The sequence below is a fragment of the Candidatus Izemoplasma sp. genome, assembly GCA_036172455.1.
In the GTDB taxonomy this organism is placed as follows: Bacteria; Bacillota_I; Bacilli_A; order Izemoplasmatales; family Izemoplasmataceae; genus JAIPGF01.
Genome location: JAXKVY010000006.1, coordinates 1 through 57,671, shown reverse-complemented (window position 1 = coordinate 57,671; position 57,671 = coordinate 1). Strand labels below are relative to the sequence as shown.

Here is a 57,671-nt window from a genome sequence, read left to right as displayed (position 1 = left end):
ATATACTGCCCCGAAAATAAACAATAAGATAATTGAAATAACAATTAAGTTACCTAACCTACTACTCGGGGGTTTCATTTGTTTGTTTGCCATAATTCTTCGCTCCTTACTTCATATAGACATCTTTTTTCAAGACGCCCACATAGGGTAGATTGCGGTATTTTTCATCATAATCTAAACCGTAACCTACGACAAATTCTTTGGGAATGGTTTTTCCTATATACTCAGGATCTAGATTTACCACACGACCAGCAGGTTTATCAAGTAGTGTGACGACACTAACACTTTTTGCCCCGCGGTATTTTAATAAATCCATAATAACTTTTATTGTTCTTCCTGTATCAACGATATCTTCAGCGATAATAATGTGTCGATCTTTCACAGCAACATCTAAATCCTTGCTGATTTTGATATCGCCACTTGATTCAATACCACCATGGTAACTCGATACATCCATAAACTCAATTTCAAGATGCATATCCATGTTGCTGATGAGTTTACCCATAAACGGGACACATCCTTTTAATAATCCTACAACGATTGGAAACTTATCTTTATATTCTTCTGTTAATTGTTTTCCTAGGCGTTTTGCAATGGCATCTATTTCGCTTTCTGAAACCAATATTTTCTCAATATCTTTTTCTAACATTTTGTCACCTCATAAATGTATAATATGTGCTTTTTTGATTGATCTTGATGGGCCTTCTTAATTCCTGGTATCCACAAGACATCATCATCGTTCGCAAGTAATATTTTCGTATCTCTTAGATGTTTTGGAATCTTTTGATCAATAAAAATATCTTTAACTTTTTTAGTTCCCACATTAAGAATCATTTTATCACCATTTTGGCGTGTTCTCAAGTAAAGTGGAAACACTAATTCATTATACCATAATTGAAAAAAATTTCTATGATTTTGGTCTAATTTATTATGTGTAACAAAAAAGGAGTAATGGTCGTTAATTTGATAACAACCTTCATCTGTAATTTTAACTGACGCCACCCTTTCTTTACGGGTTTTAATAAGAGTTATATAGGTATACGTTTTTATGAATTTATAGTCCTTTGATAGGGCGTATTCTTGATTTGGATTCTCTTTTAAAGCAAGGGAAATCATAGTTTGGTATTGATTATAAGAAATTTCTACTTTATTATCTGTCAAATCATTAATCAAATGGGTTAAGACATTGATTTTTACAATATCTTTTAAGTTGTTGAAAGGAATAAGGGAAATTTTATTATTAAGATAGTGCTGATCAAGGAATGATGTCACATACGGATGGATCATCTCATTCGCCATTTTAATATACTCAGATAACTGAAGTAACTTATCGCGATATTGTGGATTTTCCTTTGCCATTAAAGGAAGAATATCGTGTCTGATACGATTTCTTGTATAGGTAGATGATTGATTTGTATAATCATCATAATAGTGAATATTATATGTTTGTGCATAGTTCATTAAAGCATCTTTTGAGATATTGAGAAGGGGTCTAATAAAGCGATAATCATTCTCGATATAATGGGTATGCATACCTTCATAACCTTGAAATGAAGACCCTCTGATAATGCGCATCATAATCGTCTCAGCTTGATCATCTAAGTGATGTGCTAAGGCAATATCATGCGTATGATATTGTTTTGCAACTTGTTTAAAGAAATGATATCGTTTTTCTCTTGCTTGTTTTTGGAAGTTACGATTTTCTAAAGTAATATTGATGGTTTTAAATGGGACATTATGATGTTTTGAAAATGCCTTTAAAAAAGCTTGTTCTTCATTTGATTGTTTCCGTTTTTGATGGTTTACATGCGCGACAATACACTTAATATCCAAGGATAACAAAACATGCAAAAGAACCATTGAATCGACACCGGTACTCACCGCGACGACAACGGGGCTATCTTTTGAAAATAAATTCAATTGCTTCACATGTTCACTAATTGATTTCATACTGTCACCTACATCTATTATAACATACAATGGTTACTTTCTCCTGTCAATAGTTTAACCATTTGAATTTTAGTTATTTAGGGATTATCCATCGGTTTTTAGATGGTTTATGGTATAATTAATTAAAATGAGTTAAGTTGATAAAAGATGGGAGAATTCAAATGTTTAAATTGCCGCATTTAACAAAGAAAGAACGTGCATGGGTATTATACGATGTTGCGAATAGTGCTTTTATACTAACTGTTATTACCATCTTCTTGCCCCTTTTATACGAGTTGGTATATATGGGACCACATGTAGCAGATGGCATAGAGAAGTATCATTTAATTGGTGATACACAAGTTGTTACTGAAGAATATAAAGCTTTATGGATTCCCGGCTCATCGTTATTTAAATATCTTACAAGTGCTTTAGCCCTTACTGTGGCTTTATTGAGTCCTGTCATAGGGGCTTGGTCCAATTATCGAGGTAATAAGAAAAAATTCTTCATTATTTTCTTATCTATGGGATTAATTGGTGGCGTTGGATTAAGTATACCAGGATATGATTGGATTACGTTGTTGGTGATCTTTGCGATTACCTCAATTGGATATAATTTGACCAATGTTATATATGATGCCTTCTTAGTTGATGTAACCACCGAAGACCGCATGGATGTTGTAAGCTCTACAGGGTATGCATGGGGATATATTGGGAGTCTTATCCCATTCTTTATTGGATTGATTCCGTATGCATTATATCTTTTTGGAATAATTACACCAGAGAATTTTGGTGTAAGTGAATACTCAATGCGGCGCTTAACCATTAGTTTTGCGTTTATAATTTCAATTATTTGGTGGTTTATCTACTCAATACCACTGATTAAAGATGTTGAACAGACTTATAATATTGAACGGGTTAAAAACTCATTAATACTAAGTTTTAAGCGTTTAGGCGGGACATTTAAAGAAATTCGTGCGTACCGTTATGTGTTTATGTTTTTAATTGCTTACTTACTATATATCGATGTTGTAAACAGTGTGATTCGTTTAGCTACAAACATTGGTAGTGATTTAGAGGTTAGTGATATGGTCATGCTAGGTGTTATCGTAATGGTTCAGGTTATTGCTTTTCCAAGTGCAATATTCTATGGCCGTTTAACCAAACGTTTTGGTGGAAAGACAATGATTTATTACGGTATTTTAACCTATGCGATTGGTGTTTTCTTAGTGTATAGCATTACCGCAGAAACAACCTATTTTATGTGGTTTGTCGGTGCTTTAATAGGAACAGCTCAAGGTGGAATACAATCTATAAGCCGAAGTTATTTTGCCAAAATGGTACCGAAAGAAAAAGCCAATGATTTCTTTGGGTTTTATAGTATATTTGGTCGTTTTGGTGGGATTTTTTCACCATTCTTAATTGCCTTCTTCCAAGTTCGTCTAGGGACTAATTTAGCTGTATTATTGTTATTAATTCCACTCGCAATAGCATCGATTATATTATTCTTTGTTAAGGCTGATACGCCAGTGGTTGTGCATGAATAAAAAGGTGATCCTTGCCAGCCAATCACCGCGTCGTAAACAATTATTAGCTTTATTTGATTTTCCCTTTAAAATAATACCAAGTACGATAGAAGAAGCAATTGATATGAACAAGGCTGATGAAGAAATTGCAATGGCTTTGGCATTACAAAAAGCTTTAGACGTATCAAAGCATCATCCTAATGCTTTGGTTCTTGGATTTGATACAATCGTTGTAAAAGATCATCACATATTGAATAAGCCAGTAGATCAAGATGATGCTAAACGCATGCTTGAGCTATTATCGGGAACAAACCATCAAGTTATTACAGGATGTGCCATTGTGAAAGATCAGGAATATCAAACATTTTATGAAAATACTGATGTTTATTTTAAGTCTCTAACAATTTCTGAGATTGAAGAGTATATTGCCACAAATGAGCCTTTTGACAAAGCAGGGGCTTATGGAATACAAGGCCATGGCGCAAAATATATTAAAAAAATAGTCGGTGATTATTATACTGTGATGGGCTTACCAGTTCATCAATTATATATGAAATTAATAGAAAGTGGAGACTTATAGTCTCCCTTTTTTAATGCATTATAATGTAGTTTGGTGTAAAATAAATGTAAGATACCTGCATCCTATATATATCTTTATGTAGACATGCTAAAATACAATTGTCAGGAGGAACTTTTATGTTTAAATTAAAAGTCGACGAATCTAAGCATAAAATGATTACTGAACGGTTAAACCTTACAGAGACTGAGCATTACTTATATGTACTAACTACTGATAAAGACCAAGTCGAGCAAGACAAGGTAAACATCGTCTTTAATGAGACTGAGCTGTCACACGTTTCATCTTTATTAGATTGGATTGTCAAAGGGGAAGCGATTTATATCGTAGGAAGCAACCAATATGGAGATAAGCGGACTTTGGCTAGGAATATTTCATATTTCATTACAGAAGATGAAGATGTCTACGCCATTTTAGGGACGATGAGAATGCGCGTAAACTATAAGCTTTATGAGTTAGAAAAGATTTTGCAAGACAAGGATTTTATCAGAGTTAGCAAACATGCCATTGTCAATATCGCTAAAATTGATTATATCAAGCCAGCTTTAAACTCAAAGTTACAGTTATTAATGGTAAATGGTGATGTCATTGAGGTTAACCGAGCATATTTAAAAGCGTTTAAAAACGCATTAGATTATTAGGAGGTATCTTATGAGCACGCTTTTTAATCAACCAGGATTACTATTTTTGCTTATAGTCTTTTTAGGAATTAGTCTTTATTTTGTGAAACGTTTTATTGATGAATATCAGTGGAATAAACGCTTAGACAAGAAAAAAACAGCTATGCGTATATCATCACCAGATATTAAACGTAATCATCGTCTATCATTGTTATTAACTGGAGCGGTTTCACCGGTCATACTTGTCATTGTGGCATTAGTTGCGACTGTTAATTTAGGGGGCAATAATTATGATGTTGTAGACTTTAACAGTGGTGATGATATTTTAGATATCTATAATGCCTTCGAGCAAAACTATAGAACAAATAATGGATGGTTCTTTACAGATGGTTTAATGGTACCGGAAACAACCACAGATAATTTTGATACTGTAAACGAAGATCAAGGTAGTGATGACTATTCAAACACCAATAATCAAGTCATTGGTGTCGATGAAATGGATAATGTTTTAACCGACGGAAAATATATTTATGTCGCGAGAAACAATGAAGTAAAGATTGTATTAGCTTACACCCAATCAGAAACCTATCAGGTACTTGATTTAGAGACGTCATTTGATTATTCAATCGATGATCAGGAATGCCCTCGATCATTCAATACCAATGGGCTTTATGTGGATGATGATTATTTAGCAGTCATTGGGTCATATTACAATAATTATTGTTATGAAGATAAACAAGAAGATGATATCGTCATTGATTGGTGGGGGTATCAAGAAAGTAATATTAATGTCTTTGTTTATGATAAAAAAGATAACTTTAGCTTAGAGACAATCTATGAACTTTCTGGAAATTTCTTAGGAACACGCAAAATAGAAGATAATTTATATGTCGTCACATCCACATATCTACCGCTTTATCAAGAGGATGTTGATGTGGATAAGTATTTACCTTATTACAAAGTTAATAATATGTCTGTACAAGCTAAATATCAAAATATAGTATATGTAGATGGCGTGGCACCTAATAGCTTTACAACATTTTATGGCCTTGATTTAGGTGGGAAACAAGTCGATATGGAAGTTATTTTAGGTGACAGTGCCTACAATTTGTACGTCTCACAAAATAACATGTACCTAGCAGGTACCTTATGGCCATATCGCACTTTCACAGACGATTTACTCTCAAATGATAATAATGATGTGCAAACCGCTATTTTTAAAATTAAAATTGACGGACCAAATGTTGCCTTTGATAAATATGGTAAAGTTCCAGGCAATACGTTAAACCAGTTTAGTATGGATGAATATGAAGGCGTGTTACGGATTGCTACGACGAGTGGGCGCTGGACAGAAAATATCAACAATCAAATATTTTTACTAGATTCAGAGTTAAAAATTATCAATAAAATAGGTGGTTTAGGAAAACCAGGAGAAGTCATTCGATCAGTACGTTTTACAAAAGATTATGCCTATGTCGTAACGTTTGAACAAACAGATCCATTCTATGTATTGAATTTATCAGATCCTAGCAATCCAACGGTATTAGGTGAGCTAGAAATAACAGGCTTTAGTAGTTATTTACAACCGTTAGGGAATGATTATATGTTAGGAATTGGGTTTGGTGATTCAGAAGGTGGGACAGAAGGTATTAAAATAAGTGTATATGATATCAAAGATAAAACAAACCCAGTTGTATTTGATGAGATTATTTATGATTATGCTGATTTTGGATGGTCATATACAACAGCCACCTATAATCATAAAGATTTACTTGTCAGTTTAAGTAAAGGTTTAATTGCCTTACCATTTACTACATATGATTATCTAGATGATCGTTATCAATATAATAGTGGTATTTTAACCTTTGGCTTTGATGAAATAGAAGGTCTTAGTGTGAAAGGTTATGTCCAACACGCTTCAAACACAGAAGAAGAAGTTTACGTATACAAAGCAAAATTTATTCATGATGAAGCAAGTGATACTACATTCTTCTACACTGTATCTAATCGCTACATCAAAGTATCCACATTGAATGATCCAACGACTATTTTAGAGTCTTTAAATATTGAATAAATTAAAAAGAGACAATTTATTTGTCTCTTTTTGCTAGGTGATAGACAGCATTACTGACTTCTTTTACTACCCTCTTATCAAAAGGTGAAGGAATGATAAAATCAGCGGTTAACTCTTTATCAGTGATAATATTTGCGATAGCTTTTGCGGCTGCAATTTTCATATCATCTGTAATGTTTTTTGCTCTTGCTTTGAGGACGCCTTTGAAAAGTCCTGGAAAGGCAAGAACATTATTGATTTGATTAGGATAATCACTACGGCCTGTGCCTACAATACTTGCTCCAGCTTTTTTAGCTAGTTTATAAGGAATCTCTGGGTCAGGATTTGCCATCGCAAAAACAATCGGATTCTTATGCATAGTAGTAATCATATCTTCTGTCAGAATATTCTTTGCACTGACACCAATAAAAACATCTTTGTCTTGTATTAAAGCACTTAAAGATTTATCATCACTTGAAGTAATGACACCTTCATCTAATAATTCTTGAACGGAGAAGTCATAATCTTCATAATGTCGATAAGAACATACCCCTTCTAACGAGTAACCGTAAATGTTGCTGACACCAACCTTATGCAGTAGTCTAGCGATATTACCACCTGCTGCGCCTAATCCACTGATGACAACGTGAAGTTTTGAGATATCTTTTTTATTTAATCTACAAGCATTCATTAGCGCAGCCAAGGTTACAATAGAGGTGCCGTGTTGGTCATCATGAAATACAGGTATATCTAGGCGTTTTTTAAGTTCTCGTTCAATGATGATACAGTTAGGAGCACTAATATCTTCTAAGTTGATGCCTCCAAAAGAAGGAGCCAAATGGGTGATGATGTCAATAATGTTATCTGGTTCTTGGGTATCTAATACAATAGGAAAGGCATCAATATCGGCAAACGTTTTAAACAGAACAGCTTTGCCTTCCATAACAGGTAATGCTGCATCTGGACCAATATTACCTAATCCAAGAACGGCAGATCCATCACTAATAACAGCAACCATATTGCCTTTAGATGTATATTTATAGACATCAGCTTTATTCACAGAAATGGCTTTTGATGCTTCTGCGACATGAGGAGAATATACCAAAGATAAATCTTCTTGGGAATCAACATCAACTGTTGCATGCATGGCTATTTTACCAGGATGTTTTTGATGTAATGCTAAACTGTCTATTTTAGGATTACGCATTGGCATCTCCTTTAAATATGTTTTTACCGTGTACATCATAGGCTACAAAGCATGGAAATGATTCTACAGTTAATTCACGGATTGCTTCTGGACCTAAGTCTTCATACATAATAATTTTACTGTTTTTAATGCGGCTAGATAATAAAGCTCCTGCACCGCCAGTTGCAATTAAGTATGACGCGTTATGTTCAATCATTGCATGACGAAAGTCTTCAGAGCGATCACCTTTACCAATCATTAGTTTAACGCCTCTAGCCATCAACTCAGGCGCCATAGCATCCATGCGATAACTCGATGTTGGACCACTTGCACCGACTGCTTGATTGGGCTTATTTGGAGTTGGTCCTACATAAAAGATGACGGCACCTTCTAAGTTAAATTGAGGATTCTTTTCTTTTAATAATCGAAGATGAGCTTGATCTCTCGCAGTATAGATAGTCCCGCTAATCAGTACTTTATCACCAACATGTAGTTGTTTAATATCATCATCTGTTATCGGGGGCGTTAAATGAATCATATGATCACCTCTTTGTGGCGAGATGAGTGACATTGTATATTGATTGCCACAGGTAATGACGCAATATGCATAGGATGATAGTTAGCTTTTACAGCTAAACAGGTTGTTTCTCCACCAACTCCCATAGGGCCAACACCTAAGGCATTGATTTCTTCTAAAAGCTCTTGCTCAAGTTGATGTAGTATAGGATCAGGGTTATGATCATCCAAATCACGTAACAATGCTTCTTTAGCTAAAAGCGCGCTTTTTTCAAAATTACCTCCAATACCAAGGCCCACAATGATTGGAGGACATGGCTTACCGCCAGCATTAAATACTGTATCTAGAACTAATTGCTTAATACCTTCTAAGCCTTCAGCAGGTGTAAGCATCTTAACAATACTCATATTTTCACTTCCGCCACCTTTAGCAGCCATTTTTAAGGTGATTTTATCACCATCAACAAGCTTCGTATGGATAATGGCTGGGGTATTATCTCCTGTGTTTTTCCGGTTAAAAGGATGATTCACCATACTCTTACGTAAGTACCCTTTCTCATATCCTTCGCGAACACCTTGATTAATGGCATTATTTAGATTACCCTTGATATGAACATCTTGACCAATCTCTAAAAAGACAACGACTACACCTGTATCTTGACACAGTGGTGCTTGATTTGTATCAGCAATTTTGGCATTTTCAATAATATCATCTAAAATAGAAGAAGCAACTTGGTTACTTTCTTTACTTTTTGCTTTTTGAATTAACTGCAAAAGCGAATGATCAAGATGATAATTGATTTCGATAACACTTTTTCGAATAATATCAGTAATTTGGGATGCGTCTACTTCACGCATAGAATCACTCCTTTGTATGACACTCACAGTATACCACAAGTAGGGTTCTTTGTAATTAAGGAAAAAGAAGAAAAAATAAAAAATAAAATAACTTGATTATCTAAGATTTGTTTGATATAATTACTATCGCGAATAAACTTACTATGGGTAACACCATGGCGGAAGGAGTCGAATCATATGAAAAAAGGAATACATCCAGAGTATAAAACGGTGACAGTCACGTGTACAACTTGTGGAAATACATTTGAAACAGGTAGTGTACTTGATGAGATACGTGTTGATACGTGTTCAAATTGCCATCCATTCTATACTGGTAAGCAGAAATTTGGTAAAGCTGCTGGACGTGTTGAACGCTTTAATAGACGTTACAAACGAAAAGAAAAATCAGAATAAAAGAGTCGCTTTATGCGACTTTTTTTATTATATATACAGAAACGATAAAAAAAATTTAATGTTTTATTGATTTTATCGTTGGGGCGTGATATATTTTTAGTAACAACCGATTGGAGGAAGTACTATTATGGGAGAATTTGTTTTAAAAAACAGAGATTATTTATTGTTATTTATTGGAGGTTTAATATCGAATCTAGGGACGCATATGTATAACTTTGCAATAAGTCTTTATATCCTCAGTATTACAAAAAGCCCAGGAATTCAAGGATTATATCTTGCTACGGGAGGCGTTGTATTCTTTGCGGTATCTATTTTTTCAGGTGCCCTCGTGGATCAAATGGATAAAACAAAAGTGGTGTATGTCACTGATTTTATTGGGGGAATAACAGTCTTAATTGCCACTTATTTTATCTATTTAGATATCTCATTAACAGTGACGTTAATAACACTTTTCTCAACAAGTGTAGTCCTAGGGTTTAATAGTGCCATGTTTAATCCTGCCGCATCATCTCTACCCGCACACATATTAGAAGATGATCAAATGCAACAAAATAGTTCTTTACGTATGGGAATGTTTGCACTTTATGGCATATTGGGTGTTGTTTTTGGGGGGCTAATGTATGATCTTTTACAAATTGAATATTTAATGCTTGTTAATGCTATAAGTTTTCTGTTATCAAGTTTTAGTGAGTTCTTTATTAAAACGAAGACCATTACAGAACGGATTAAATTATCAGTTAAAGAAACACTTGTTAAAGTAAAAGAAGGATTAAACTATTTATACCAATTAAAACCTATTTTCTATATGGTCTCATTTGCAAGTTTAGTTAACTTTTTCACAATACCAGTGATATCAAACGGATCTCCATATTTATTTGAAATTGTACTTCAAAAACCAGCGATTTATTTATCGGTAATTAGTGGTGTATTCCCAGTTGGTATCATGATTACAAGTATATATCTTGGGACTAAACCGCAGGCGGAAAAAATCAGCCGGCAGTTATTTTTCGGATTTCGAGGAATGGCAGTATTGTTTGCTATCTTTACAGTTAATGTATTCTTAATCGTAAACGGACTAATTCCATTTAATGTATTTATAATAGTAACCTCATTAACCATGTTAATTATGGGAATCGTTAATGGATTTATCAATGTGCCATTTAATACTGCAATTATGATAACTGTAGATAAAAGTATGATGGGACGAACATTTAGTGTTATAACTATTATTTCAAATGGATTAACACCAATTGCGCTTGCTTTAGGTGGATTTGTTATTCAGTGGTTCGGATTAATGATTTTATTCTATGTTGCAATGGCAGCAATTCTTGTATCGGGATATGTTATTACCCATAATAAATATATTAAACAACTGTAGTCGTTTATCTAGATTTAGAGATTGGAGAAATATATGCTAGGTATTATTGCCCAAAGGAAGTCAACAAGAACATTCCAAAAACGTGCACTGTCTAAAGAGGATATAAAACTAACGAAGACAATTTTGGACCATGTAAAGTCCGAGGAACGTCCATTCAAGCAGGATGTAGACTTTTTCTTTCAAGAAAATAAGACTCATCAACAGGGAAAGATTGGGACCTATGGATTTATTAAACATCCTCCGGCATTTATTGGTGGGGTTGTAGAAAACACGCTAAAAGGTATGGTAGACTATGGATTTCTTTTTGAACAAGTTATTTTAGCGTTGACACTATCTAATTTAGGTACCGTATGGTTAGGTGGTACGTTCCATCGTAATCAATTTCACATACCTGTTGAAGAACAGAAGATTATCCCAGCCATTTCACCTGTTGGATATAGTGCCTCTAAGTCATTAAGAGAAAAGATTATCCGTAAAGTTAGTAATGCAGACAACCGTAAACCATTGAGTGAACTCTTTTTCTTAGGAGAATCACTAGAGGCTGTACCTCAGGCCCATCCTTACCTTCAGTATCTTAAGGCAGTACGACTAGCTCCAAGTGCGTCTAATAAACAACCATGGCGTATTGTGTTAGATAATGATACTTTCTATCTTTTCTTAGATCGCACAAAAAGCTATGGTAATTCATTAGCAATTGATATACAAGCGATAGATATTGGTATTGCGCTATCTTACCTATATGTATCATTAATTGGTGATGACAAGTTGATTTCATTTGTATATACGTGTCCATTAGACATTGATGAATGGGAGTATATTATAGGTTTAAAGATAATATAGATATAAAAAAGTCCACAAATGTGTGGACTTTTTCTTTGTTTTATTGATTATAGAAAGTCTGTTTATGGAAGGCAGTATGAAGTAACTTACCTGCTTTTTTACTACCGGGTTCTTCAAGATATTCATCATATAGATTCTTAATATAATCATTAAAGATTGTACGATCAGCTATATCTTGTTCTTTTAGGGCAGCTTTTCGTTTTGCTTGAATATCTACATAATCTTGAATTCTAGCGGGTTGAATTGGTTGTCCACCTTCATCAACACATCCAAATTCATGTGTCGCAAACTCAATTAAGTGATATTTTTTACGACTAGTATGAATTCTTTCTAGGAACTCTTGAATATTCAAGATACCGGTAACAGCAGCAACTTGTATTTCTTGATTATTCAAAGTAAATGTTGCTTCATAGGCATTATCAATGTTTCTAACTTTCGTAAAGTCTAACGTAACTTTATCTTTTTCTAGTAAACTATTTACGGCATCTAAAGTACCTTGAAGTGATGATTTTGCGTCTGTGAAAAAGTAAGGTGTATCATCAAACTCGCTTAAGCGACCAAAGGCTTCACTATCCTCTATATCAAATAAGTTGATTCCTTTTCGTTTTAATAAACGGCCATACTCACGTGTTGTTAAGACATGATCAACATCTCTGATTCCGCCAAATTGCATGTTATCACGTTTTGCTTCATCCTTTTTAGCAATTGATGGAACAATTGAGACGAACGAGATATTCTCTTTTTCGTAGCCAATCTTTTCTGCATAGTAATGTTTAGAGATTGCCCCAGCCATCTGTTGAGGTGTTTTTGTACTTGTAAGATGCGGTACATAATCTGTTTTATATTGTTCGACATAGTTTACGAAACTATGAGAGCAACTAGTCAACATTGGTAATGGTCCATCTTGTTCAAAACGATTTATGAGTTCTTTGGCTTGCTCGATTTTTGTTAATTTATTCGCTAAATCTGGATCCACAATGTCATTGACACCAACATGTTTTAATGAGGTATACATTTTCTTTTCAACATTCATACCAATTGGAGCACCGAACTCTTCACCTAGTGCTACTGTAACGGCTGGATGAATGGTAACGATCACGGTTTTATTAGGATCTTCTAAATCATCCATTACAACATCAATTTCAGATTGTTCTTTAATCGCAGCGACTGGACATGCTGTAATACATGCACCACAATTGATACATCCGCTATCTTCCATCGCATGGAAGTTTGCTGGGCCAACATAGGTTCCATTTCCACGATCATTAAAGTCTAAGATATCAAGTCCTGTCTTTTCGTGACAAGCATTAATACAACGTCCGCATAAGATACATTTTCCACTATCTAATACAATGGTGTTAGATGAATCATTGATACGGCGTGGTTTTTTAAAGAAATCTGTGCTTTCGCCATAAGGATTTTCAACTTGGTAACGCCGCATTAAATCGAGAAATTCACACGATTGTTCACGTTCACATGCCCAACATTCAAAGATATGGTTACTAGCTAATAATTCAAGGTTTTGGCGAACTGAATCAGTGATTTTCTTATTTTTCGTTGTGATTTTCATCCCGTCGTAAATGGCTAATGCACAAGAGTTTGATAGGCCTCCTCTTGCGCCCTCAACTTCGACAACACACATACGACAAGCACTTGTTTCATTAATATCTTTTAAGAAGCAGAGTCTCGGTACGTTTATTCCAATTGATTCTGCCGCTTGCATAGCTGTATAATTTTCAGGTACAGTGACTTCTTTACCATTTATTGTAAGCGTAACATTTTTCATTTTGTAAGCCTCCTATACACTAATGATTGCATCAACAGGACAGACGTTTTTACAAACACCACATTTGATGCATTCTTCTGTATCGATAACATGTAATTCTTTAACACTACCAGAGATACAATCGACTGGACAGTTACGAGCACATTTTGTACATCCAATACAGTCATCAGTAATAAATAAGTTAATGAGTGGTTTACATACACCACCTGGACATTTTTTATCAACAACATGTGCTTCAAATTCATCTCTAAAGCCATTTAACATTGATAATACAGGGTTTGGTGCCGATTGTCCTAATCCACAAAGCGAGGATCCTTTAACCATTTGTGCTAAAGATTCAAGTTTATCTAAATCTTCTAAGGTACCATGACCTGATGAAATAACATTAAGTAACTCAAGCATTTTTTTCGTTCCTTCACGACAGGGGGTACATTTACCACATGATTCATCAACCGTAAACTCTAAATAGAATCGACAGATATCAACAAGACAAGCATCTTCATCGATAACAACCATTCCACCTGAACCCATCATTGAACCAGCTTCGATAAGCGTTTCATATTCGATTGATAGGTCAATCATACTTTCCGGAATAGCCCCGCCAGATGGTCCACCTGTTTGAATAGCCTTTAAAGCTTTATTCTTTGGAATTCCGCCACCTATTTCATAAATAACTTCACGGAGTGTCGTTCCCATAGGGACTTCTACTAAACCAGCATTTTTAATATTTCCACCTAAACTAAACACTTTGGTTCCTTTTGAATGCTCAGTTCCAATTTTACTGAACCAATCTGCCCCTTTAAAGATGACTTGAGGGATATTAGCTAATGTTTCAACATTGTTAATGATGGTTGGTTTACCCCATAGTCCTTTTGCGGCAGGATATGGTGGTTTGTTACGAGACATTCCTCGTCCACCTTCAATTGATGCAATTAATGCTGTTTCTTCACCACATACAAATGCACCAGCTCCTAAGCGGAGTTCGATATCAAAACTAAAGTCAGTGCCAAATATATTTTCACCTAGTAATCCTAGATCTTTTGCTTGTTTGATGGCATTACGTAATTTCTTAATGGCTGTTGGGTACTCAATACGTACATAGATAAATCCTTTGTTTGCACCAATCGCATACCCACCAATCATTAACCCTTCTAAAATACTATGAGGATCTCCTTCGAGTAATGCCCGATCCATGAAGGCACCTGGATCGCCTTCATCTGCGTTACATATAATATATTTTTGATCCGCATCGTTTTCATATGCAAATTGCCATTTACGTCCAGTTGGGAAACCGCCACCCCCACGACCACGCAATCCAGAATGTAGCATTTCTTGAATAACCTCTTTTGGGGACATTTCAAGTAATACTTTTCCTAAACTGCGATATCCATTACGTGCGATATACTCTTCAATATCGTCGGGATTGATTAAACCACAGTTTCTTAGGGCAACACGTGTTTGTTTAGAATAAAAGCGAATTTCATCAAAAGCTTTTATTTCTTTTTTATCGGTTAATGTCTCTTCAAAGATTAAATCTTCAACGAGGCGTCCCTTGTATAAATGTTCATCAACAATCTTTTTAATGTCCTTTTCTTTAACTTGGGCATAAAAGACTCCTTCAGGGTATACAATAACAAATGGACCTTGTTCACACAGTCCAACACACCCTGTGTTGACAATTTTAATTTCATCGCGGATTCCGTGAGTCTCTAAGTGTTTTTCAAATTCAGCACGAAAGGTGTGCGCACCTCGAGAAATACAGTTTGATCCGCTACAGATTAAAACATGAGCTCTTTCTAACATTCGTAATCACCTTATACTCTAAATTTACCGATGATGTTATCCTTAACGATCTTACCACCGAGTATATGTTCGTCTATAATTCTTTGGGCAACGTCTTCATCAACTTTACAATATGTTGTACGTTTGTCGCCTTCAAGCACCTCTACAATTGGTTCAATTGCGCATTCACCAATACAACCGACTGGTGTAACGGTGATATTTTCGATATCACGTTCAGCAATTTCCTCAACAAATTTATTCATGACAGGGCGTGCACCTGCGCTAATACCGCATGTTGCCATCCCTACTAAGATACGTGTACCATCTTGCTTGTCCCGCATTGTAACTTTTCTTTGCGCTTTCTCACGAATCTTTTTTAAATCATCTAATGATTTCATTTTGTTTCCTCCTTTTGGATTGAAAGTAGTCCTTCTTTTATATTGTTTTTAATCCATAAAATGACATTATAATCAGTGATTGGTACATCATTGAGTATTTGTTTGACTTCACGAGAGTCAAAGTAATAGGTTTGATGATCAATCATATGCACATATCTGATATCGATACCAGCATCATTCATTAATAAGACGGTAAGTGTTTCTTCAATGTCGCCAACTGGTGCGCGATTGATATGATCTCGTACAAACTCAGCTTTAATGAGTGTCCCTTCTTTTTCAATGGAATCGATTTGAAATGTGCCCCCTGTTAATTCGCAAGCGAGTTTGAATAGTGAGATACCGAGGCCCACTTTACGAGTCGTTCGTGTTGTAAAAAAAGGGTCAGACACTTGCGAGAGTGTTTTCTTATTCATCCCGTGACCATCATCAGTAATAGTGATGGTGTAGGTATTTTGCGTTGTACTTTCTTCTATAGTAATCTCAATGAGTGATGCGTTCGCACTGATTGAGTTTTCACAAATATCTAAAATATGCAAGGAAAGTTCATTCATTTTTTGTGCCCCCTTTAAAGTAATCAAAGAAGGCATCTATTGATTTCTCTGCTAGTTCTAAATACTCAATACGTTCAGAAATCGACATTAAAGTATGTGAATCAGAATTAGAGAGAGTTATATACTGTTTATATTGGGGATATTTTTTTAAAAATGCTGTTTTGTGTTGTGGTTCAATTTCAATACCGTCAAAAAGATAGTCGTCAAGTGAATAATTATTTAGGACAGACTTACTCGGACGATTGATGTGCGCAAAGAGTGCAATACCATCAAGTGATTTCACTTGTCGATAGAGTACCTTGTAGGGCAACGTTGATGTTAATAAGCCTTTTTTGACTGTTCCGATAGGGTTGTCGTAAATATCTGTAATAATTTGGTCATCAGGTGTAAAGTGTGTAAATGTATCGGTTAAATACCCTTGAATAAACTGATTAAATATCTCTGCATCATTGAATGTACGAAAGTAACATAGGACGTCAAAGCCTTCTTTCACAGTAACTTCTACACCCGGTACAAAAATAAAATCATACGATGTTTCAATGTTTTTGACAGTTTGGAGTTGTAGTAAGCAATTATGATCTGTAATCGCGATAAAATCGAGATTTTTTAACATTGCCATGTTTAAAATGTTATTTGGTGTCATAAATTCATCACCATCAGGTGATAGTACGGAATGAATATGCAAGTCATAATAACATTTCATTTTAATTACTCCAAACTCGCAAGTTGTTTAATAATATCTGCGGTAGATAAAGGGGTAATAAAGAGTGACAAATTCAAATCATTTGCGCGAGTAATGATATCAGGTTTAATCTTAGCGTTGTGTGTAAAAATTACAGCGCTTAGATCAAGTAAACTCGCAACACCCAAAACATTGATGTTATTTAATACAGTGATTAAGACGTCATGCTCTTCAGCATAGCCAATTACATGACTCAGCAAATCAGATGCAAAGAGTTTATTAATTGTTTGCGTATCATTACTATCTTCATTAACTAGGGTTAACGCCTTATGATTGTTAAGGTCATTCACTGTCAACGTGATCATCTCCTATATCGAATCGCATACACAGTTTTGTACCTTCTTTCGATGAGGTCAAGTGCATCTCATCTGAGACTGCTTCAATATTAGGCAAGCCCATTCCAGCACCAAAGCCATTCTCAATTGCGTAGGAACTAGCTGTTGAGAATCCTGCCGCTTTTGCAAGTTCGATATCCTCAATACCAGGGCCTTTATCTTCGAATGTAAGCGTAACATGATCATCATTGAGATCGAATATTACTGTTCCACCATAAGAATGAATTACAACATTAATCTCAGCTTCATAAACTCCAATTGTAACACGTTTGATAAAGTGACTCGGAAATCCTTCGAGTTTTAGTATACGTTTGGTCGTACTTGCGACAGTACCAGCATTAGCGATATCATTTCGCTCAATGACAAACTCTTTATGAATACGGGCGTTTTTAGTGGTTTTCTTCAAGCACGGATTCATAACTTTTCACACCGTTCATGAATAATAAGCCACTTGTCCGGTACATAGTTAAATCAGTACCGATTAAAGTGATTCCCAGTTCATCTGCAAGTTCAATAACTTGTTTCGTTGGTGTTTTACCACGTACAAAGATGATTGTTTCTAAATCAAGTATTTCTGCTGTACGTAATGCTTGATTGGTAACAAGTCCTGTAACCAGGGCACCGTGCGCTCCTATGTGACTAGGCATTTGCTTTAAAAGCATCAATGCATCACTCATTAAATCACAAACAAACGCATAATTAATTTCTTTGACGCATCGTGGGCACTCTAAGTTGAACTGTTTTGCATCAATTAAGTCTAATACAGCATTCAATTCCATCTATTTTCGCCTACCTTTTAAGACTTTTTTCACTTTTTCGACTGACATTTCGCCTATAACTTCTTCACCAATTGACATAACTGGTGCCATACCACATGTACCAATGCAACGAATAGCATCTAATGAGAATTCTCCATCCTCTGTGGTTTCTCCCACATCAATACCAAGTTCTTTTTTCACTGTATCAAGTATGATTTGTGCACCACGCACATAACATGGTGTACCTAAACAAACACCGATAGTTTCTTTTCCTTTTGGTGTTTGTGAGAAACTAGAATAGAATGTAACTACACCATTAATCTCAGCAATGGTGACACCTGTTTCTCGTGAAATAAGTTTTTGAACTTCTAATGGGATACACCCGAATATTTGTTGAGCATCGTGCAGTATTGGCATTAATGGACCAGGGTTTTTCATGTGTTGGTCGATAGCGCTCAATAACGCGCTCTCATTTTCTTTTGATATTTCAATAGTTCTACCCATAATCTTCTCCTCTATTAATATCATTATATATGTTTATTTTCCAAACAATTATAACATATATATAGGCTTTTATAAAGCCTGTATATTATAATAGTTCTATATATTCAAAACTGCTATAAATAGGGTTTTACCTTTATCTAAGCGATCAATAATAGATGCATAATAGTATTATCTTTTATAGATAATTAATAAAAAAATAATTTGCTATACGAATTAACTGAATAATTCTTATATCAGGCTATATTTTTTTAAAAAATTATGTTATTGTTGTATATATAAAAACTAGGTGGTGTTGTGATGTATTTAAATCAAAAACCAGGGTGGATTGAAGTTGTCTGTGGACCCATGTTCGCAGGAAAAACAGAAGAACTCCTCAGGCGTGTCAGACGCTTAGAATATGCTAAGAAGAATATTGTTGTATTTAAGCCGTCAATAGATGACCGTTATGCCGATAATGAGGTAGTTTCGCATAATAATAGTCGTACAAAATCAGTTAATATTTCCTATGCAAGACAGATATTTGAGCACATAGATAAAGATACTGATGTTGTTGCGATTGATGAAATCCAGTTTTTAGATGAAGAAGTGGTTAAGATTGTTGATTTTTTAGCAAGCAAAAAAATCCGCGTTATTGTGAGTGGATTAGATAAAGATTTTCGTGGTGAACCATTTTCATTTATGCCAAAATTATTGGCTATTGCAGAATATGTAACAAAGTTAACAGCAATTTGTGTAAGTTGTGGCCGTCCTGCAACAAGAACTCAACGTTTAGTAAATGGAAAGCCAGCAAAATATAAAGATCCTATTGTTCTTATAGGAGCTGAAGAAAGTTACGAAGCAAGATGTCGAAAATGTCATAAGGTTTACCGTAAACCAAGACCTTATAAGAATGAAATAAAATCATGACAAAAGATGAGCAGTACATGCAAATAGCTATTGAAGAAGCTGAAAAAGCCAAAGCTCTAGATGAAGTACCTATAGGAGCTGTTATTGTCTGTGGTGATCAAATTATTGCTAGAGCTCATAATCTAAGGGAACGAGATAACAGAGCCATTGGTCACGCTGAAATTCTAGCAATAGAAAAGGCAAATCAGATATTGCAGAGTTGGAGACTTGACACGTGCGATTTGTATGTTACAATTGAACCGTGTCCAATGTGTGCAGGAGCAATAATACAATCGCGGATAAAGCGCGTAGTTTACGGCGCTAAGGACTATAAATCAGGTGTGCATGAAAGTGTTATGAATCTCTTTGAATATCCCTTTAACCATCAGGTTGAAGTTGTCTCTGGAGTATTAGAACATAAATGTACAAACATATTAAAAACGTTTTTTAAAGAGTTACGTAAAAGATGATAATGATATCTCTCATTAATCATCTCCATTCAATAGGTGGTGACGAATTAGGTCAGGTCGGGAACGAAGCAGCCTTAAGTTTTCTGTCTATGTGGGTGGGGGTGCTTAATGGGAGATGTTTTTTTTAAGCTTGACATAAATATTGCTATATAGTAATATTACTGTATAAGAATATATTTAGGTGTGATAAAAATGAACCAATTTGAGGTAATAAAGTTGTTGAGTGACGAGACCAGATTTCAGATGTTTATGAAATTGATGGATTACGAAGAATTATATGTCTCTGAGTTTCTTGATTTGCTTCACTTAAAACAGGCTAATGTTTCTAAACATTTGAAAAAACTACGGGATGCAGAAATTGTTGAAGGAGTACGTGAGAAGAATCTAGTAAAATACCATATTAAAGAGTCTTTTTTGGAAAACCACTTACTACTCATAAAATATCTTCTAACATAATACAAAAAGGGTGGAAATAATGAGAAAAAAATATATATTTTTAGACTTAGATGGTACCATTATAGATCACGACACTAATAGTATTCCTCAATTAACACGTGACTCTATACAATTAGCTCAAGAAAATGGACATGAAGTTATCATCGCTACAGGTAGACCTAAAGCGCTATTTTATGATGTTGAAAAGGAGTTAGGAATTCACTCCTATATTGCAAATAATGGGCGAATTGTTGTCTATCACGAAAATATGATTTTCAGTGATCCTATCCCAAAAGAAATCTTAGATAAATTAGTCCAGTTAGCAAAACAAGAAGAGATTGATATAGCTTATGAAGGCCATGAGATTTTTGCTTTAGAGTCACGCTACAATAATCTGAGCAAAAAGTTCAGTAGAAGGTTTCATCTTGATGATCCTGTTTATATACCAGGTTTTTATAAATCACATGCTGTATATCAGGTCATTATGTATTATGATAAAGATGACTATAAAAGGTTTGAAACATTAATTCCTGAACTGGGCTTTCATTATTCATGTGAGTATGGTCTTGACGTTAATATGAGATCTGGATTAAAAGAAATTGGTGTAAAAAAAGTCATTGAACATTTAGGGGTGTCTATAGAAGATACTATTGCAATTGGGGATGGGTATAATGACATCACTATGTTAGAAACTGTTAACTTAGGTATCGCGATGAAGGATGCGCCAAATGCTTTAAAAGAAGTTGCTGATTTTATTACAGATAGCGCCGGTAATGGTGGTATTTATCACGCCTTTAAACGCTATAATATTATATAAAATAGACGGAAATCTTTAAAGATTACCGTCTATTTTAGTATAAAGTTTGAACCAAGCTTTCACGCCGTTATTTACATTTCTAATACCATAATCTGCTTCATGAGCCGTCAATATTTCACTCACTAAGTATAGCCCAACACCACTGCCTTTTGTATGCTTTTGCATATTTTGGGTTTGTTTAATACGGTAAAATGGTATCCATATATTGTCTAATTCTTTTTCATTAATGTTGATGCCATAATTAGTTAGCTCATAATAGACATAGTTTTCATGTTCACTAATTTCAATGTAAATTCTTTCAGTAGGGGGTGTGTACTTAATCGCGTTCGTTAAGAAGTTTGAAATAACACGTTTAATAAGTTTCTCATCCGCAAAGACTATTACCTGATCTTGAATATTGATATCCAAGTCGAATTGGTCTTTTTTTATAGTGTGTTCAAATTCTTTTAAAAAGTCTAGTGTTACTTTAGAAATATCAAAGTGCGTCTTCTCAAGGACGGTTTCAGCGTTATCCAAACGATAGATCTGCAGCATATCTTGAATCATTAAAGAGGACTTACTTATCTCATCTAAGACATTTTCAAGCTCGCCGTCTATATCTTTTTTTGCGATAATATCATCTAAGATTCCTTGAATTATGACTTGCATAATCATTAAGGGTGTCTTTAACTCATGAGAGATTGATGATACTAAGCGTTTTTTTAGCAATACTTGTTTAGATTGCTCTTCATAAAGTTCAGTGAGTTCTTTATTTTTAGCATTAATAGCCGCAAGAGTCTCTTTTAAGTTCCGTGTGATTAAGTTAATACTTCGAGATAAAGAAGCATGTTCGCGGTTATTATATTCGTTTGCTTCTACGTTAAAGTTTAATTGGGCAATTTCTCGTGTAACAGCTTCGATTTTTTTAGTTGGTTTCGATATGATACTCGATAAACGAAAACTCCATAAAAATATAATCGCAATAGCTGTTGCGTAGACATAGTAATTGTAAGATGAAACAATTGAGATAATATCATTGGTATCAGCAATTGGTATAATTGTGACAACACGTACCCAATCTAACTCATGAACAAAGACTAATGCATCTTCAGGGCCATCATTAGAACGGTACCAATAAGCGACTTCCCCTTCTTTGTATTCATACGCATGATTATTGAGATTAATCGCATCGTTTCTAAGTTTATTTATCTCCGTTTCAACCAATAAGTTTTCTTGAAACAAATAATTTAAGTTATTTGGCTTCTGAATGCTTGTTATTGTGCCCGAAATTGTAATACATGTTTCGTTTGAACACGCAATATTTGATTCATAAATTGTCATGTCATTAGTTTCAATTAAAGCTGCTGAATATAAAGACTCATTATATTCATAGATAGTAGCATCAATGGTATCACCGATACTGTAATCATAATTGTTTTCAGGGACTAATAAGGTATATAATGCTTCATCTTGTACATTATCAATGGTAATTGTATAGTTTGTAAACGTTGATTTTAAAATACGATATTGTCCATCTACAATAACACTGTAGGCGTTATTTTCTTGGGTGAAATTGTACATAATATCATAGGGGTCAGTATCGGGAGAATTTAAAGCATCTATGTAGTTTATTAAATCCGTCTGTATGTTATCAAATTCACTGTCGATATAATAGTTTTTAAAAAATTGGTTATTTAAAATTGATTGTAATAAAAAGAATGATGCGAACAAGAGGATAATGGTAAGCGTTAGCTGTGTTGATATACTGAGTTTACGAAATACTTTGGGAAAAAACTGGATACTATTTTTAGTTTGTTGTTTCACTCTATCAAGAAATTTCATCAGGCACCTCAAAGCGGTATCCTACACCAAAAACAGTCTTTATATAAGATGACTTATTTCCCAATATTTTTCTGAGTTTCCGAATATAGGTATCAACAATACGATCCTCGACATAGACATCGATACCCCAGACTTCATCAAGCAATAAGTTTCTTGAACAGATTTTACCAACGTGTTTTAAAAAGTAGGATAACAGATCAAATTCTGTTTTAGATAGCACAATTTCTTTATTATCTATATAGACCTTGTGGGTATCTAAATCAATCTTGACACCACCAGACGCTAACGTTCCAGATGTTTGCTGAGAACTCGTATCATCATTCAATCTATCTAGTAGATTGTTCACTTTTGCGACAAGTATTTTAGGATTGAAAGGCTTTGTTATATAGTCATCGACTTTGAGAGAATATCCTTTTAAGATGTCTTCTTCTTCGGATAGCGCACTCATCATAATTATTGGAACGTTGCTGCTTTCTCTAATAGTCTTTGCGACATCCCAACCATTCACATTTGGCATCATAATATCCAAACAGACAATATCAACTTGGTTTTGGCTGAATAATTGAAGTCCTCTAAAGCCATCTAAAGCACTTAATACAGTATAGTTTTCATTCGCAAAATAATTTGAGACAATACGATTAATCGTTGGTTCATCTTCAATAATTAAAACCGTTTTATCTTCCATGTTTTCACATCCAATTTACATTCTTTTGTTTCATTATACCTTAGTTTCTTGTAGAATAAAAGAATCACATGGTGATATGCTTTACTATTTAAAAAAATAGTAATAAAATATAACGTACAGGTGATATTTATGTATGAAGTAATTGTCGTCGGTGGAGGACATGCGGGTAGTGAAGCATGTTTAGCTGCTGCAAGAAAAGGTCATCAGACCTTATTGGTCACAGGTAATCTAGACATGATTGCCTCAATGCCGTGTAATCCATCGGTTGGTGGACCAGCGAAAGGTATTGTAGTAAGAGAAATAGATGCGCTTGGAGGAGAGATGGCAAGAAATGCCGATAAAACTCAAATTCAAATGCGTCTTTTAAACATATCTAAGGGTCCAGCCGTCAGGGCATTACGAGCACAAAGTGATAAGGTCCGATATTCAAAAGAAATGAAAGAAACCATATTTACCCAAGAGAATTTAGATGTCATCGAAGCCTATGTTGAGAAATTATTGTTTGAAAATAATCAAGTAATAGGAGTCAAATTAGCCAATGGAGACACTTATTTAGGAAAAAAGATTATCATTACTACAGGGACATACATGCAATCTAAAATCATGGTTGGAGACGTCTTTAAAAAAGAAGGACCTGATAAACAAAAACCATCACTTGGACTTAGTCCACAGCTAAGAGAACTTGGATTTGAGACACAGCGGTTGAAAACAGGAACACCGCCACGTGTAAAACGTGAAACAGTCGATTTTAGTAAAACTGTTGAGCATCCAGGAGATCCTATTGAACGTACGTTCAGTTATGATAATATTTATTATTATGATGTAGATAAACAATATTCATGTTATTTAACATATACGAGTCCACAAACGCATAATGTGATTAACAATAATTTAACCTTGTCATCAATGTATAGTGGTGCAGTTGAAGGTGTTGGGCCTAGATACTGTCCATCGATTGAGGATAAATTGGTACGATTTAAAGATAAAGCCCGTCATCAGATTTTCTTAGAACCCGAAAGTGAATCATTAGAAGAAATTTATGTTCAAGGCTTTTCAACCTCTATGCCACATGATATTCAAGAAAAAATGGTAAAATCTATTCCTGGATTAGAAAAAGCGGAAATTGTTCGCTATGCATATGCCATTGAGTATGATGCGATTGATCCAAGAGATTTGTATCCATCACTAGCAAGTAAACAGTATAATAACCTGTATTTTGCTGGACAGGTAAATGGGACAAGTGGGTATGAAGAAGCAGCTTGTCAAGGCCTTATGGCTGGAATTAACGCATCGTTAGACTTAGAAGGTAAAGAGCCCCTTGTATTAAAACGTAACGAGGCATATATAGGTGTATTAATTGATGATTTAGTGACAAAAGGCGTCGTTGATCCTTATCGATTACTAACATCAAGAGCGGAATACCGCTTACTATTACGCCATGATAATGCAGATATTCGTTTACGTCAATATGGATATGATATAGGTCTTATCACAGATGAAAAATATAAAAAATTTGTCGAGAAGTTGGCCGATATAAAAAGAGTTAAAGAAATGCTTAGTGACTATTTTATTACACCGAATAAAGAAACAAACGATTATATCTTAGAGATTGGTTCTACTGAGTTAAGAAATAAGACAAATTTGTTGGGACTTCTAAAGCGTCCTGAAATCATGATAAACCATTTAAACCACTGGGTTGATCTCAGTGATTATTCTCAAGAGGTACTGGAACAAGTGGAGATTGATAGTAAGTATGAAGGTTATATTAAAAAAGCCGAAAAACAAGCTGAAAAAATGTTGAAAATGGAGACTGTTAAGATTCCATCAGATATCGATTATGATGCGATCCATAATTTAGCTTTAGAAGCCAAAGAGAAATTAAAAGATATCAAACCTCTTACGATTGGACAAGCATCTCGTATTAGTGGTGTAAATCCTGCGGATGTTTCTTTGTTGTTGGTACATATACAAACAAAAAAATAGCTTTTCAAAAGCTGTTTTTCTTATATTTTAAAATATTGATTAGTATGGTAAAATAGACCTAAGGTGATTTAAGCATGCAAGCATTTATACAAAAACTAGAAGCGATAGATATTCTGTTATCTAAAAAGCAAATCCAGCAATTTGAAGATTACTACCGATTGTTGGTTGAATGGAATCAAAAAGTAAATTTAACGGCCATCACATCCTATGATGAGGTACTTATGAAGCACTTCTATGATAGTATTATGATGGGCCAAATCATCACGCTGAACGATCAGAAGATATTAGATGTTGGCAGTGGTGCTGGATTTCCAAGCATTCCATTAAAGATAGTGTATCCGAATTTAGACGTTACGATTATTGATGCGTTAAATAAACGTATTACCTTTCTTAAAACGCTAACTAAAGAGTTAGGCTTAGAGGCAAGATTAATTCATGGACGAGCAGAATCATTTAAAGAGAAAGCAACCTATGACATTGTTACGGCTAGAGCCGTTGCGAACTTACAGATGCTGTCAGAGTTATGCATCCCTTTTGTCAAAAAAGATGGGGCATTTATTGTTTTAAAAGGTCCTAAGTTTGAAGATGAGTTAGCCCAAAGTCAAAAAGCATTTGATATCCTTGGCGTAACAGAAACGAAACGTTACTCATATCGTTTATTAGATGCAGAGCATATATTAATTCAATTTAAGAAAGTAAAAGAGACACCGGATAAGTATCCAAGAAGGTTTAAAAAGATTAAATCTAATCCACTATAAATGATAGGATTGTGATGATATGCAAAAAGATACCAAAAAGTATGAGTATAAGCAACTCGATCCATACAAGGCAACTTTAGAATTAGGACATCTAAAGTTAAAGACATTGTTAGTTAATCTATTAACAATGATTTTTGCGATTATTTTGGTTATTATTATGTATCACTTACGTGTTGATTCGAATTATTTCTTTACGTTTATAGGGTTTTTTGTTGTATTTTTCATTGTTAATTTAATCCTATACTCATACGATAATGATCGCTATAATAACTTGCGTATTGCCATGTATTTTAATACTATAGCACTCTTTTCAATTACAGCCGGGTTAGTGATTGTATTCCAAACACCAAGTGTGTTTACTACCCTTTTCTTAGCGTACGCTGTTATATTCATTTATCAAGATTATAAGGTTATGGTACTCAGTAATTTACTGGTATTTATATTTGGTTTTTTACTGGTAGTTAATTTTACCACTATCCTGGATATTCCTGGCAATGCAACCCCGCAAGTATTGTTAATTATTATCTTCTTGTTTGTGTTTGTTCTACTTTTAGCATTATCTTCTTATATCTTGATAAAACGTAAAATGTTTTTCTATAATCAATTAGCACATATTAAAGAATCGGAAATACGAAATATTGATATTTTAGAAGAATTACACGAAATTGTGGATCAAGATAAAATGGATGTTAAATCGTATTATGATGATGTTGAAGTCTTCACAGAAAAATTAGCTGAAAAACTTGAAATCGAAAATGTCTTTAAGCGCAAAATTGATGTGCTAAGACAATTAGATAAGAAGTCTTTGATGGAATTAAAAGATGATTTTCCAGAATATACCATCGAAGAAATTAAGCGGTTAAAATTACTAGAGTTAAGAGTCAGTCATAAAATGCGTAACCTAGCGATTAAAGCAAGTAAGACTAAAGATATAAACATTGATAAGAATGAGATATTTTCAGAATCGCAATTCAAATCATTTAACCATTCAGAAGATAGTATTTATGTTAAAATCATCTCATTTGTAGTGTTTTATGTCATGATCAAACAGGATAAACCCTATTTGAAGGAAATCCCAGAAGAAGTCATTCGTGATGTCATATTAAACTCCAAATATTTTTACAGTGTCAATCGAGACGTTCTCCAAGTATATTTAAAGAACAATGAGGTCTTTGACACAATTGTTAAGGATATTTTAAAGGGGGATAAAGATGAAAACATTACTTGATCGTATTCGACACAGTGAGTTCTTAACCTTTAATGAAGTGTTAAGATTAAAACTTATCTTAGTCACGTTTTTTATATCCATATTTGTAATATTAAGCTACATCTCAGCCCCATTTAGTAACGCCGATGATAATACTTTCTTGTTTGTCTCAATTGCATTTTCATTTTTGTTTTTATTAACCATCTTATTTATTGCTATTAATTCAAATCGTATCGCAATGCATCTTTCAATTATTACCATATTAGGGATTACATTTGCATTTGTAAATTCATCAAATTACTTCTATGGCTTTATCATGTTTTTTGTATCTTTAACAGTCATTATTTTTTATCATGATATTGTCACCTATCTATTGTATGGTGGATTAGTTACAGGCTATGGCGTTTTTTACATTATGACAAATGGTGAGTATATTGTTGGCACAAATAGTATCAGCACGTTGATTTCACAAGATACCTACTTAATTGTATTGATTGGATTCTACATTGTCTTTTTGATACAATTCATTGTCTCAGATAGTATTTATGAGAAGATGAATAATGAGTGGTTAACAATGAGCAAAATGTTGGATAAATATCAATCATTTAGTTCTCGATATTTAGACGACCTTATGGAAAAAAATAAAGAGAAGCCAGTGTATGAAAGTGGAAAATTCCAACAAACTGTAAACGAATTAAGTACTTTTATTAATGAGTTTTTTGAAGACGAAGGCGATAAAATAGCTGAAGTTGTAGAATATTACTTCTTTTTACACTCACAAGATATTGATGAAATCATTGCGAGTGATAAAGGCACTAAATTAGCAAAACGTTATGCTAAACAGTTTAAAAAGTACATGTTAAATGATGATACAGAAATGAGTGCATTACTGTATGATTTTGCAACATTATTTAAGGACACCCCAGAGTATTCTGAATCGCGGTATCAATATCATTTATCCGATTTATTTGATGATCGCATTAATAAATTAATCGCATTAGCATTTTTATACAAATACTTAAAAAATGAAATGACGCAATTTGATAAATATGGTTCAGCTAAGAGGGTCTTATCGCATGAAGAAATCACTGAGCTATTCATCTCAAAAGAGTTTAGAGAATTTTTATCCTTTGAACTTGTTAATTTCTACCTAGACAATCAAGAAATATTTAGAGAACACCTTTAATCAAGTTATCCACATTTTTTGTGGATAACTTGTCATCATTTGAACTATAAAAAAATGAACTTATGTGATAAAATAATAGATACTTCAGAAACTGTGAAGTATCTATTTTTAAGGTGGGTTTTAGATGGGAAAAATTTTATCAATTAGTAACCAAAAAGGCGGCGTTGGAAAAACCACAACCAGCGTTAATTTAGCAAGCTCGTTATCCTATTTAGGTAAACGAGTTCTTTTAGTAGATGTTGATCACCAAGCAAATGCAACCACTTACCTGGGTATTAACCGCGCTAATCTAGATTATACTGTCGCAGATATATTTTTGGAAAATGCAAATATTAATGACATCATACAAAAAGTTGATAGTGTTGAAGTAGATATTATTCCAGCACGTTATGAGTTAGGTAATATTAGTCAATTTCTGCTTTCACATGATAATAAGGACTACATCTTATCAAATGCATTAGAGTCAGTGAGAGACAATTATGACTATATCATTATAGATTGTCCCCCATCCTTAGGTGTGGTTACGATTAATGCTTTAGTTGCATCAGATAGTGTTTTAATTCCTGTGCAATGTGAATTTTTAGCACTAGATGGATTAACACAGTTATTGAATACCATTCGAGTAATACAAAAGAAACAGAAGTTTAATCAACGGTCACTCACTATTGAAGGGGTATTACTCACTATGTTAGATACACGGAGTAACATCGGGTATGAAGTTATTAATGAAGTGAGGACATATTTTAAAGAAAAAGTCTTTAAAACGATCATACCAAGAAATGTAAAATGCTCAGTTGCACCATCTCATGGATTGCCAGTTACCGAGTTTTCTCCCAACTCTAAAGGATCATTAAGCTATAAAAATCTCGCGAAAGAAATGGTTTCCATAAGTGAAAGATAAAAATAATTTAGGGAGAACGTTCAGTGATCTTATTGCGGAGAATGAGACATATGTGACTGGTAATGAAGAAATTGTCGATGTATCGATAGATGAAATCAAGGCAAATCCGGGGCAACCTAGAACGGTTTTTGATGAGCTTAAGTTGAAAGAGTTGGCAAATTCTATCAAGCAACATGGGATTTTACAACCGATCATTCTCAAACCAGCTGCACAAGGATATATTTTAGTCGCAGGTGAAAGACGAGTTCGAGCAGCTGAATTAGCTGGCTTAAAAGAAGTGCCAGCGATTGTTCGTGAATATAATGAAAAGTATTTACCTGAACTAGCAATGCTTGAGAATATTCAAAGAGAAGATTTATCACCAATTGAAGAAGCAATTGCATTCCAAAAAATAATTGAAAATACACATATTACCCATCAAGAACTTGGTGAAAAAATTGGTAAAAGTCGTGTATATGTTACTAATATTATCGGCTTATTAAATTTACCTACTGTAGTTATGGATGCTGTAAATACTGAAGAAATTAGCATGGGACATGCACGTGCATTAAGTAAGCTTAATAATTTGAACTTTTGTCTAGAATTATTTGCGCGTATTAAACAAGAACATTTAACTGTTAGAGATACAGAAAGTATTATTAGAAAATATAAAACCAATGATGAAGATATTATTTCTGAGGAGACACTCAATAAAGCGAAACGGTTTATAAGTTCACGATTTAATGATATAAAAGTATCAGTGAAGCACAATAAAATTACTATGAGATACAAAACAGAAAAGCAATTACAAAAAATAATAAATTCATTTAAGGATGAGTGATAATTATGTTAAGTATTGGTGATTCAATTGCCCAACTAGTGAGTGAGTATACACAACTCAATGAGACACTAGCTAAAATTACTGTGACTGGAATAATGATAGTCGTATGGATTATTATAGGTATGATAGCCTCAAAAATTCTATCCATCATTATTTCTAAATCATTAAAAGTTAAGAATAGTAATCCTGCAAGAGCAGAAACAGTAGCAAATTTGCTCTCGAGTGTGTTTAAATATGTTATTTGGTTTATTGTAATCATGGTAGTATTAGGTGAATTAAACGTTGATATTACACCGTTTATTGCGTCCGCAGGTGTTTTAGGTTTAGCAATAGGGTTTGGAGCTCAAGAAATCGTTCGTGACTTTATTAGTGGATTCTTTGTTATCGTTGACGGTGAGTTTAATGTTGGAGATGTTGTTGAATCAGATGGATTCAAAGGAACGGTTAAAACGATTGGACTCAGAACAACAACTTTACAGAATTGGAAGGGTGAAACAAAGATTATTAATAATGGTAATCTTGGTAATATCATCAACTATTCTACTAATAATAGCACCGCAGTTGTAGATTTTGGTGTAGCGTATGATACAGATTTGCCAAAACTTTATGAACTTATGCCGGGATTAATGGATCAAATAGAAAAAGATTATGATGATATTGTTGAAAAGCCCACATTCTTAGGTGTAACCGAATTAGCTGATTCGAGTATAAATATGAGAATTATTGCAAAGACCAATACAATGAAACACTTTCAAGTAGAAAGAGACATCAGACGAGATGTTGTTTTACACTGTAATGAAAATGATATTGAAATTCCATTCCCTCAGGTAGTTGTCCATAATGCAAAAGATTAATATTGGCGATATTATCACATTAAAAAAACCACATCCTTGTGGTTCCTATGATTGGAAGGTTATTCGCTCGGGAGCTGATATAAAGTTGCAATGTATGGAATGTGATCGCATTGTAATGCTTGAACGTCCCACTGTAATAAAAAGATTAAAGAAAATTAAGCAGACAAAGGAATGATTTATATGCAAGATATAATTGATAAAATTATAGCATTTCGAGATGCTAGGGGATGGGATGAAAATGATAAACCTGAAAATCTTGCGAAATCAATCATTATTGAAGCTGCAGAATTATTAGAAAATTATCAATGGGGAAAAGAACATGCAGATATGGAAAATGTGAAAGAAGAGATAGCCGATGTTGTAATATACTCTTTTGCCTTAGCGCATGATTTAGGCTTTGATATGGCTAAAATAATTGATGAAAAACTTGAAAAGAATGCTATCAAATATCCATTAAAAAAATAACTTGCATTTTTGTTTGATTTATTATAAAATATATCTTGCGTGTTTGGGCGGGTAGCGAAGTGGCTAAACGCGGCAGACTGTAACTCTGCTCCTAACGGTTCGGCGGTTCGAATCCGTCCCCGCCCACCACTATTGGGCTATGGCCAAGCGGTTAAGGCACCGGACTTTGACTCCGGGATCGATGGTTCGAGTCCATCTAGCCCAGCCATTTTTATTTTCAATCATTTAATATTCAAAATTTTCTCTAAAAAGTCTACTATTAGTGTTGACAATACTTCAATATCATAGTAGAATAAATAACGCGCTTGGATTTTCAGCGTAATCGGTGGGGGCCTGTAGCTCAGTTGGTTAGAGCGCACGCCTGATAAGCGTGAGGTCGATGGTTCAAATCCATTCAGGCCCACCATTTAAAATTGCATAATTGAAAAAATAATTATATGGGGCCTTAGCTCAGCTGGGAGAGCGCCTGCCTTGCACGCAGGAGGTCAGCGGTTCGATCCCGCTAGGCTCCACCATATAATATGGAGGATTAGCTCAGTTGGGAGAGCACTTGCCTTACAAGCAAGGGGTCACTGGTTCGAGCCCAGTATTCTCCACCATATTTGCCGGAATAGCTCAGCTGGTAGAGCAACTGACTTGTAATCAGTAGGTCTCGGGTTCGATCCCTGATTCCGGCACCATTAATTTTTTTAGACCCGCTAGCTCAGTCGGTAGAGCATCTGACTTTTAATCAGAGGGTCAGAGGTTCGAATCCTCTGCGGGTCACCATTTTATGCCTGGGTGGCGGAATTGGTAGACGCGTTGGACTTAAAATCCAATGGTAGTTATATACCGTGCCGGTTCGACTCCGGCCCTAGGTACCATTTCAGTTTTTTGTATCTACATCTATTTAAAAAGCTAAAACAGGGGCTTACTCTGTTAGGACTTATAGTTGTCTAGTTCTCTAGCAATTGTTAGAACTAATCTAGGCTCCACCACAAATCTTCTTATGGCGGTGTAGCTCAGATGGCTAGAGCGTTCGGTTCATACCCGAAAGGTCGGGGGTTCGATTCCCTCCGCCGCTACCAAGTTATGGACCCGTAGCTCAGTTGGTCAGAGCTCCCGGCTCATAACCGGTAGGTCGCAGGTTCGAATCCTGCCGGGTCCACCATATTTATTTTAAAAGTTTCATCAGGAGGAATACCCAAGTCCGGCTGAAGGGATCGGTCTTGAAAACCGACAGGGCGTTTCCGCGTCGCGGGGGTTCGAATCCCTCTTCCTCCGCCATTTACTGATTAGATGTTTTTATGCATTATCTTATATATTTTTTTAACACATACCGCGGGGTGGAGCAGTCTGGTAGCTCGTCGGGCTCATAACCCGGAGGTCGTTGGTTCAAATCCTTCCCCCGCAACCATTTTGGTCCGGTAGTGTAGTGGTTAACATGCCAGTCTGTCACACTGGAGATCGCGAGTTCAAATCTCGTCCGGACCGCCATGATGGCTCGATAGCTCAGTCGGTAGAGCAAGGGATTGAAAATCCCTGTGTCGGCAGTTCGATTCTGTCTCGAGCCACCACTTGAATAAAAATTAAAGTCACCCTAAGAGTGACTTTTTTTATTTGTACACCCCTAAGGAGATTATAGAACTTAAATTTAAATGACTTTTTCTAAGAATCATCTTTTGTAATATTTATTTTTTCTACTTACGAAAACGCTTATCAATTAACTATATAGGAAACACTCTACAATAAAAAAATTATAATTAAAAACTTATATTTATTTTTTTAATTTTTATATTTAAACAAAAAAATATCATGTATTTTAAGTGTTTCAGTAGTTAGGTTAAAAAAATAAATATCTTTATAAAATGGTTGTTTTTTTTCTTAGTTTTATCAATTGAAAAATCCCTTTATTATTTGCTATTCCTTGTGTATGATGGGTATATATAAATCAAGAAGAGAGGATACCAAATGAAGAACGATACATTGCTATATTTTTCTAATCCAAATGAGTTTATAGAATTTATTGATGCACTCAATATGTATAATGGATGGACAATAAGAAGTGGATCAATGAATAGTAGGGGACGAACGATTAGAAATCGAGAGTACGCAAAGTCTTTAAGAGATCTATTTAGTGCTAGAAATCTATTTAGAAAGAACGTTTCTATCGCTGAAATTGTGTCATGGTTAGATAATTTTGTTTATATGAGAAGAATATGTGAGCATCTTGAAAAAGAAGTAGGAACTAAATTTTATAAGCAAACAGAGATCTTTGTTGAATATAAAATCCGCATGTCAAAAATGATGAGAATTGACTATATTATTAAGTATGACAATAAAATCTGCTTACTAGAATTTAGAACTCTCGATAGTTTCAACAAAATTAGACCAACTTGGAATAAAAAGAAGACCGAACTATTAATTTATAAAGAGTTAATGCAAAACTATGTATTTGGATTAAACTTCCTAACTTATGCGTTTATCGGATTATATGAGTATAATCGAACAACACCCAATGAAAAACATATTATTCATAATGAGAAACAAGTTGAATATTTCAGTAAATACTTGAGACAGTTTATGTTTGGATTTTCAGAATAGATATATTAAAATCTATTATTTGTGTTATAATGGTTTTATAAATCATATATATGACAAAATGGAGGTGCAATAATAGTGTTTGATATTATCGAGAACTGGAGTTCAATGAATTTCTTTATCTACTTAGGGGTCTTGCTATTTATTGCCAAAATTATCAAGGAGAAAATTCCGTTTCTAAACAAGATTATCATTCCCTCTGCTTTAATCGCAGGGACTATTGGATTAATCTTATCTGACGGTTTCTTAAATATTGTTCCGTTAGGTGAAAATGGTGAACGTTTAGAAATAATTTACAATGTTGTTTATCACAGTCTAGCCATAGGGTTTATTGCTTTAACACTGAGACGGGATAAGTCAGAAGCAAATAAAAAAGTATGGTCGACAGGTATTATTATTGTTACTACTTATCTTTTACAAGCTGTAATCGGTGTGTTTATTGTTTTTGTTTTCTTTAGAGATATCTTTTTAGGTGCCGGATTACTCTTGCCGTTAGGATTTGGCCAAGGACCAGGGCTTGCTACATCGATTGGTAAAGGCTATGCCGAAGGTGTTGGAAACTTATTACAAGGTGGTGCTCTTGGTGCGACACTAGCTAGTATTGGATTTTTAGTTGGTGGTGTAATGGGTGTTATAATATTGAACTATCTTGCTCGTAAGCGTAATATGGGAGTTGATAAGTTTCATGATGAAAGAGCTACTATTAAAGAAAGTTTTGAGATAGAAACAATCAAAGAGTTGCGTGTGTTCGACACTTTAACAGTTCAATTGGTAATCATATTTGTCATTTATGCTTTTGTATATGCGACGCTTGCAGTCCTTGAAATATATCTGCCAATTGTGTTAGGAGATTTAGGTCAAACATTTGCCGGTGTCTTTCATGGCTTTAACTTCTTGATAGGAATCTTGTATGCCTTATTATTTAGAAACATATTAAAGCGATTTGAAGAACGCGGGAAAAATGTTAACTTCTTAACCAATAACTATATCTTATCAAATATTAGTTCAGTGGCATTTAACTTTATGATTACTGCCGCTGTACTAACTATTACCATTGAATCAATTCAAAACTACTGGTTATTAGTACTTGTCCTTGCAACTGTTGGAACAATAGCTACGGTATTTTATTTACGTTGGATTGCTCGAAAAGTTTACAATAATGAATATGAAGTACACTATTTCATCGGAATGTTTGGGATGTTAACAGGTACTGCTTCTACTGGTCTTGCGTTATTAAAAGGTATCGATAGTGATTTTAAATCACCAATAGCTGAAGAAATGGTTGTTGGTAGCGGAACTGCCATTTCATTAGCATTGCCATTATTTGCATTGTTAATGTTCCCAGGGTTGGCAATTACAACGGGGAATGTTTTATGGACGTATTTAGTATTTCTGATCCCAATTACATATGGATTAATATTGGTTTTCTGGGTGCTACATCTAAACAAAAAGACTTAAAAGGTTCAGAAATGAACCTTTTTTTGTATATCATCTTAAAAAGCAACTAACCAATGTTAAAATAGTTTTGTACGCTAAAAAGGAAGTGAAATAATGCAAATATTACTAACAAATGATGATGGAATTGATTCAGAAAAATTACAATATACTCGATCTGTACTAGAAGATTATGGTGAGGTGTATTTAGTCGCCCCACAACAACAACAAAGTGCGAAAAGTATGTCATTAACAATTGGTGAATTCCGTTATGTAAAAGTTGATGATTATACCTATGCAATAGAAGGAACGCCAGTTGACTGTGTGAATTTCGCAATTCATGGATTAAAGTTACAACCTGACTTAGTAGTCTCTGGTGTTAATGATGGGTATAATTTAGGAATTGATACAAGATATTCCGGGACAGTTGGTGCTTGCTTGCAAGCACAGTATTTCAATTACAATACCATTGCCTTAAGTGCTGATAAACGGGGTAATAAAATACTAAAAGAAGAATTAAAAAACACTTTAGAATATATATTTGACAATAATTTATTGTCACCAAACCATACCTTGAATATTAACTTTCCAAGGGAAAAGTTCGAGTCATCAAAAGGCATAATAGAGGGTCGTACTTACTATCGATCATTCCATTATGAAGGCGTTTTAAAAGATGATACTTTTTATCCCAATCGACAATATAAACCGTATAAAGAATACCCTGAAGATACTGATATTTCAGCGTATATGAAGGGATATATTTCCATCTGCCCAATCAAAGTATAGTGAGTAACTATGCTTTTTTATTTAGCTTTGTTATAATGTAACTAGGTGATAAACATGAAATATTTTGTGATAAGTGACATTCATGGTTTTTATGACGCTATGATAGCTTCTTTAAACAATGAAGGATATGAGGCTCATGAAAAGAATCATCATTTGTATGTTTTAGGTGACATGTTTGACCGTGGAGATCAATCTAAAGAAGTTTTAGAATATTTATATAATGCTCATAAAAAAGGAATGGCAGACATACTTCTAGGAAATCATGATGTATTTTTAATTGAATTCTTAGAAGGAGATTATCAGCGTGCATGGTTTAACATTAATCATAATGGTACTGATAAAACACTCTTTAGTTTATCTGGTTTAGTACCAAAGAAACATAATCTTGAAAAGATACAAGATGTAATACATAAACGATATCCATATTTACTTTCGTGGTTGAAGTCACTTCCATTGTATTTTGAGCTAGGGGAATACATCTTTGTTCATGGTGGCATTGATCCATCAAAAGGAGATTGGAAAGAGATGTCCCAAGATGATTACGTATGGACAAGAGAAATTACCTGTGACCCTATTCCTAATAGGACAGTCGTAGCTGGACATCATCGTGTTGCAACAATCAGGGAACCCGGGGCAAATTATAGGCAACTATTTAAAACAAACCCTAGCGCATTTGATATTTTATACCGTTCTGGCAAAATACTTATCGATCGCTTTGTAGAGATATCGAATGAATTGAATGTATTGGTCATTGAAGCTTAGCTTCAGTGACCTTTTTTAAACTTTAACACAATAAAGTGTTAGCGTTTTCATAAAAACATTAAATTTCTTTGAGGTTTACCTATAATTTTGATATAATGTTTTTGGATAAAATAAGAAAACGCTTACTTTATGAGGTGAAAATATGAGGAAATTATTAACTGGAAACGAGGCTATTGCTCGAGGAGCATATGAAGCAGGTGTTCATTTTGCCAGTGCTTACCCAGGAACACCATCTACAGAAATTTTAGAAAACGTTGGATTATATGATGAAATTATAGCTGAATGGGCGCCAAATGAGAAAGTTGCGCTAGAAACAGTTATCGGGGCTAGTATTGCCGGTGGAAGAGCTCTTGCGGCGATGAAACATGTCGGTGTTAATGTTGCGGCTGATCCGTTATTTACATTCGCTTACACAGGTGTAAACGGAGGTGCAGTACTGATTAGTGCTGATGAACCCGGTATGCATTCAAGTCAAAATGAACAAGATAATCGAAATTATGCTAAATTTGCAAAAATCCCTATGCTTGAGCCATCATCATCACAAGAAGCTAAAGATATGGTTAAAATTGCGTTTGAACTTAGTGAACGATTTGACACGATTGTGATGATTCGGTTAACAACTCGTGTATGTCACTCAAAAAGCATGGTGACACTTGAAGATAGACTAACTGTCCAACCTAAAAAATATGAGAAGAACTTTAATAAATATGTTGCTGTTCCTGCCATTGGAAGACAATTACGGCACAAAGTAGAAGACCGTTTGAATAAATTAAAAATCTTCACTGATGAGACCAACTTAAATATGGTTGTAGATAATAACCAATCAAAGGGTGTTATTGTTTCTGGTATGGCTTATCAGTTTGCTCAAGAAGCATTGGGAGATACTGTTAATTATTTAAAACTTGGATTCACTCACCCATTACCTAAGGAAAAAATTGATGATTTTTGTCAACAACATGAGACAGTTTATGTCATTGAAGAGAATGATCCTTATATTGAATCGTTTGCTAAAGAATTAGGGCACAAAGTCATTGGTAGAGATGTTTTCCCTTATACAGGAGAACTTACCCCAGATGTCATAAGACGCGCAATTCTAAGTCAAAATATAGAGAGTCTAACAGTCAACGAAGATAAAGTTGTCAATCGTCCTCCAACATTCTGTAGTGGATGCCCTCATAGAGGATTTTTCTATGAACTTGGAAAAAAACGTAAGAAGATCATTGTAGCTGGAGATATTGGTTGCTATAGTTTAGCTGTAGGGCAGCCTTATGACATGATGGATTGGTTAATATGTATGGGTGCTGCTTATTCTACAGGGCATGGTGCACAAACTATCACGGACTTAAAAAAAGATGATGATAGACGATTGGTTTCGGTTATGGGAGATAGTACGTTTTTCCATACAGGAATTAACTCATTGTTAAACACTGTTTATAACGGTGGAAAGACAATAAATATCATTCTTGATAATCGTATTACCGGGATGACTGGACAACAAGATAATCCTGGAAGTGGATACAAGTTACAAGGTGATTCAGCTCAAATTGGTGACATTAAGGCAATCTGTAAAGCACTTGGGATAAAGCATGTTAAAAAGATTAATCCAAATGATTTAGATGAAGTAAAAGCCACAATCAATTGGGCCTTAGAACTAGATGAAATGTCAGTCATTATCACGAATTGGCCTTGTGTGCTAAAAAAACGGTATAAAGAGGAAGATTTTGAGACATATAAAGATATGTGGCAGACCCAAGATACTGTCTTGCAAGACACATGTACTGGATGCAAAGCCTGCTTAAGAAGTGGTTGTCCATCTCTAGTCTTTGACAAGGAGAAAGGCAAGATGTCGATAGATAAAACGACATGTGTTGGCTGTGATGTATGTTTGCAAATATGTCCATTTGATGCGATTGTAAAAGTAGGTGAGACCGCATGACACAATCAATTAAACTTGTTGGAGTAGGCGGACAAGGAACCATCCTAGCAGCAAAAGTAATATGTGATGCGTTAATCAACGCTGGATATGATGTTAAAATGAGTGAAATTCATGGTATGAGCCAAAGGGGTGGCAGTGTCTCTTCAGAGATTCGATTTGGTGACAATGTATTTTCCCCTGTTATAGAGAAAGGAAAAGCAGATGTGCTAATCGCATTTGAATTGATGGAAGCTGAACGCGCTATTGATTATTTATCTGGCGACGGGCTCTTAATTGTGAATAATCATAAAATTAATTCAATGGTAACATTGAATGGGAAAGTACCATATCCTAGTGGTATCGTTGAAGATTTAAAAAGCAAAGTTCACACAATTGTTATAAATGCTTCTGAACAAGCTAAAGCATTAGGCAATGCCAAAGTAATGAATATTATGATGTTAGGGGCATTGGTTAATGCTTATCAGTTAAATAATCTTGATATAGAAGCGGCTATTGAGCATACAGTTAAAGAAAAATATATAGGTTTAAACAAAAAAGCATTCAATAAAGGTAAAGAACTATAATCTTTTCCCTCCTATTAAAAAAGTAGAGTGACATCTACTTTTTTTATGTGTTATAATGATTATAAGCAGTAAAGAGGAGCCGTATATGAAAAGAGAATTATTAGATCAACTCATTATACAATATAATCATCTTATTGATTACACGATATTTATTGAAGAACCATCCTTCTTAGATGTTTTTAAGGCTGCCTTATCCGAGTATGACGAAACCATTAAACCCAATCGATTTGTTGGCGCCGTATTTATTATTCTATGTGAACTACACGACTTAAAAGACGATACATATATCGATGATGGTTTGAGAAAAATCAGAACTGTTTCTTATAAAAAAGAGTTGTATAACATTGTTGAGTCTATCATCCAGCCTGTTTTAAGTAACCTAGTTCATGATGTTGAAGACCAAGAGTCATTTTTGTTAGAAGAAGTATGGCAAATATTCACCGAACATGAAATTAGTACGTTAGACCCTATACCTGATAAAAATGCGTTCTCACAATTTTACTTACTCCAAGATGAAAAGCCGATTGATCATGATTTTATTGATTTAATCGAAGATATGATTTTTGATTTATACGATGCTAAGGTCGATGGTTATGAAAAAATTACCTATAATTTATTGAAAATATGTCCATTTGCTCATTCAGGGATGTCACTTTTCTTAAATGTTGTCAGAATACAAGATTATAAGCAATTATTGAATGTCATTATTCGTGCCTTTGAAAAAGTCCATGAAGATGACCTAATAAATCCCCCGCATCGTTTTTATTATCACGAAAACTACCGAGATTATATATTAGCGCTTGAGAGTCTTGCTTTGTTACATAAATGGGAAGGTAACTATGAAGAAGCCAAATTCTTATATCAAAAGGCTTTACAGTATGATGATTTGGATGTTTTAAAGATTAGAGAATCAGTTTTATTACCCCTTTTAGCAACGGGTGATTTTGAAGAATTTTTATCGATATCAGAGCAACTTGATGACGGGATTTTCAAAGCCTATGTTGAATTATTTAACGGATTAATCAATGCTTACGAACCACTAGAATATACCATTTATGAGACGGCTTATAATGCTAGCCCAGTAATTATGGAAATGTTATGTACAAAGCAAGATCTTTATGAAGATGCATCAGAAATAGAACGTAAGTATTTAGACGATTTCTATGGAGTATGGAAAATGCAAGAGGATATTTTAGAATATCTCAAAGAACTGTACTTTAAAAGAACAATATCTTAAGGATGTGGTAGAGTGAAACAGAAAGCAAATGGTTTTTTTAAACAGTCTCTCGTATTTGTCTTTTCAATTTATAATGTGATATTTTTTACCCTTTTATTAGCTATCTTTATAGCTGTATACTTTTTTATTGATTTTAATAGTCAGCCCTCAAATGTTACGTGGATTTATTCTTCAAGTATGCAAACTTTGGCAGCTTTAATTGCTTTGTTACCAGTTTCTTATGCCTACTTTATAAATAATTTAGAGGAAGAAAAATCAGAAGAGTATGATAGTTATGTTCTTGATCAACTAAAAAAAGAGGTCTATTATGAGATGATATTTGTTATTATATTTTGTCTTGTTATTATCATCTTCAATTTATTAAACTTCTTTTTAGAATATAGTTTAGTCTATGCATATATCATCAGTTTTTTTACCATTCATGCGATTGCTTTATTAGCGCTTTATGTTTATAGGCTATTTGATCCAGGACGTGTTAAGGATATTTTGAAATCATTTGATACAGCAACTGTCGACCCTAACCAAAAACAAATTTCTCTTGATGAGTTTATTACTGAATATTTAGAGTTAGAGCGAGTTGTCAAAGATTATATCTCAAATGAATACGATTCTGAATTAGGTGATCGTTTACCACTTTATGATATTGTCGATAACTACGCGAAAGATTTTGATGTAATTGATGATGATTTTGATGATTTTAAAGAAATTATTTTTCATCGTAATAATGTAATTCATAACTATAATGATACAGTTATTGACTTTACTAAGTATGAAAAGATAAAAGACTTACAAACGAAATATCGAAGACTAAATATGGCATTTATCAATAAAAATATCTTCTCAAGCGTTGCAATTGTTAGAAACGCTATAGAATTAGCCATAAAAGAATACTTAGAAGAAGTCGATATTGAAAATCAAGAAGTTATGAATTTAAAAGAAGAACTCATGACAAGCTTGCAAACCCATTTTGTAAATAGGTATTATAAAACACAAATACTTGAAGATGCAAAAGAATCGGATTTTGAAGTGATTCAAAACAACTTTTCTAACAGAAAATTATTAGGTATTGAGTTTAAAGCTTCGACAGTAAATAATGCTATGACGACCGCAGAAGCCTTGATTGAAAGGCTTAGTCCAATTTATTTATATGTTGTTATGATCCACTTTAATACTAAGACAAAGGAATTTGCTATATATTATAATACACGTGATAATCAAATTAAATACAAAGCGATAGCCTAAAAATAAAGAGCAATGAATGTTAACATTCGTTGCTCTTTTGTGATTTATATTTTATCATTGTTCCAATCATTAATGAAGGTTTGTAACTCTTTGAAATTAGGGCTTTTAGCCTTTCTTACATAAAAACCACTTGTTGCAACACCAGTAATTAGGCTTTCTTCTGGAGACATTTCTAATAATTGACCTAACATGAAACCAGCATTAAAGTTATCTCCAGCACCAGTAGTTAGTTTTGGTTTTTCAGTGTAAGGCCCATCAACTTCATAATATGTATTGTTAACAACACAACATGCCATTTCTACAGGATGAATAACCAATGTATCTAATTGTAGCGCATTATATAACGCATGAGCAATATCTTCTAAAGGGATTCTCATATTATCACAAGCTTTTTCATTAAATAGACGATATATTTTTGCGATGTCATAAGCTTCTTTTTTGTTGAGACCAAGGACAACTTTAAATTTACTTTTAAACGATTTAAGTAATGTTAGAGCTTGAATGATGGTCTTGTTTTCTCGTTTTTCGGGGTCTGCCAAATCGATAAACAAGAACCGTTTTTTGTTATTCATTTGCGGTAGTATTTCATCAATTAAAGAAGTCCATAACTCAGTCATGTTAGGCAACATTGACCAATTTACCGTTGCGAACAAATCACTCTTATTTAAAAGTGTAATAAGTTTTTCTTTTGGTAAAATATTCAATAAATTCTCATAAGTTACATCATTTAAACTCGACATCTTACCGAGCATTAATTTACCATCATCGAATTCAAGCGCATCTGTATGCCCATTATTGGCAAAAGACAACAAGGATACATTATTCGATAAAGATCTAAAAACATCATCAATTGAGGGAAAACCTAGTGCACCTAAATACGTGATATTACTTCCATGCTCACTTAATGCCTTGCACATTATTGGTCCATTTCCACCAATTTTTTTAATTTTAGGCACTAATTCAATATTTGTTGATAAGTTAGCTGCACGATCAATTCTTGTGGCAAGTTCTTTAATTGTGTCGATACGTACATAGTCTTTACTATTTTGTCTTTTATCCACAACATCAATAATTTCATCGATAAATCCATCAAAACCAATAACCATATTTAATGATTTAGGGTCCTTCTTTTTTAACTTTGAAAGGACACTTTTCTTTTGATTCATTATCATCACCTCTCTCTAAATAACATTATACTATAACGTAGGTGAATAATAAAATTATTATTTAAGGGTAACAAATTCTCATTTAAAATACGGATTGAGGGCATAATTGAATATTATATAGACTTTGATAGGTTTTTTGTGATGCTAATGGTGTAAAATATATTTTTGTAATGCATTTTCAAAAGAAGTTTCTCGTTCTAAGTTAACCTTAGAAAAAAAGCCTTTTGACTTATGAGAACCCGAACGGATTTCACCGTTTTTGAGGTTTAAAATTACTTCGTAATCAAACCAAACGGAATGATGGTCTTGGTATTCAATGATAAGATCTAAAGTATTTTTTGAATTATAATCTAAATGTAGTTTACTTAGTTTTCCATCTAAATAATCGTTTGTTATTTTTGATATATCGTTGTATTTTTCCATGTTTTCACCTTCTTATCTTCTGTGTAGACTATTTCATTCGCATTGAAGAATGCTATTTTTACAAGCAGAGGACCAGTTAATGCAAAGAACAATACTGATGCTAAAATCACATTTTTTATAATTAAAGCATGTTCCATATTAACCGGAGCTATTGCATTATATGCTGCAATTGACAATCCAATTGCTACACCTGATTGGGGCAATAAACTAACACCTAAGTATTTTTTTACTTTATCGCTTGAATTGGTCCAAGTAGATCCTAAATATGCTCCAAAGAACTTTCCAATTATTCTACCAATTATGTATAGAAGTCCAATTAATCCTGCAGATAATATTACATCAAATCGTAATTGAGCACCTGCTATTGTAAAAAATGCAATCATAATTGGTGGGACAAAAAATCGAATTGTTTCTTCTTCTAAATGGTAGCATTCTTTATTAATCATATTCGTTACAACAGTTCCCGCAAGCATTGGTGTTAGAATAGGTGAAGCCCCGAATAGCAAAGCAGCCCCAACTGTTAGTAACACAGTTATGACAATGACATTCAAACTTTTTTCTTTTCGATCATTACTATAAGATATATTTCTAGCTGATAGACCTGACAGGTAACCAACACCTAATCCAATTACAATGCTAATTCCGATTTCAATTAATGGTTCGGTAATGATATGGATAAAACTATGGTTTGTATTTACCCCCATTAGTGTAATGCTAATTGATAATAAGATTCCAAATAAAATAACACCAACAGCATCATCTAATCCTACAACAGGTAAAATAGTGTCTGTTAATTCTCCCTTTGTGCGATATTTTTTAATAATCATCATAATTGGTGCCGGTGCAGTAGCAGCTGCAATTGCACCTAAAATTAATGAAACCGGAAGTTCAACAAAAGGTAATGTAATCAGTATGACTAGCGTTGTAGTTGTAATAGCTTGAACGATTGTAATAATGACTATTTTCATACCTGACTTCTTTAATTTACCGAACCATAATTCAGTTCCAACCTGGAAAGCAATAAAACCAAGTGCGATGTCTGAGATTATTGATAAATTGCCTAGTTGTTCATAATCAATATAATGTGTAATTGGACCCAATAATAAACCTGCTACCAAGTATCCGGTTATCGCAGGTATTTTTAAATATTCAAATATTCTGCCCATTAATAGTCCGAGTAATATAATGATGCCTAAATCTACAATTAAACTAGATATAACGGCACCAGATGTTGCATTTAATAAAACCATTTAATTCACTCCCAAGAAATAAAAATGTCTAAATCTTTATTATCCACTTATGCATTATACACCTATAAAATTACTTTTCAAGGTGTTTTTAATGACTGAATAGTCAATCAATGGTCAAAAACCACCAAATAGCAATACAGATTCAGAATTGAAAAAAATAATTTTCTTTAGGCCTTATTAAAAATATTAAGTAGTAATACGATATTATTATTATATGTTTGAGTTTAAAAAAATAATGAAATAATGCATAATATTGGTCAATGTAAGTACTTACATAAAAATATTTTATTTAAACTGGTTGACAAAATCATTTTATAGGCGTATTATTTTGAATGGAAAGAAGATGAAATGATGGTTATTAAAAATAAAAGAAGACATATTATTGAAACGGCGATGATGCTTTTTGTAAATAATGGTTTTCATTCTACGCCAACCTCTTTAATTGCAAAAAAGGCACATGTGAGTGTAGGAACACTATTTAATCACTTTAAAACAAAAGCGAATCTTATTGAACAAATTTATATCGACATCAAAGTTCACCTACGAGACACCTTCTTGGAACTTCTAGATGAACATGATAATCAACACGATCAATTGCAGTCTATGTACCGTGCAATAGTATTGTGGGGGTATCAAAATCCTAAGGAATTCTATTATTTGGAATTATTCGATCATTCTCCGTTTAAAAATATTTATAAAACTAATGCATCACTTATTATGAACAAACAATTTAAAAGTGAAATATTCAATGCAATATCCCCTAATTCAATTTGTCATGAATTTCCTGATTATTCTTTAATATTTATTGATCGGTCTATCCATGCTGCAACACGCTTTTTACTAGAAGAAGAAATTGATGATATCAATCATTTTATTAATGATTCATTTGATTTGTTTTGGAATGGATTCAAACGTAAATAAAAACTTATTAATTAGGTTATTTCACAAGGCTATAAATAGAGGCATCTTGTATCTCTATATATACTAATATATCCATATATCACTAATTTAAAAAAGACTTTTTAATCAAACTACACTAACTAATAAGACATAGTAAACTATGAAAATGTGGGTGTAGTTTTTTAATAGGATCATAACTAATTACAGATGTGGTATATTTAGTAGTAAGCAAGATAACAATAATGAGCGACTAATACTAGCATGGATACTGAAAATAGAGCGAAAGTAAATTATGTTAGTATTGCTATAGTAATTGAATAGAAGATTCGAAAAAAGTAACAAAAATTGTAAATTATTATCGTTATAAATTTGTGCCACATCACTATGTAGTCATTCTAATAATTTGGTGAGTATCAACTAAGTGTTATTAAATATCACACAATTTTCCTGTTAAAAACTTTAGACCGAGATGAGCTACTAGTTTATTTTTTGCAATAGTTTATACCTGTTGATCTTTTCCACCCAAATTACTTGCTGGAGCAGTTACAAGAATGTCAGGAATAAATACTTCTCAGATGTTCACAATTCACTGAATTTTTAATAACTTGAATTAATGCATTATTTAATATTATAAGTGCATTGATATAATTACTTGTCTAAATTATAATTTATTACAATCTAATTATTAGTAAATATTCAAGTTGTGCAACATATAGCAATATAATGACCACTAAATTATAAAAAACATAGCAAAATACGAGCAATTAATGTTTACTTTGCTTAGATATTTTGTTAAAATATAGTTCAGGAGGAGAGTTATGAAGGAGTCAAGGTTAAAAAAAATGGTTGATTATATAATTCGTCATGAAACAGCTACAATCAAGGAGTTAAGTAAGGTCTTTGACGTTTCTGTTTATACTGTTAGACGAGATATAAATGAGCTGACTAAAAGGGGAATAGTTACTAAAAACTACGGTGGTGTAGCTATTAAAGAAAGTAACAATAAAACATTATTGTATTCCAATCGAAACACATTAAATAAAAAAGATAAGCAACAAATTTCTAAGCAGGCAGCATCAATGATTGATGATGGCGACTTCATTTTCATCGATGGTGGAACAACAACTGCATACATCCCTACATATATAAAGAATATTAATATAACTGTTGTGACAAACAACGTTTTTGTTATGAATCAACTATTAGATAAAGATAATGTTACTGTTATTATGTTGGGTGGAGAAATACGCAAAGAGACAAATTCAACATGCGGTATTGTTACAATTGAACAATTAAAATCTATTAATTTTGATCAAGCCTTTATTTCTGTGACGGGCATTACAAACACTTTTCAATTAACTAATTACACTGCTATAGACGCTGAACTGAAAAAAATAGCGATGGAAAATAGTAAGAGAAATTACGTGCTCGTCGATCATTCTAAAATTGGTAATGCATCGCTTGTAACATTTGGTCATTTGAAAGAAATAGACGGAATTATTACCGCGGGCTCATTATCAAAAGCTTATAAAGATTATTGTCAAGCACAAGATGTTCGATGTTTTGAAGTTTTTGAATAAACTTAATACTATCAACTTCTTGTGGTTTTATATAAAAAATTATGATGCCTTTTTGCAATCATTTGTGTAAGCAACTCATAATCCTTCAAGGGCTAAAGTAAGGCCTTTCATTTTTGTAAGAAAAAGATAGCGTTTTCATAATGTGTTATATAAATGTCAATCTTGTTGCAACGATTTGGTCTTCAATCTTGACAAAGTAGTAGATATAATGGTAAATGTGAGGTGTTTGACATGCTGGATTATAAAGATAACTATATTCTTAAGTTGCTAATCTCATCACACCAAAGACTTAATGTAAATGACTTATCTCGACTTATTGGAATATCACAACGCAGTGTGTATTATTCACTTTCGCGAATCAATGATTATTTAACATCGATGAAGCTACCTGAAATTGTTAATGAACGCCAAACAGGGCTCAAAGTTGATGATTCAATTAAAAATCAATTGAATGGTGAGTTTGAAAAGCAAATACAGAATTACTATCTTTGTACTCAAAAAGAACGTAATGCTATCGAGAGTTTAGTTATGTTATTTTCAAACGATGTGATTAAAGTTAGTCACTTTGAAGAGCTGTTTGATGTGTCGAGAAATACCATTATCGGAGATATAAAAGAAGTCAAAGGACTACTATCAACTTATAATCTCGGATTAGAATTTGATCAGAATAAAGGATATGTAATTGATGGTACTCCATTACGAAAGCGTAGTGTTGCATTAATGCTTATCTCTAGTTATGAATATCTACTAAAGATAAATACATATGATTTATTTGACATTCATCAATCTAACTTAATAAAACCATACTTTGAAGAATCAGAATCTATTTTAAATATTAAATATGTCGATAATGCAATTGAATATCTATCTATTATGTTAGCCATGATTTATAAAAATGGTATTGATCACATAGTATTTGACGAAGAAGATACAGAATTGATTACTCGTTCCAGTGAGTACGATACTATATGCAAGGTTTTTACTGAAAATTGGATGACCAATGAGCATAAATATATCGCTCTTCAACTTCTTGGAATGCGTATTCAGGATAATCCGAAAATAGCAAATTATGATGATGCGAGTATTACACAGATTGTTCATTTCATGATTCGTGAATTTTCAAGACTTACATTGATTTATTTCGATGATGAACAAGGATTATTTGATCATTTATATCTTCATATGAAACAAGCAATGTTTCGGTTCAAATACGGGATTATTTTCCAAAATGAGCTAAAAGATGAGATATTTGAAAATTACCCTCAAATTACCACCATTTCACGACAAATTTGTAATACCTTAGAACAACGTTTAGGATATCCGATTGGGGATGATGATGTAGCCTACATAGCAATGCACTTTGGTGGTTATATGAAACGTGAGAAGCGTGATTTCCCTATGATTAAGGTATTGCTTGTGTGTCTTAATGGTATTGCAACAAGTAAATTATTGAAAAAAGAGTTGGAATATTTGCTTGGTCAAATTGATATTATCGATGTTGTCCGGAAGGCTGACATAGATGATTACAAGAATCAAGTTGACTATATTATTTCAACCATACCTTTAGATGATGAATCAATTGCAGATAAGACAGTTCAAGTACATTCTGTTCTTACAGAAAGAGATAAAGACAAAATTGTAAATAAATTGGGCGTATATTATCCGAATCAAGCTGAAGTATCCTTATCAAATAAAATTATTGATGATATTAATGATTATATTCCCAAAGATAAGCGGGAAGTTGTAAGGCGTAAAATACTAAAACGATTGTCTGAAAGACGTCCGACACCAAGACAATACGGAAGGATGAGAAAACCAATGTTAAAAGAAACTATTACCAAGTCAAGAATCATTTTTTTAAATCAAGTCACAAACTGGGAAGACTCAATATATAAAAGTGGAGAACCGTTACTAAAAGAAAAATATATCGAACCCAAATATTTAGATAAAGTCGTTGAGAATGTAAAAAAATTAGGGCCTTACATCGTTATTGCGGACAAAATAGCAATTAGTCATGCACGGCCTGAAGATGGTGTTAATGATTTAGGTATGTCAATGTTGCTACTCGAAAAACCAGTAATATTCCATGGTAAAAATGATCGAGAAGTTAATGTTGTTGTAACTTTAGCAGCACCAGATAATGAAAAACATTTATTGGCATTACAACAATTATCAAGATTGTTTATGGAATCATTAGATGAATTGCTAGCTGCAAAAACGAAAGAGGATGTCTTACAGTTAGTCGAAAAACATTCGAAGGAGGAAGATTAATTTGAAAATTAATAAGATTGCATGCATTTGTGGAAGTGGGTTAGGTAGTAGTTTCTTAGTTGAAATGAATGTAAAGGATGTATTAAAGGATTTAGATTTAACTGAAATTGATGTTGAGCATATGGATTTAGGAAGTGCTTGGCCAGGTGTTGCAGACTTAATTGTATGCGGGTCTGACTTAGAAGATAACTGTAAAAAATTTGGTGAAACATTGTCATTAAACAACATTATGGATAAGGAAGAATTACGTAAAAAACTTGAAGCATTACTTGAAGACAAAGGATTAGTAGAATAAAAAAATATAAAGGAGAGATTATTTCATGAGTTCTATTATCAAATTTATTGCTGATTTGCTTAGTGCACCACAGATCTTAATCGGAATCATTGTATTAATTGGTCTTATTGCACAAAGAAAAGCAGCGCACGAAGTTATTCGTGGAACATTGAAAGCTGTACTTGGATTTATCATCCTTCAACAAGGGGCTGGCATCTTAGTCGGATCATTAGACTATTTCGGTCAGTTATTCCAAGAAGCATTCGGTGTACAAGGTGTTGTACCAAATAATGAAGCAATTGTATCACTTGCATTAAATGATTATGCAACTGCTACAGCTGCTATCATGGTAATTGGTATGATTGCCAACATCGTTATCGCACGCTTCAGTAGACTGAAGTACATCTTCTTAACTGGTCATCATACGTTATATATGGCTGCCTTAATTGGTGTTGTATTAACAGTTGCTGGTTTAGAAGGATTCGTACTTTACCTATTTGGTGGATTGGCGCTAGGGTTAACAATGGTTATCTTCCCAGCTATCGCAGATCCTACTATGAAGAAAATTGTTGGTAATGATGAAATCGGATTTGGACACTTCTCAAGCATTACTTACTGGTTAAGTGGAGAAGTAGGGAAAATTGTTGGTAAAGATTCTAAATCAACAGAAGAAATGAAGTTCCCTAAATGGCTAGGATTCTTACGTGACAGTAGTGTTGCTATTGGTTTAACAATGCTTGTTATGTTCTTAATCGTAACATTAATGTCAGGACCTGCATTCGTTGCAGATGAATTAGGTATTGGTGAAAACTACATCGTATTTGCATTTATTCAAGCGTTAATCTTTGCTGCTGGTGTATACATCGTATTAGCCGGTGTGCGTATGGTTATCGCAGAGATCGTTCCTGCCTTCAAAGGATGGGCGGACAAAATCGTACCTGAATCAAAACCTGCACTTGACTGTCCAATCGTATTCCCTTATGCGCCAAACGCCGTATTAATTGGTTTCTTGGTTTCATTCTTAGGTGGAATCGTTGGTATGTTAATTTTAATCGCGCTTAACGGAACAGTTATCTTACCTGGTGTTATCCCTCACTTCTTTGTTGGGGCTACTGCTGGTGTATTTGGTAACGCAACTGGTGGACGTAGAGGTGCTGTCGTTGGGTCATTTGTTAATGGTGTTGTTATTACATTCTTACCATTATTATTAATGCCTGTATTGGGAGATTTAGGATTTGCTAACACCACATTTAGTGATGCTGACTTTATCGGTACTGGTATTGTCTTAGGTAATGTTGCATTATGGGGTAAATGGGCAGTATTAGTCTTTATTGCTGTTGCATTTGCAGCTCCAATTGTATATCATTACGTTGTCCCTGAAAAAGCAGAAGCACCGGAGTAATTTAAACATAAAAAGGGGAATTCACGTTCCCCTTTTAATCTGCATAAAACAAGTTAACATAATATGAGGTGAGTTATAACATGACAGAGTTTGCAAAGCGTGTTCGAATTGAAATCATTCGAATGCTAGTTAAAAGAGGGTTTGGACATCTAGGAGGAAGCATGTCTATTGTTGAGGCGTTAAGTGTTCTGTATAATGGTGAAATGAATATTGATTCAAAGAATCCTTCGTGGGAAGAGCGTGACTATTTTGTTTTATCAAAAGGGCATGCAGGTCCTGCACTCTATAGTACATTAGCATTAAAGGGATATTTTAATAAGCAGTTATTATTAACATTAAATGAACCCCATACAAAATTACCAAGCCACGCCGATCGAAATCAAACACCTGGTGTTGATATGACGACAGGATCATTAGGACAAGGTATTAGTGCGGCGGCGGGTATCGCAAAAGCACTTAAAATTCAAGGTAAAGACAACCGTGTATATTGTATGGTTGGTGACGGTGAACTGAATGAGGGTCAAGTTTATGAAGCTATCATGTTTGCAAACCATCATCAATTAGATAATTTTGTATTACTAGTGGATGAGAACAAATTGCAACTTGATGGATATACTCGTGATATTTGTGATCAAGGAGATATCACACGTAAAATTGCGGCATTCGGTTGGCATACATTATGTGTTAATGGACATGATGAAGCAGCTATAAAATCTGCTTTCAATGAGGCTAGAGAAACGAAAAATGTACCAACTTGTATCGTATTAGATACCGTTAAAGCTAAAGGTGTAGATTTCTTAGAAGGCGATACCTCAAACCACCATGTACGTATGGATGACAAACAGAAACGTTTATTATTAGACTTAGCTAACAAATGGGAAGGTGAGCTCGCATGAGTATCAAATTAAAAAAAGAGTTTAAACCAGCCAAAAAAGAAATGCGCCTTGCGTATAATGATACAATGGTTAAATTAGCAAAAGAGGATGACCGTGTAGTACTTTTAGAAGCAGATTTAATGGGGTCTATTAAAACAAGTGGTTTTCAAAAAAAATTTCCGGAGCGTACGATTAATATAGGAATCATGGAACAGAATATGATGGGCGTAGCTGCAGGATTAAATATCCGTGGTATGAAACCATATATTCATTCCTTTGCACAATTTGCCACACGTCGTGCCTTCGATCAATTATTTCTCAGTTTAGGATACAGTGATCTTAACGCCACAATCATTGGTAGTGATGCAGGGGTTAGTGCAAGTCATAACGGGGGAACTCACATGCCGTTTGAAGATTTAGGGCTAGTGAGACTTGTACCGAACATGACAGTTTTGGAAATGTCCGATCCTGTAATGTTTGAAGATGTTTTAACACAGTTAAACGATAAAAACATGTTAAGCTATATCCGTATTGTCCGTAAAGAAACACTAGGTGTGTATGAAGAAGGTTCAACGTTTGAAATTGGTAAGGGTATTGTCCTTAAAGAAGGTATCGACGCAACAATTGTTGCAAGTGGTATGATGGTCGCAAGTGCCCTTAAAGCAAGTAAAACACTTGAGCAAGAAGGGATAAATGTATCGGTTATTGATATGTTCACAATCAAACCTATTGATAAAGACTTGTTAGAACAATATGCTGATAAAACAGGATTTATTTTAACTTGTGACAATCATAACATTATAGGTGGATTAGGAAGTGCCGTATTAGAAGCTCTAGAAACACATCCTGTTAAAGTAAAACGATTAGGTGTTAAAGATCGTTTTGGACAAGTAGGTCCACAAGACTTCTTAGAAGAAGAGTACGAGTTAACACCACAAGATATTGTTAAGGCGGTAAAGGAGAATCTATAATGGAATATTTATTAGATACGGCAGATAAAAAAGCAATTGAACAGGTATTATCATATTATCCAATTGATGGGATAACGACTAATCCAACAATCATTAGTAAAGAATCTGGGGCGTATCTAGATATTCTAAAAAACCTTGATACGTTACTTGATGGTAGACAATTTCATATACAACTAACCTCTGAGACGTTTGAAGATATGATAAAAGAAGCTAACCTGTTAAAGAAAGTAATACAATCAGACTTATATCTAAAGATTCCAGTTTCAGATCATGGAATCAAAGCTATATATAAGTTATCTAAAGCAGGATATAAGATTACCGCAACGGCAGTTACAAGTCTTAACCAAGGGATTATGGCAGCTAAGGCAGGAGCTGAGTATCTAGCTTTCTACGTTAATCGAACCTCATTGACAGGTATCGATGGTAACACGGTGATTAACGATATTAATGCTATCTTTGAACGAGATGGTTATCAGACGAAGATTATTGGTGCTTCATATAAAAGCACTTATCAAATAAATGAATCAATATTAAAAGGATGTGACAGTGTGACTGTCTCACCAGAGTTATTTGATAATCTTGTCAATACTGAAACAACGTCTAATAGTATTGAGCAATTCACCCAACATTTTACTGAACGTTTTGGTCAAGTTGGACCATCAATCTATAAGGAGTGACCGATATGGTAACAAAAACATACAAAGTAACAGATGAAGCTGGTCTCCATGCAAGACCTGCGTCAATCTTGTGCAAAAAAGCAATGACGTTTGATGGTGATGTAAACATCGTCTATAAGGATAAAAAATCAACATTAAAATCCATTATGATTTTAATGAGCTTAGGTATTCCACATAATGCGGAGTTTAACATCGAAGTCATTGGTGATGGTGAAGAAATCTTGTTAGAAGAATTAACAAGTGTATTGAAGGAACATGACATTATTGATTAAGCGTTAGCTTAACAAATATAACTGTCTTTATTGGCATAATTCCTACCATTTATTGTATGTAAAGACAGTACCTAAGATGATGAAGCACCTCCATACTTCATCATCTTTTTCGTCTTTAGGAGTGATAATAATGATTGAAATGATTCCGTATGTTGAAGACAAACTCTGGGGAAAAGAACTGTGGTTTGTATCTGATTTTAAAAAGAAAGTATCTAAAGTGGTATATCAGGGAAGAATCTATTCGTTTAAGAGATTCTATAGGGAGCATAATGCATTGTTTGGGAATATGTCTGAGCCAACTTACCCGATTATCATAAAACAAATCATCGCGGATGATAAACTGAGTATACAAGTTCATCCACCTAAAGACATTGCGGATAAATATGGTCATGATAGCAAAGTTGAAAGTTGGATAATATTAAAGAATACAGTCAACGATACAATTGTTTATGGACATCACGCTGAGAACAAGCATAGCTTGAATGACTTCATGAATAATCAGGCATACGACCGACTTATTCAGCGTATTTCTATTAAGCCTTATGATATCTTAACGATATATCCAGGAACATTGCATGCGATATGTGAAAAGACTTCTGTACTTGAAATACAACAAGCATCAGATACAACATATCGAGTGTATGATTATAACAGATTATATCAAGGACACAAACGTAAGATTCATACTAAACAAGCATATGAATCAATCAAAGTCCCCAACAAAACGGTTTATAGAGATCAAAAAACTCCGTACTACCAGTTTAATCATATAAAAGTCTCAGCAATGATCAAGTCGACAAGTGATCAAACAGGCACATTTATTTATGTCGCAGAAGGGTCTGGAAAGCTGAACAGTGACACGGTAAAAGAACACCATTGTTACTTTGTTCCATCAAAAACAGTCTATAAGTTATCTGGACCTATGGATTGTATCATTATCCATTTGTAATACTATAAGAAAAGAGATATAGCCCTTCGAAAAAGGCTATATCTCTTATTTTTGATATACAAGTGTGTTCGGTTAAGTATGTCATCTTTAAGACGGATGTCCATGACAAGTAAATAAGAAATTAGATGGGTATAAAACAAATAGGATATGGTTTTTAACACAGAATGAACAGCATAGCTATGTCACATATGTATCATAAACGCGATATTACCAAATAAGTAATTCATCACGACTAGATACAATGTGAGATCTATGATTGTTAAGCATTCATTTATCCACCCATGCCACCAAAGATACCAAGACCCATAATGCCTGTGGCGAATAATGCAATAACTATAAGAATTGGAAGAATAAGAGCTAGCAAGTAATTCTTTAGCGACTTATTGGTACCAGATGAAAGTAATAGCAAGATAAAGACAACGATATTAACAAGTGGTATAGCCATAAATAAGAAAAATATCCACCAATCAACAACTGTCATATGACGCTTTGAAAACATATAAATCACTCCTTCTTTGTAAATCATTATATCACGAAGACATATGAAACCAAAAAAAAGATTCAAACATAGTTGACAAAACAGTATATATGTAATATATTACATAATATATAGGTAATATATTACATATATATAGGAGATGAGTTTATGAATAATAAACAAGACTTAGACAAAGATGCTATTGCATATTTTTTTCAACTATCAAATAAGATGCAAAAAGTATTTGACCAATTATTAAAATATGATGATCTTACGATTAAACAGCTATTTTTAATGATTGTTATAGATTCTTTTGATGAGGTACCAAACTACTCGCAGGTATCTAAGCGTTTTGGAACAAGTCATCAAAATGTAAAACAAATTGCTTTAAAATTGAAGAAGAATGGCTTTTTGAAAATTAAAAAAGACCCTAATGACTCACGTTTTAGACTACTCCAACTTAGTCAAAAAGCTAAGCGTTATTGGCAAAATAGAGATAAGGATGATGCACTTTTATTACAATCTATCTTTTTTGGAATTTCTAAAGATAGAATGGTAGAGTTCATTAGACTATTACAAGACATTAATAACAATATTAATGCACTAGAAAAAGGAGAGAAGTCATGAGCATAGTATATAAAATATTGCTTATATTAGTTGTCACATCATTAACAACTATAGTTATATTATCGTTATTAAATACAACAAAAAGACGTTATCATGATTTGCTGAATGAGGGATTAGAGCATCAGACACAAGGTAGTCAAAAACTCATCACAGATGAGGATCTGGAACATCTTCCTACGTTAGTCAAAAACTACCTAAATTATGTCGGAGTTGTAGGAACACCACATGTAACAAATTTTCAACTTGAGTTAACAGGAGAAATGAAGATGAAACAAGATGGAGAATTTTCACCCTACAAAGCTGAACAAACGAGTTTTATCAACCAAGGCATTAGATTATTCTATATGGATCTTTGGTTAAACCGGATGAAAGTCTCGGGGTTACATCATTATCATAATGATGATGCATCGATGAAAATTAAGTTTTTTGATGTCTTTAAAGTTGTCGATGAATCAGGAGAGATAATGCAAAAGGCTGAAACAGTAACATTTTTTAATGATATGGTTGTGTTTGCCCCACAAACTTTGATTCGTGACAACATACAATGGGAAACAATTGATAATAGTACTGTGCAAGCGATTTTTACACACAATCAAATTACTATTTCAGCAGAATTACAATTTGATGACGAGGGTAAATTAGTGAATTTTATTAGTCAAGATCGGCTTGTGTTGGATGACGAGGGATTGCAAGAAAATGTGCCTTGGTCTACCCCAATATCTACGTATCATACTGTAGGTGATTTGACTTTACCTAAGGCGGGGAAAGGTATTTGGCATTATGAATCAGGTGACTTTACATATATTACATTACAAGTTGAAAGCATAACTTATAATATTGATTAATCGAAAAAGAGACTTAGAATTTCTAAGTCTCTCAGACTGTTGACAAAGTACTTGATGAAAATCAGGTACTTTTTTAATGGGGAGTTTTAAGTTATCCACGTGGATAAGTAAAACTAGGGATAAGCACTGATAAATGGTATAATAGAGGTAAG

The 57,671-nt window shown here is 33.8% G+C and carries 60 protein-coding genes, 14 tRNA genes and 1 other RNA gene (1 of these 75 running past the window's edge); 54 read left to right on the top strand and 21 right to left on the bottom strand.

Annotated features, from left to right (window positions below; translation table 11 throughout):
- The 3 genes in view from ftsH to tilS are tightly spaced (at most 13 nt apart) and all read right to left on the bottom strand, a layout consistent with a single transcriptional unit that may run on beyond the window.
- Nucleotides 1–93: the beginning of an ATP-dependent zinc metalloprotease FtsH gene (gene ftsH / locus UMR38_07885; protein ID MEC9485767.1), read on the bottom strand. The gene continues 1,875 nt to the left of window position 1, outside the view; only the first 93 of its 1,968 coding nucleotides appear in the window; its start codon is at nucleotides 91–93; its stop codon lies beyond the left edge, outside the window.
- 13 nt (nucleotides 94–106) lie between these two features.
- Nucleotides 107–649: a hypoxanthine phosphoribosyltransferase gene (gene hpt / locus UMR38_07880; protein ID MEC9485766.1), complete on the bottom strand. Its 543-nt coding sequence runs from the start codon at nucleotides 647–649 to the stop codon at nucleotides 107–109.
- Complete coding sequence (gene tilS, locus UMR38_07875) at nucleotides 643–1,950, bottom strand: tRNA lysidine(34) synthetase TilS (GenBank protein ID MEC9485765.1); 1,308 nt, start codon at nucleotides 1,948–1,950, stop codon at nucleotides 643–645. The genes hpt and tilS overlap by 7 nt, the downstream gene beginning before the upstream one ends.
- A 161-nt stretch (nucleotides 1,951–2,111) precedes the next feature.
- Between tilS and UMR38_07870 the strand changes: the two genes are divergently transcribed.
- The 4 genes from UMR38_07870 (at nucleotide 2,112) to UMR38_07855 (ending at nucleotide 6,726) form a co-directional block, all read left to right on the top strand.
- The gene (locus tag UMR38_07870; GenBank protein MEC9485764.1) at nucleotides 2,112–3,476 is read left to right on the top strand and encodes an MFS transporter; all 1,365 of its coding nucleotides are present in this window, start codon (nucleotides 2,112–2,114) and stop codon (nucleotides 3,474–3,476) included.
- Nucleotides 3,469–4,035, top strand: coding sequence for a Maf family protein (locus UMR38_07865; protein ID MEC9485763.1), 567 nt, complete (start codon nucleotides 3,469–3,471; stop codon nucleotides 4,033–4,035). The genes UMR38_07870 and UMR38_07865 overlap by 8 nt, the downstream gene beginning before the upstream one ends.
- Before the next feature lie 116 nt (nucleotides 4,036–4,151).
- Entirely contained in the window at nucleotides 4,152–4,673 is a 522-nt protein-coding gene (locus tag UMR38_07860) for a LytTR family DNA-binding domain-containing protein (GenBank protein MEC9485762.1), read from the top strand.
- A gap of 10 nt (nucleotides 4,674–4,683) precedes the next feature.
- Entirely contained in the window at nucleotides 4,684–6,726 is a 2,043-nt protein-coding gene (locus tag UMR38_07855; GenBank protein MEC9485761.1) for a beta-propeller domain-containing protein, read from the top strand.
- Nucleotides 6,727–6,742: 16 nt separating this feature from the next.
- On the opposite strand, the gene UMR38_07850 is transcribed toward UMR38_07855, so the two are convergent.
- The 3 genes from UMR38_07850 to UMR38_07840 are packed head-to-tail and all read right to left on the bottom strand — an operon-like array spanning nucleotide 6,743 to nucleotide 9,265.
- Nucleotides 6,743–7,912 (bottom strand): NADP-dependent malic enzyme, encoded by a 1,170-nt coding sequence (locus UMR38_07850; GenBank protein ID MEC9485760.1) that lies wholly within the window; start codon nucleotides 7,910–7,912, stop codon nucleotides 6,743–6,745.
- A complete protein-coding gene (locus UMR38_07845; GenBank protein MEC9485759.1) occupies nucleotides 7,905–8,429 on the bottom strand; it encodes a FumA C-terminus/TtdB family hydratase beta subunit in 525 nt (174 codons plus the stop codon). The genes UMR38_07850 and UMR38_07845 overlap by 8 nt, the downstream gene beginning before the upstream one ends.
- Entirely contained in the window at nucleotides 8,426–9,265 is an 840-nt protein-coding gene (locus UMR38_07840) for a fumarate hydratase (GenBank protein MEC9485758.1), read from the bottom strand. Before UMR38_07840 ends, UMR38_07845 begins: the two co-directional genes overlap by 4 nt.
- Before the next feature lie 177 nt (nucleotides 9,266–9,442).
- Here UMR38_07840 and rpmE point away from each other — a divergent pair, with 177 nt between their 5' ends.
- From rpmE to UMR38_07825, 3 genes are all read left to right on the top strand, one after another.
- Nucleotides 9,443–9,658, top strand: coding sequence for a 50S ribosomal protein L31 (rpmE, locus tag UMR38_07835; protein ID MEC9485757.1), 216 nt, complete (start codon nucleotides 9,443–9,445; stop codon nucleotides 9,656–9,658).
- A gap of 127 nt (nucleotides 9,659–9,785) precedes the next feature.
- Nucleotides 9,786–11,036, top strand: a complete 1,251-nt coding sequence (locus UMR38_07830; protein ID MEC9485756.1) for an MFS transporter — start codon at nucleotides 9,786–9,788, stop codon at nucleotides 11,034–11,036.
- Nucleotides 11,037–11,069: 33 nt separating this feature from the next.
- A complete protein-coding gene (locus UMR38_07825) occupies nucleotides 11,070–11,876 on the top strand; it encodes a nitroreductase family protein (protein ID MEC9485755.1) in 807 nt (268 codons plus the stop codon).
- Nucleotides 11,877–11,916: 40 nt separating this feature from the next.
- Here the strand turns inward: UMR38_07825 and UMR38_07820 are convergent, their stop codons facing one another.
- Genes UMR38_07820 through UMR38_07780 form a run of 9 tightly spaced genes read right to left on the bottom strand, consistent with a single transcriptional unit; the run spans nucleotide 11,917 to nucleotide 18,732 of the window.
- Nucleotides 11,917–13,662: a [Fe-Fe] hydrogenase large subunit C-terminal domain-containing protein gene (locus tag UMR38_07820; GenBank protein MEC9485754.1), complete on the bottom strand. Its 1,746-nt coding sequence runs from the start codon at nucleotides 13,660–13,662 to the stop codon at nucleotides 11,917–11,919.
- 12 nt (nucleotides 13,663–13,674) lie between these two features.
- Nucleotides 13,675–15,465 (bottom strand): NADH-quinone oxidoreductase subunit NuoF, encoded by a 1,791-nt coding sequence (locus UMR38_07815; protein ID MEC9485753.1) that lies wholly within the window; start codon nucleotides 15,463–15,465, stop codon nucleotides 13,675–13,677.
- 11 nt (nucleotides 15,466–15,476) lie between these two features.
- Nucleotides 15,477–15,842 carry a (2Fe-2S) ferredoxin domain-containing protein gene (locus UMR38_07810; protein MEC9485752.1) on the bottom strand — a complete coding sequence of 122 codons (366 nt, stop codon included), beginning with the start codon at nucleotides 15,840–15,842 and terminating at the stop codon, nucleotides 15,477–15,479.
- The gene (locus UMR38_07805; GenBank protein MEC9485751.1) at nucleotides 15,839–16,393 is read right to left on the bottom strand and encodes an ATP-binding protein; all 555 of its coding nucleotides are present in this window, start codon (nucleotides 16,391–16,393) and stop codon (nucleotides 15,839–15,841) included. Before UMR38_07805 ends, UMR38_07810 begins: the two co-directional genes overlap by 4 nt.
- The gene (locus UMR38_07800) at nucleotides 16,386–17,096 is read right to left on the bottom strand and encodes a PHP domain-containing protein (protein ID MEC9485750.1); all 711 of its coding nucleotides are present in this window, start codon (nucleotides 17,094–17,096) and stop codon (nucleotides 16,386–16,388) included. Before UMR38_07800 ends, UMR38_07805 begins: the two co-directional genes overlap by 8 nt.
- Before the next feature lie 5 nt (nucleotides 17,097–17,101).
- Nucleotides 17,102–17,425 (bottom strand): DRTGG domain-containing protein, encoded by a 324-nt coding sequence (locus tag UMR38_07795; protein ID MEC9485749.1) that lies wholly within the window; start codon nucleotides 17,423–17,425, stop codon nucleotides 17,102–17,104.
- The gene (locus UMR38_07790) at nucleotides 17,418–17,888 is read right to left on the bottom strand and encodes an ATP-binding protein (protein ID MEC9485748.1); all 471 of its coding nucleotides are present in this window, start codon (nucleotides 17,886–17,888) and stop codon (nucleotides 17,418–17,420) included. The genes UMR38_07795 and UMR38_07790 overlap by 8 nt, the downstream gene beginning before the upstream one ends.
- The gene (locus UMR38_07785; protein MEC9485747.1) at nucleotides 17,860–18,249 is read right to left on the bottom strand and encodes a hypothetical protein; all 390 of its coding nucleotides are present in this window, start codon (nucleotides 18,247–18,249) and stop codon (nucleotides 17,860–17,862) included. Before UMR38_07785 ends, UMR38_07790 begins: the two co-directional genes overlap by 29 nt.
- Nucleotides 18,250–18,732, bottom strand: a complete 483-nt coding sequence (locus UMR38_07780) for an NAD(P)H-dependent oxidoreductase subunit E (GenBank protein MEC9485746.1) — start codon at nucleotides 18,730–18,732, stop codon at nucleotides 18,250–18,252. It abuts the gene before it with no gap.
- 297 nt (nucleotides 18,733–19,029) lie between these two features.
- Here UMR38_07780 and UMR38_07775 point away from each other — a divergent pair, with 297 nt between their 5' ends.
- The 5 genes from UMR38_07775 (at nucleotide 19,030) to UMR38_07755 (ending at nucleotide 21,339) form a co-directional block, all read left to right on the top strand.
- Nucleotides 19,030–19,638 carry a thymidine kinase gene (locus UMR38_07775; protein MEC9485745.1) on the top strand — a complete coding sequence of 203 codons (609 nt, stop codon included), beginning with the start codon at nucleotides 19,030–19,032 and terminating at the stop codon, nucleotides 19,636–19,638.
- On the top strand, nucleotides 19,635–20,087 hold the full coding sequence (tadA, locus tag UMR38_07770) for a tRNA adenosine(34) deaminase TadA (protein ID MEC9485744.1): 453 nt from the start codon (nucleotides 19,635–19,637) through the stop codon (nucleotides 20,085–20,087). The genes UMR38_07775 and tadA overlap by 4 nt, the downstream gene beginning before the upstream one ends.
- A 16-nt stretch (nucleotides 20,088–20,103) precedes the next feature.
- An RNA gene (gene ffs / locus UMR38_07765) (signal recognition particle sRNA small type) lies at nucleotides 20,104–20,198 on the top strand.
- Nucleotides 20,199–20,279: 81 nt separating this feature from the next.
- Nucleotides 20,280–20,543, top strand: a complete 264-nt coding sequence (locus tag UMR38_07760) for a metalloregulator ArsR/SmtB family transcription factor (GenBank protein ID MEC9485743.1) — start codon at nucleotides 20,280–20,282, stop codon at nucleotides 20,541–20,543.
- A 19-nt stretch (nucleotides 20,544–20,562) separates the two neighbouring features.
- Nucleotides 20,563–21,339, top strand: a complete 777-nt coding sequence (locus UMR38_07755; protein MEC9485742.1) for a Cof-type HAD-IIB family hydrolase — start codon at nucleotides 20,563–20,565, stop codon at nucleotides 21,337–21,339.
- 15 nt (nucleotides 21,340–21,354) lie between these two features.
- Here the strand turns inward: UMR38_07755 and UMR38_07750 are convergent, their stop codons facing one another.
- Nucleotides 21,355–23,160 (bottom strand): HAMP domain-containing sensor histidine kinase, encoded by a 1,806-nt coding sequence (locus UMR38_07750; GenBank protein MEC9485741.1) that lies wholly within the window; start codon nucleotides 23,158–23,160, stop codon nucleotides 21,355–21,357.
- Nucleotides 23,147–23,845, bottom strand: a complete 699-nt coding sequence (locus UMR38_07745) for a response regulator transcription factor (protein MEC9485740.1) — start codon at nucleotides 23,843–23,845, stop codon at nucleotides 23,147–23,149. The genes UMR38_07750 and UMR38_07745 overlap by 14 nt, the downstream gene beginning before the upstream one ends.
- 129 nt (nucleotides 23,846–23,974) lie before the next feature.
- Here UMR38_07745 and mnmG point away from each other — a divergent pair, with 129 nt between their 5' ends.
- From mnmG to UMR38_07595, 30 genes are all read left to right on the top strand, one after another.
- Nucleotides 23,975–25,828, top strand: coding sequence for a tRNA uridine-5-carboxymethylaminomethyl(34) synthesis enzyme MnmG (gene mnmG, locus UMR38_07740; GenBank protein ID MEC9485739.1), 1,854 nt, complete (start codon nucleotides 23,975–23,977; stop codon nucleotides 25,826–25,828).
- A 74-nt stretch (nucleotides 25,829–25,902) separates the two neighbouring features.
- Nucleotides 25,903–26,586 (top strand): 16S rRNA (guanine(527)-N(7))-methyltransferase RsmG, encoded by a 684-nt coding sequence (gene rsmG, locus UMR38_07735; protein ID MEC9485738.1) that lies wholly within the window; start codon nucleotides 25,903–25,905, stop codon nucleotides 26,584–26,586.
- Between the two features lie 19 nt (nucleotides 26,587–26,605).
- On the top strand, nucleotides 26,606–27,814 hold the full coding sequence (locus tag UMR38_07730; protein ID MEC9485737.1) for a hypothetical protein: 1,209 nt from the start codon (nucleotides 26,606–26,608) through the stop codon (nucleotides 27,812–27,814).
- The gene (locus UMR38_07725; GenBank protein MEC9485736.1) at nucleotides 27,798–28,979 is read left to right on the top strand and encodes a hypothetical protein; all 1,182 of its coding nucleotides are present in this window, start codon (nucleotides 27,798–27,800) and stop codon (nucleotides 28,977–28,979) included. Before UMR38_07730 ends, UMR38_07725 begins: the two co-directional genes overlap by 17 nt.
- Nucleotides 28,980–29,103: 124 nt before the next feature.
- The gene (locus UMR38_07720) at nucleotides 29,104–29,880 is read left to right on the top strand and encodes a ParA family protein (protein ID MEC9485735.1); all 777 of its coding nucleotides are present in this window, start codon (nucleotides 29,104–29,106) and stop codon (nucleotides 29,878–29,880) included.
- Nucleotides 29,870–30,700, top strand: a complete 831-nt coding sequence (locus tag UMR38_07715; GenBank protein MEC9485734.1) for a ParB/RepB/Spo0J family partition protein — start codon at nucleotides 29,870–29,872, stop codon at nucleotides 30,698–30,700. Before UMR38_07720 ends, UMR38_07715 begins: the two co-directional genes overlap by 11 nt.
- A 5-nt stretch (nucleotides 30,701–30,705) precedes the next feature.
- Nucleotides 30,706–31,554 (top strand): mechanosensitive ion channel family protein, encoded by an 849-nt coding sequence (locus tag UMR38_07710; GenBank protein ID MEC9485733.1) that lies wholly within the window; start codon nucleotides 30,706–30,708, stop codon nucleotides 31,552–31,554.
- 180 nt (nucleotides 31,555–31,734) lie between these two features.
- Complete coding sequence (locus UMR38_07705) at nucleotides 31,735–32,019, top strand: nucleotide pyrophosphohydrolase (protein MEC9485732.1); 285 nt, start codon at nucleotides 31,735–31,737, stop codon at nucleotides 32,017–32,019.
- 45 nt (nucleotides 32,020–32,064) lie between these two features.
- A tRNA-Tyr gene (locus UMR38_07700) sits at nucleotides 32,065–32,148 on the top strand.
- Nucleotides 32,149–32,152: 4 nt separating this feature from the next.
- Nucleotides 32,153–32,227 (top strand) — tRNA-Gln (locus UMR38_07695).
- A gap of 121 nt (nucleotides 32,228–32,348) precedes the next feature.
- Nucleotides 32,349–32,425 (top strand) — tRNA-Ile (locus UMR38_07690).
- Between the two features lie 33 nt (nucleotides 32,426–32,458).
- Nucleotides 32,459–32,534, top strand: a tRNA-Ala gene (locus tag UMR38_07685).
- 8 nt (nucleotides 32,535–32,542) lie between these two features.
- A tRNA-Val gene (locus UMR38_07680) sits at nucleotides 32,543–32,618 on the top strand.
- Nucleotides 32,619–32,623: 5 nt separating this feature from the next.
- A tRNA-Thr gene (locus UMR38_07675) sits at nucleotides 32,624–32,699 on the top strand.
- A gap of 12 nt (nucleotides 32,700–32,711) precedes the next feature.
- Nucleotides 32,712–32,787, top strand: a tRNA-Lys gene (locus tag UMR38_07670).
- A 6-nt stretch (nucleotides 32,788–32,793) separates the two neighbouring features.
- A tRNA-Leu gene (locus tag UMR38_07665) sits at nucleotides 32,794–32,882 on the top strand.
- A gap of 127 nt (nucleotides 32,883–33,009) precedes the next feature.
- Nucleotides 33,010–33,086, top strand: a tRNA-Met gene (locus UMR38_07660).
- A 6-nt stretch (nucleotides 33,087–33,092) separates the two neighbouring features.
- A tRNA-Ile gene (locus UMR38_07655) sits at nucleotides 33,093–33,169 on the top strand.
- Between the two features lie 23 nt (nucleotides 33,170–33,192).
- A tRNA-Ser gene (locus UMR38_07650) sits at nucleotides 33,193–33,285 on the top strand.
- Nucleotides 33,286–33,338: 53 nt separating this feature from the next.
- A tRNA-Met gene (locus tag UMR38_07645) sits at nucleotides 33,339–33,415 on the top strand.
- A 4-nt stretch (nucleotides 33,416–33,419) separates the two neighbouring features.
- A tRNA-Asp gene (locus UMR38_07640) sits at nucleotides 33,420–33,495 on the top strand.
- Nucleotides 33,496–33,499: 4 nt separating this feature from the next.
- A tRNA-Phe gene (locus UMR38_07635) sits at nucleotides 33,500–33,575 on the top strand.
- A gap of 394 nt (nucleotides 33,576–33,969) precedes the next feature.
- Nucleotides 33,970–34,602, top strand: coding sequence for a hypothetical protein (locus tag UMR38_07630; GenBank protein ID MEC9485731.1), 633 nt, complete (start codon nucleotides 33,970–33,972; stop codon nucleotides 34,600–34,602).
- Nucleotides 34,603–34,677: 75 nt separating this feature from the next.
- A complete protein-coding gene (locus UMR38_07625; GenBank protein MEC9485730.1) occupies nucleotides 34,678–36,057 on the top strand; it encodes a hypothetical protein in 1,380 nt (459 codons plus the stop codon).
- Between the two features lie 93 nt (nucleotides 36,058–36,150).
- The gene (locus UMR38_07620) at nucleotides 36,151–36,819 is read left to right on the top strand and encodes a 5'/3'-nucleotidase SurE (GenBank protein ID MEC9485729.1); all 669 of its coding nucleotides are present in this window, start codon (nucleotides 36,151–36,153) and stop codon (nucleotides 36,817–36,819) included.
- A gap of 54 nt (nucleotides 36,820–36,873) precedes the next feature.
- The gene (locus UMR38_07615) at nucleotides 36,874–37,581 is read left to right on the top strand and encodes a fructose-bisphosphatase class III (GenBank protein ID MEC9485728.1); all 708 of its coding nucleotides are present in this window, start codon (nucleotides 36,874–36,876) and stop codon (nucleotides 37,579–37,581) included.
- Nucleotides 37,582–37,723: 142 nt separating this feature from the next.
- Nucleotides 37,724–39,517 carry an indolepyruvate ferredoxin oxidoreductase subunit alpha gene (iorA, locus tag UMR38_07610; protein MEC9485727.1) on the top strand — a complete coding sequence of 598 codons (1,794 nt, stop codon included), beginning with the start codon at nucleotides 37,724–37,726 and terminating at the stop codon, nucleotides 39,515–39,517.
- On the top strand, nucleotides 39,514–40,080 hold the full coding sequence (locus UMR38_07605; protein MEC9485726.1) for an indolepyruvate oxidoreductase subunit beta: 567 nt from the start codon (nucleotides 39,514–39,516) through the stop codon (nucleotides 40,078–40,080). The genes iorA and UMR38_07605 overlap by 4 nt, the downstream gene beginning before the upstream one ends.
- Nucleotides 40,081–40,165: 85 nt before the next feature.
- A complete protein-coding gene (locus UMR38_07600) occupies nucleotides 40,166–41,317 on the top strand; it encodes a hypothetical protein (GenBank protein MEC9485725.1) in 1,152 nt (383 codons plus the stop codon).
- A gap of 177 nt (nucleotides 41,318–41,494) precedes the next feature.
- Nucleotides 41,495–42,559: a hypothetical protein gene (locus tag UMR38_07595; protein ID MEC9485724.1), complete on the top strand. Its 1,065-nt coding sequence runs from the start codon at nucleotides 41,495–41,497 to the stop codon at nucleotides 42,557–42,559.
- Nucleotides 42,560–42,603: 44 nt separating this feature from the next.
- Here the strand turns inward: UMR38_07595 and UMR38_07590 are convergent, their stop codons facing one another.
- The 3 genes from UMR38_07590 to UMR38_07580 form a co-directional block, all read right to left on the bottom strand.
- Nucleotides 42,604–43,725, bottom strand: coding sequence for a PfkB family carbohydrate kinase (locus UMR38_07590; GenBank protein ID MEC9485723.1), 1,122 nt, complete (start codon nucleotides 43,723–43,725; stop codon nucleotides 42,604–42,606).
- A 144-nt stretch (nucleotides 43,726–43,869) separates the two neighbouring features.
- Entirely contained in the window at nucleotides 43,870–44,148 is a 279-nt protein-coding gene (locus tag UMR38_07585) for a hypothetical protein (GenBank protein MEC9485722.1), read from the bottom strand.
- The gene (locus tag UMR38_07580) at nucleotides 44,118–45,398 is read right to left on the bottom strand and encodes a cation:proton antiporter (GenBank protein MEC9485721.1); all 1,281 of its coding nucleotides are present in this window, start codon (nucleotides 45,396–45,398) and stop codon (nucleotides 44,118–44,120) included. Before UMR38_07580 ends, UMR38_07585 begins: the two co-directional genes overlap by 31 nt.
- 348 nt (nucleotides 45,399–45,746) lie before the next feature.
- Here UMR38_07580 and UMR38_07575 point away from each other — a divergent pair, with 348 nt between their 5' ends.
- The 10 genes from UMR38_07575 (at nucleotide 45,747) to UMR38_07530 (ending at nucleotide 55,569) form a co-directional block, all read left to right on the top strand.
- Nucleotides 45,747–46,319, top strand: a complete 573-nt coding sequence (locus UMR38_07575) for a TetR/AcrR family transcriptional regulator (protein ID MEC9485720.1) — start codon at nucleotides 45,747–45,749, stop codon at nucleotides 46,317–46,319.
- Between the two features lie 797 nt (nucleotides 46,320–47,116).
- Complete coding sequence (locus UMR38_07570) at nucleotides 47,117–47,878, top strand: DeoR/GlpR family DNA-binding transcription regulator (protein ID MEC9485719.1); 762 nt, start codon at nucleotides 47,117–47,119, stop codon at nucleotides 47,876–47,878.
- A gap of 231 nt (nucleotides 47,879–48,109) precedes the next feature.
- Nucleotides 48,110–50,149, top strand: coding sequence for a BglG family transcription antiterminator (locus UMR38_07565; protein MEC9485718.1), 2,040 nt, complete (start codon nucleotides 48,110–48,112; stop codon nucleotides 50,147–50,149).
- A 1-nt stretch (nucleotide 50,150) separates the two neighbouring features.
- Entirely contained in the window at nucleotides 50,151–50,444 is a 294-nt protein-coding gene (locus UMR38_07560; protein ID MEC9485717.1) for a PTS sugar transporter subunit IIB, read from the top strand.
- A 25-nt stretch (nucleotides 50,445–50,469) separates the two neighbouring features.
- On the top strand, nucleotides 50,470–51,825 hold the full coding sequence (locus tag UMR38_07555) for a PTS ascorbate transporter subunit IIC (GenBank protein ID MEC9485716.1): 1,356 nt from the start codon (nucleotides 50,470–50,472) through the stop codon (nucleotides 51,823–51,825).
- An 80-nt stretch (nucleotides 51,826–51,905) separates the two neighbouring features.
- The gene (locus UMR38_07550) at nucleotides 51,906–52,721 is read left to right on the top strand and encodes a transketolase (GenBank protein ID MEC9485715.1); all 816 of its coding nucleotides are present in this window, start codon (nucleotides 51,906–51,908) and stop codon (nucleotides 52,719–52,721) included.
- On the top strand, nucleotides 52,718–53,671 hold the full coding sequence (locus tag UMR38_07545) for a transketolase family protein (protein MEC9485714.1): 954 nt from the start codon (nucleotides 52,718–52,720) through the stop codon (nucleotides 53,669–53,671). Before UMR38_07550 ends, UMR38_07545 begins: the two co-directional genes overlap by 4 nt.
- The gene (locus UMR38_07540; protein MEC9485713.1) at nucleotides 53,671–54,348 is read left to right on the top strand and encodes a transaldolase family protein; all 678 of its coding nucleotides are present in this window, start codon (nucleotides 53,671–53,673) and stop codon (nucleotides 54,346–54,348) included. Before UMR38_07545 ends, UMR38_07540 begins: the two co-directional genes overlap by 1 nt.
- A 5-nt stretch (nucleotides 54,349–54,353) precedes the next feature.
- Complete coding sequence (locus tag UMR38_07535) at nucleotides 54,354–54,620, top strand: HPr family phosphocarrier protein (GenBank protein MEC9485712.1); 267 nt, start codon at nucleotides 54,354–54,356, stop codon at nucleotides 54,618–54,620.
- A gap of 130 nt (nucleotides 54,621–54,750) precedes the next feature.
- Nucleotides 54,751–55,569: a type I phosphomannose isomerase catalytic subunit gene (locus UMR38_07530; GenBank protein ID MEC9485711.1), complete on the top strand. Its 819-nt coding sequence runs from the start codon at nucleotides 54,751–54,753 to the stop codon at nucleotides 55,567–55,569.
- A 271-nt stretch (nucleotides 55,570–55,840) separates the two neighbouring features.
- Here the strand turns inward: UMR38_07530 and UMR38_07525 are convergent, their stop codons facing one another.
- A complete protein-coding gene (locus tag UMR38_07525) occupies nucleotides 55,841–56,068 on the bottom strand; it encodes a hypothetical protein (GenBank protein MEC9485710.1) in 228 nt (75 codons plus the stop codon).
- Nucleotides 56,069–56,215: 147 nt separating this feature from the next.
- Between UMR38_07525 and UMR38_07520 the strand changes: the two genes are divergently transcribed.
- Nucleotides 56,216–56,674, top strand: coding sequence for a MarR family winged helix-turn-helix transcriptional regulator (locus tag UMR38_07520; GenBank protein ID MEC9485709.1), 459 nt, complete (start codon nucleotides 56,216–56,218; stop codon nucleotides 56,672–56,674).
- Nucleotides 56,671–57,519 carry a DUF6544 family protein gene (locus UMR38_07515; GenBank protein MEC9485708.1) on the top strand — a complete coding sequence of 283 codons (849 nt, stop codon included), beginning with the start codon at nucleotides 56,671–56,673 and terminating at the stop codon, nucleotides 57,517–57,519. The genes UMR38_07520 and UMR38_07515 overlap by 4 nt, the downstream gene beginning before the upstream one ends.
- Nucleotides 57,520–57,671 lie beyond the last annotated feature (152 nt).

Excerpts from the sequence above, each read along its gene's own strand:
- hpt (MEC9485766.1), bottom strand. The coding sequence starts at position 649 with ATGTTAGAAAAAGATATTGAGAAAATATTGGTTTCAGAAAGCGAAATA.
- tilS (MEC9485765.1), bottom strand. The coding sequence starts at position 1,950 with ATGAAATCAATTAGTGAACATGTGAAGCAATTGAATTTATTTTCAAAA.
- UMR38_07870 (MEC9485764.1), top strand. The coding sequence starts at position 2,112 with ATGTTTAAATTGCCGCATTTAACAAAGAAAGAACGTGCATGGGTATTA.
- UMR38_07865 (MEC9485763.1), top strand. The coding sequence starts at position 3,469 with ATGAATAAAAAGGTGATCCTTGCCAGCCAATCACCGCGTCGTAAACAA.
- UMR38_07860 (MEC9485762.1), top strand. The coding sequence starts at position 4,152 with ATGTTTAAATTAAAAGTCGACGAATCTAAGCATAAAATGATTACTGAA.
- UMR38_07855 (MEC9485761.1), top strand. The coding sequence starts at position 4,684 with ATGAGCACGCTTTTTAATCAACCAGGATTACTATTTTTGCTTATAGTC.
- UMR38_07850 (MEC9485760.1), bottom strand. The coding sequence starts at position 7,912 with ATGCGTAATCCTAAAATAGACAGTTTAGCATTACATCAAAAACATCCT.
- UMR38_07845 (MEC9485759.1), bottom strand. The coding sequence starts at position 8,429 with ATGATTCATTTAACGCCCCCGATAACAGATGATGATATTAAACAACTA.
- UMR38_07840 (MEC9485758.1), bottom strand. The coding sequence starts at position 9,265 with ATGCGTGAAGTAGACGCATCCCAAATTACTGATATTATTCGAAAAAGT.
- rpmE (MEC9485757.1), top strand. The coding sequence starts at position 9,443 with ATGAAAAAAGGAATACATCCAGAGTATAAAACGGTGACAGTCACGTGT.
- UMR38_07830 (MEC9485756.1), top strand. The coding sequence starts at position 9,786 with ATGGGAGAATTTGTTTTAAAAAACAGAGATTATTTATTGTTATTTATT.
- UMR38_07825 (MEC9485755.1), top strand. The coding sequence starts at position 11,070 with ATGCTAGGTATTATTGCCCAAAGGAAGTCAACAAGAACATTCCAAAAA.
- UMR38_07820 (MEC9485754.1), bottom strand. The coding sequence starts at position 13,662 with ATGAAAAATGTTACGCTTACAATAAATGGTAAAGAAGTCACTGTACCT.
- UMR38_07815 (MEC9485753.1), bottom strand. The coding sequence starts at position 15,465 with ATGTTAGAAAGAGCTCATGTTTTAATCTGTAGCGGATCAAACTGTATT.
- UMR38_07810 (MEC9485752.1), bottom strand. The coding sequence starts at position 15,842 with ATGAAATCATTAGATGATTTAAAAAAGATTCGTGAGAAAGCGCAAAGA.
- UMR38_07805 (MEC9485751.1), bottom strand. The coding sequence starts at position 16,393 with ATGAATGAACTTTCCTTGCATATTTTAGATATTTGTGAAAACTCAATC.
- UMR38_07800 (MEC9485750.1), bottom strand. The coding sequence starts at position 17,096 with ATGAAATGTTATTATGACTTGCATATTCATTCCGTACTATCACCTGAT.
- UMR38_07790 (MEC9485748.1), bottom strand. The coding sequence starts at position 17,888 with ATGAATCCGTGCTTGAAGAAAACCACTAAAAACGCCCGTATTCATAAA.
- UMR38_07785 (MEC9485747.1), bottom strand. The coding sequence starts at position 18,249 with ATGGAATTGAATGCTGTATTAGACTTAATTGATGCAAAACAGTTCAAC.
- UMR38_07780 (MEC9485746.1), bottom strand. The coding sequence starts at position 18,732 with ATGGGTAGAACTATTGAAATATCAAAAGAAAATGAGAGCGCGTTATTG.
- UMR38_07775 (MEC9485745.1), top strand. The coding sequence starts at position 19,030 with ATGTATTTAAATCAAAAACCAGGGTGGATTGAAGTTGTCTGTGGACCC.
- tadA (MEC9485744.1), top strand. The coding sequence starts at position 19,635 with ATGACAAAAGATGAGCAGTACATGCAAATAGCTATTGAAGAAGCTGAA.
- UMR38_07760 (MEC9485743.1), top strand. The coding sequence starts at position 20,280 with ATGAACCAATTTGAGGTAATAAAGTTGTTGAGTGACGAGACCAGATTT.
- UMR38_07755 (MEC9485742.1), top strand. The coding sequence starts at position 20,563 with ATGAGAAAAAAATATATATTTTTAGACTTAGATGGTACCATTATAGAT.
- UMR38_07750 (MEC9485741.1), bottom strand. The coding sequence starts at position 23,160 with ATGAAATTTCTTGATAGAGTGAAACAACAAACTAAAAATAGTATCCAG.
- UMR38_07745 (MEC9485740.1), bottom strand. The coding sequence starts at position 23,845 with ATGGAAGATAAAACGGTTTTAATTATTGAAGATGAACCAACGATTAAT.
- mnmG (MEC9485739.1), top strand. The coding sequence starts at position 23,975 with ATGTATGAAGTAATTGTCGTCGGTGGAGGACATGCGGGTAGTGAAGCA.
- rsmG (MEC9485738.1), top strand. The coding sequence starts at position 25,903 with ATGCAAGCATTTATACAAAAACTAGAAGCGATAGATATTCTGTTATCT.
- UMR38_07730 (MEC9485737.1), top strand. The coding sequence starts at position 26,606 with ATGCAAAAAGATACCAAAAAGTATGAGTATAAGCAACTCGATCCATAC.
- UMR38_07725 (MEC9485736.1), top strand. The coding sequence starts at position 27,798 with ATGAAAACATTACTTGATCGTATTCGACACAGTGAGTTCTTAACCTTT.
- UMR38_07720 (MEC9485735.1), top strand. The coding sequence starts at position 29,104 with ATGGGAAAAATTTTATCAATTAGTAACCAAAAAGGCGGCGTTGGAAAA.
- UMR38_07710 (MEC9485733.1), top strand. The coding sequence starts at position 30,706 with ATGTTAAGTATTGGTGATTCAATTGCCCAACTAGTGAGTGAGTATACA.
- UMR38_07705 (MEC9485732.1), top strand. The coding sequence starts at position 31,735 with ATGCAAGATATAATTGATAAAATTATAGCATTTCGAGATGCTAGGGGA.
- UMR38_07630 (MEC9485731.1), top strand. The coding sequence starts at position 33,970 with ATGAAGAACGATACATTGCTATATTTTTCTAATCCAAATGAGTTTATA.
- UMR38_07620 (MEC9485729.1), top strand. The coding sequence starts at position 36,151 with ATGCAAATATTACTAACAAATGATGATGGAATTGATTCAGAAAAATTA.
- UMR38_07615 (MEC9485728.1), top strand. The coding sequence starts at position 36,874 with ATGAAATATTTTGTGATAAGTGACATTCATGGTTTTTATGACGCTATG.
- iorA (MEC9485727.1), top strand. The coding sequence starts at position 37,724 with ATGAGGAAATTATTAACTGGAAACGAGGCTATTGCTCGAGGAGCATAT.
- UMR38_07605 (MEC9485726.1), top strand. The coding sequence starts at position 39,514 with ATGACACAATCAATTAAACTTGTTGGAGTAGGCGGACAAGGAACCATC.
- UMR38_07600 (MEC9485725.1), top strand. The coding sequence starts at position 40,166 with ATGAAAAGAGAATTATTAGATCAACTCATTATACAATATAATCATCTT.
- UMR38_07595 (MEC9485724.1), top strand. The coding sequence starts at position 41,495 with ATGCAAACTTTGGCAGCTTTAATTGCTTTGTTACCAGTTTCTTATGCC.
- UMR38_07590 (MEC9485723.1), bottom strand. The coding sequence starts at position 43,725 with ATGAATCAAAAGAAAAGTGTCCTTTCAAAGTTAAAAAAGAAGGACCCT.
- UMR38_07585 (MEC9485722.1), bottom strand. The coding sequence starts at position 44,148 with ATGGAAAAATACAACGATATATCAAAAATAACAAACGATTATTTAGAT.
- UMR38_07580 (MEC9485721.1), bottom strand. The coding sequence starts at position 45,398 with ATGGTTTTATTAAATGCAACATCTGGTGCCGTTATATCTAGTTTAATT.
- UMR38_07575 (MEC9485720.1), top strand. The coding sequence starts at position 45,747 with ATGATGGTTATTAAAAATAAAAGAAGACATATTATTGAAACGGCGATG.
- UMR38_07570 (MEC9485719.1), top strand. The coding sequence starts at position 47,117 with ATGAAGGAGTCAAGGTTAAAAAAAATGGTTGATTATATAATTCGTCAT.
- UMR38_07565 (MEC9485718.1), top strand. The coding sequence starts at position 48,110 with ATGCTGGATTATAAAGATAACTATATTCTTAAGTTGCTAATCTCATCA.
- UMR38_07555 (MEC9485716.1), top strand. The coding sequence starts at position 50,470 with ATGAGTTCTATTATCAAATTTATTGCTGATTTGCTTAGTGCACCACAG.
- UMR38_07550 (MEC9485715.1), top strand. The coding sequence starts at position 51,906 with ATGACAGAGTTTGCAAAGCGTGTTCGAATTGAAATCATTCGAATGCTA.
- UMR38_07545 (MEC9485714.1), top strand. The coding sequence starts at position 52,718 with ATGAGTATCAAATTAAAAAAAGAGTTTAAACCAGCCAAAAAAGAAATG.
- UMR38_07540 (MEC9485713.1), top strand. The coding sequence starts at position 53,671 with ATGGAATATTTATTAGATACGGCAGATAAAAAAGCAATTGAACAGGTA.
- UMR38_07535 (MEC9485712.1), top strand. The coding sequence starts at position 54,354 with ATGGTAACAAAAACATACAAAGTAACAGATGAAGCTGGTCTCCATGCA.
- UMR38_07530 (MEC9485711.1), top strand. The coding sequence starts at position 54,751 with ATGATTGAAATGATTCCGTATGTTGAAGACAAACTCTGGGGAAAAGAA.
- UMR38_07525 (MEC9485710.1), bottom strand. The coding sequence starts at position 56,068 with ATGTTTTCAAAGCGTCATATGACAGTTGTTGATTGGTGGATATTTTTC.
- UMR38_07520 (MEC9485709.1), top strand. The coding sequence starts at position 56,216 with ATGAATAATAAACAAGACTTAGACAAAGATGCTATTGCATATTTTTTT.
- UMR38_07515 (MEC9485708.1), top strand. The coding sequence starts at position 56,671 with ATGAGCATAGTATATAAAATATTGCTTATATTAGTTGTCACATCATTA.